Raw genomic sequence first — 57,671 nt, forward strand, 5'->3', positions numbered from 1 at the left:
TTTTGGCGTGGCGCCGCCCCCCCTCCCCGGGGCGTCTGTGGGTATCCCACCCCCCCCCCCCGCGGCGGGCGGGGGCGGCGGCGGGCTCCCCCCCCCCCCCCCCCCGGCCGGACCCCGTCGGTGCGGCCGCGGCGTCCCCGCGGCCCCCGGGGGTCACCGCCCGAACCCGCCGATCGCGCCGCCGCCCCCGGACCCCACCGCCCGCGCCACCGCCCGCGCCGCCGTTCCCCCGGCTTCCGCCGCCCGTACCGGGGGCGGGCGTGAACTCCCACCGGTTCCGGGTGTGTTCGGCCCGCCCCGGCCGGGTTGCGTACCCGGCGGCGGGTGGCGGGTCTCCGCCACCCCTGGAGGAGGCCCGCCACCGGCCCGGCGGGCGCCCCTGTCCTCGCACTCCACCGCTCGTGCGGAGAACGTCACTTCGGCCGCCGGGCCGGCCGGGAGCATCTGTGCGGCCCGACAGGGCGTCAGGGCTTGATAGCGTCGCCCGCACGACTACGGAAAGCTCCCCGCCGGGGTCGTCGCTCCGCCGGGCCGGGCCGCACCGACAGGGCGGCGAGCGGCGGCCGGTGCGTGTGACGGGGACGCACATGGCAGGGACGATGAGGGCCTACGCATGAGCCTCCCGCAGTTGCACTACACCGCCGTGACGTCCGGGGACGGGGTGCCCGCCGGACGGTTCACCGCGGTGGACCCGGCGATACCCGGTCCGGTGCGCGCGGAGGCCGCACCGATCCTGGCGTACGACGCCCCGCAGGACACCCCGGAACGGCTGACGGACGCCCGGCTCCGCGCGCTTCCCGTGGCGTTCGGATTCACCGCGCTGTCCGACGGCAGCCATCTGCTCAGCCGTACGGTGGCCACGGGCGCGGGCGGCTTCCACGCCCACGCGATACACCTGCTGCCCGGGACGCCGATACCCGGCCGGGTGCTCCCGGTCGCCGCGTGGGGGGCGGCGGGATGGCTCTCCGCGTCGCCGGACCGCATGCCCTCCGATCCCCTGACCTCGATGTCCACCGCGCACGGCCCCTCGCGCGGGATCACCCGGGAGGGCCTGGGCGACTTCGCGGTGTCCCGCAGCCCGTGGCTCGCCGCCGTGCTCAGCGATCTGCGCCGCGTCAGCGAGGACCCGTCCGCGCCTCCGGTCGTCCTCGTGGAGCGGCAGAGCGCGGACGTGGCCCGCTGGGTCGCGCTGGCCGTCGCCGTACTGCCCCGGGAGCACGCCGAGCGGCTGACCTTCACCACGTACACACGCCATCCCGGACGCGCCTCGCACCAGGTCATCGGCGTCCTCCCCGAGGACGCGCCCGACACCCGCGACCCACGGTTCCGGGTGCACGCCGCCGCCGGTCCGCGCCCCTCCGGCCCGGCGGACGACGCCTGGGCGGGCACGGCCGCCCGCATCTGGCGCAGCCGGTCCCCCGAGCTCTTCCAGGAGGCGGCGGACCTGCCGGGCGAACCGTTCGCGGCCGGCCCGCTCGCCGTCACCGCGCTCGGCGCCGGGATCGCGCTCGGGTCCGGCGAACGGGCCGCGGCGGCCGACTGGGCGGCCGAACGGCCCTACGCCCTGGACGAGAAGCGCACCCGGCAGCTCACCGACGCGCTGACCGCGCCCGCCGACGACCGTACGGCCGCGGAGTGCGCGGCGGCGCTCCGGCTGCTGACGGCGCTCGACGGCCGCTGCCCCGCCGCCGTCACCGCGCCGCTGGCGGCCCTGCTGGTGACGGAGGCGGTGCGGGGCGGCGACCTGGACCTGGAGCCGCCCGCGCGTTCGGCGTTCGAGGAACCCGCCGGGGAACGCGCGCTCGCCGCGCTGGTCGGGGAGCTGGGCGACGAGGTGCTGGCCGAGCTCGCCGCCCGGGCGCCCCGGGCCGTCGCGCGGACCGTGCAGCTGCTGCGGATCGCCCGGCTGCTGGGCCTCGACAGCGCGGACCTGCTCCCCGGAGTCGTGGGCCGGCTGGCCGGGGCGCTGCTGGCCGACCCCGAGGCGGGCGGGTGCCGGGCGCTGCTGGACCTGCTGGACGAACAGTTCGACGTCCGTACGGCGCTCCTGGGTGAGCTGGACCGGCTCGCCCCGGACCACGCGGCCGGGACGGAACAGCTGCTGCTCCGGGTCGCCCTGCCGTTCACCGGGACACAGGCCCTGCCGCACCTGCGGATGTGCGCGGAGGCACCCGGCGCGAAGGCGCGGGGCACGGACCGGGTGGCGGTCCTGCACACGGTGCTGCGCGCGGCGGGGATGTCCCCGTTCGCCGAGCCGCTGGTGCTGCGGACCGCCGTCGGTCTGGTGTGGGGCGAGGACACCCCGACGGCGGTCGAGGCCCGGGCGCTGCTCGGCGAGACCACGTCCGACGCCCACCGGACGGCCGGTACCTGGTCGCACCTGGTCGACGCCGCGCTCGCCGCCCCCTCGGGCGACGAGGACGCCGCCGAGCTCGCCCACGAGCTGCTGCGCGGCTTCCCCCAGGAGCTCGGCGCCCGGGCACGGGCCGGTCTGATGCTGCTGGACTTCGCACGCGAGCTGCGCTCGGGGACGGCGGAACCCGGCTGGACGGACCGTGCCCGCACGCTGCGGGGCCGGGCGGAACCGGCCGGTCTCCCGGCCGTGGAACACGCCTTCGGCGCCCTGGCCGCGCGGCTCCTCGCCCCGGGCCGGCCCGGGGACGAGCTGTACGCGTTCGTGCACAGCGACGACGAGGACCTGATCGCGGCGTACGGCGGGGCCGCCCGCGACGAGGCGGTCCTGGCGCTGCTGCGGGCCGACCCCGCGTACGTCGCGGACTGCTTCACCGTGTGGAACGCGCACCCGCACGCGGGCGGTGCCTGGTCGGGGACACGGACCGCGCTGCTGGAGGAGGTGCTGCGCCCCGTCGTGCGCGCCCTGTCCCCCGAGGACCTCGCGGCGGTGGAGCGGGCCGTGGAGAGCGAGGGGAACAGCCGCACCCTGGAGGCGTTCCGCGCCTGGAACCGGCCGTCGCGCTCGCTGGGGCGGCTCGGCAGGCGCATCGCGGGGCGGGTCCGCCGGGGATGACGGGGTCGTCGGGCGCACCGCACGGCAGGTACCGTGGGAAGTTCTGATCTCGTGTGCCTCCTGGCGGGCTGCGTGACATCCCAGGAGGAGACGGCATGACGACGAACCGCGGACGCAAGGACGTGATCCGGGACCGCATGGCCGCGACCGGCGAGTCGTACAACGTCGCCGCACGGAACCTGAAGGCGATGAAGGACATGGGCGCCACCCGTGACGCCCTGCTCGTCCAGCGGTGGCAGCCCGCGGAGTCGCTGGACGTGCCGTGCCCGTGCGGCGGTACGTGCGAGCCGGGCGAGACGTGCGGGCACTGCCACGCCCGGCACCGGCACGTGAAGCGCTACCCCGGCAGCCTCACGGACGTGGAGGTCTGGGCGGACCGCTACGCGTGCATGGGCTGCCCCGCCTCGTACACCCTCACCGTGCGCCTCGCCGGGCGCCCCTGGGGCGTGGCGGAGACCGTGGTGCGGGGCGGTTCGGCCGAGGAGGTCGTGCGGGCGCGGGTCTTCCCCGGGGTGGCGCACCCGCTGCTGCGGGCCGAGGCGTCAGCGGAGTCCGGTGCCGACGACGACCGGGATGCCGCGTCGGGACCGCACCGGACCGGCCACGGATGACGGCGGAGCAGGCGCCGGAGGGAAGCGGGAGCGGTCCGGCGGTCCAGGACGGCGGCTCGCGTCCCCCGGGCCCCACGGGGCCGGCCTCGCTCAGCACGCGGGCGCGTGAAGCGGTCCTCGAACGGATCGTCGACCGGCGCTACGCGCAGGGCGCCCGCCTCGTCGAGCGGGAGGTCGCCCAGGAGCTGAGCATGTCCCGCGTGCCCGTCCGCGAGGCGCTGCGCGCCCTGGTCGCGGAGGGGCTGCTGGAGCTGCTCCCGCACAGCGGCGTCCGCGTCCGGCGCCTCGAACTCGCCGATGTCGAGGACCTGTACGAGGTCTGGGAGCCCCTGGCGGTGCAGGCGTCACGGCTCGCGGCGCGCGCCGTGGCGGCCGGGCGCGCGGGAGGACTCGCGGCCCTGGAGGCCACCCTCCACCAGGCCGAGTCGGCCGCCGCGTCGGACGAGGGGACGCGCGAGGTGGCCGCCCACACGGCCTTCCACGAGGGCGTCGTGTCGATGACGGGCAACCCTCTGCTCGCGCGCACCATGGAACAGCTGAGCTGGCAGCTCCAGCTGCTGTTCGGACTCCGCGAGGAGCCCGCGCACATGCGGGCGCAGCACGCGGAGATGTACCGGCACATCTCGGCCGGTGACGCGGAGGCCGCCGCGGCGAGCACACTGCTCCACGTACGCGACAGCAGGGCCGTCGCGCTGCGTTCACTGTTCGGCGACACCTGAGCCGGTTTGTATACCAGGCCGCCGTCCCACACCTCCCGCACCAGGACACAACTGGGCACAACCTTGCTTTACCGCTGTTCGCCGACATGGTCCTTGCCTGCCGCTTCCTGGCTGGTATACAAACTGGGGTAGCCATCGACCCACTCCCCCAAGGAGCTCCCATGTGCGTCGAAGCCCTCCCCCCACCCTCCGGCAGGCTGACCCGCCGCGGAGTCCTCGCGGGCGCGGCCGCCCTCGCCGGGACCATGGCCGCGGTGGCCCCCGAGGCCCTCGCCGCGGACCGGGACCCGGCGCCGTCCACCGCGGGGCATCCGCACGGCGGCTCGGCGCGGGGCGGCACCCTCGTCGTCCGGGGCGGCACCCTCCTCGATCCGGCGACCGGCGAGGTCACCGAGAACGCCGTCGTCGTCATCCGGGGCGGGACGGTCCGCGCGGCGGGCCCGCGCGGGCGCGTCACCGAGCCGGGCGACGCCGACGTCCTGGAGGCGCACGGCCGCTGGATCCTGCCGGGTCTGGTCGACGCCCACATCCACCTGAGCACGGCGGCCGAGGCCCGTGACGCCGTCCGCCGGGGCGCGACCAGCGCGCGCAGCGGGTCGACGTCCTTCTACCAGGACATAGCCGTACGCGCACTCGCCCGGCACAGCCCCGGACTCGCTCCCCGGCTGACGGCCGCGGGCGTCTTCGTCACCCCGGATCTCGGCGAGACCGTGCTCGCCGACCCCGACCTCACGCCGCTGGTCCGCCTCCAGGACGGCGTCCGCTCCGCCGAGGCGCTGCGCCGCGTGGTCGAGGTGAACATCGCCCGTGGCGCGGACGTGATCAAGACCCGGGTCAACGAGCGGGCCGGGCTGCCCGAGCAGGACCCGCTCGCCCAGGTGTACTCGCACGAGCAGCTGTCCGAGATCGTCGCGGCGGCCCGGCGGCACGGCAAGGGCGTCCTCTGCCACAGCTACAGCGAGCGGGGCTGCCACGACGCGGTCACCGCGGGGATCCGCTCCCTGGAGCACGGCGCGTTCGTCGGCGAGCGCACCCTGAACGAGATGCGGCGCCGGGGTACGTACTTCACGCCCACCCTCACCGCCATCGACGGGCTGGCCCGGTCCACGGACCCGGTTCTCGCCGAACGCGGGCGCACCTACCTCCCCGTCCTGGAGCGGGCGGTGCTCGCCGCCCACGAACTCGGTGTCCCGCTCGCCGCCGGAACCGACTCGTCCGGCGGCACGGTGCGCCCGATCGGACGTGAGGTGGAGCTGATGCGCGCGGCCGGCCTGCCCGCACTCGACGCGATCCGCACCGCCACGACCGGCGCGGCGCGCCTCCTCGGGCTGGAGCGCACGGTGGGCCGGCTGGCACCCGGGTTCGCGGGCGACGTGGTCCTCCTGGACGGCGACCCGCTGGCCGACGTCAGCGTGCTCACGGCCCCGGCCCGGGTGATCCGGGCGGGAATCACCGTCTGACCGCCGGGAGGGCCGGGGCCGGGAGGTCGCGCCGCGCTCCGGTCCGCACCGGGCCGAGGGCCGTCCCACCCGGCCCGCCGGGCCGACCGGCACGAGCCCGGGAGCGGGGGGCGCGTCACGCTCCGGTCCGCACCGTCCCCGCCCCGCCCGAGGGGGCCGGGGTCGCGCCGCGCTCCAGCCGGGCGGGCCCCGGCTCCGCCCGCTCCACCGTCCGTGCCCGAGCCCCTCGGCCCCGTCACCCCTTCGCCCGCGCCTCCGCGCGCCGACACGCAGCAGGAGTCCCCATGCAGTCCCCCTCGCCCGCCCCGGGCACCTTCTCCCGCCGGACCGTGCTCGCCGGTGCCGCCGCACTCGCCGGGACCACCTCCACCACCGCCTCGGCCGTCGCCGCCCCGGTGCCCCTGGCGGAAGCCGTCCCGGCCGCGGCGGCCGCGCCCGCTGCCGCGCGGTCCGACGGCAGGACCGTCGTCTTCCGCGACGTGCGGCTGCTCGGCGCTCCGGAGGCCACGGACCTCGTGGTCGTCGACGGCCTCGTCTCGCACGGCCCGGCACCGCACGGCGCGAAGACCGTCGACGGCGGCGGACGGATCGCGCTGCCCTCCCTCGTGGACGCGCACATCCACCCCGACAAGACGACCTGGGGCGGGTCCTGGGTGTCGCGCCGTCCGGCGAGCGGGATCGCCGACTACGTCGCCCAGGACGTGGACCTCTTCCACAGCGAACGCCGGCCCGTCGCGGAACGCGCGTACGGCCTGATGGCCCACGCCGTCACCCGCGGCACACGGGCGATGCGCGCCCACGCGGATGTGGCCCCCGCCTACGGCCTGGCGGGGGTGGAGGGTCTGGCGGAGGCCCGCCGGCGGCTCCGCCACGCCCTGGACGTGCAGATCGTGGCCTTCCCGCAGCACGGCGTCATCCGTACCCCCGGCACGGCGGAACTGCTGGAGGAGGCCGCGCGTACCGGCTCCGTCGACATGATCGGCGGCATCGACCCCATCGGCTTCGACCAGGCCCTGGACGATCAGCTCGACCTGGTCTTCGGCATCGCGGACCGCCACGGCATCGGTGTGGACATCCACCTGCACGACCGGGGGGCGAAGGGGATCGAGGCGCTGCGCGGCATCATCGACCGCACGCGCGCCCTGTCCCTCACCGGCAAGGTCACCGTCAGCCACGTCTTCTGCCTGCCGGGCATGACGGACTCCGAACTCGGTTCCCTCGCCGCCGGACTGGGCGGACTGGACATCGCGCTCACCACGGTGGCGCCGTCGGAGTCCCTGGTGCTGCCGATCGCGCGGCTGCGCGAGCACGGTGTGCGGGTCGGACTCGGTTCCGACGGCGTACGCGACTCCTGGAGCCCCTTCGGCGACGCCGACATGCTGCACCGCGCCCACCTGCTCGGATGGGTCACCGACGTACGCCTCGACGAGGAACTGGCGGACTGCTACCGCGTCGCGGCCCACGGCGGCGCGGACGTCATGGGCCTCGCCCACGCGGACCTCCGGCCCGGCGCACCGGCGGACTTCGTCCTCGTACGCGGCGAGTGCCTGCCCCAGGTCGTCGTCGACATGCCCGGCCGGGACATGGTCGTGCACGGCGGCGCCGTCGTCGCGCGGGACGGCGAACTCGTGGGCCGGGGAGGGCCGTCGGGCGGGTGACGCCACCGCCCCCTCACCTCGGGGGCACCTCCTGGCGGGACCCCGCCCTCGGACGGCCCTCCAGCCACAGCGGAGGGCCGTCGTCCGTTCGCGGGCCCGTCCGCGCTCCTGGCGCACCCGGACAGCCAGGCCCGGACGTGGCGCGCCTCACAGAACGCCCCTGACCGATCGGTCAGGGCTGACCGATCGGTCAGCTACGGTGAACCCATGCCACGCCCGCCCTCCACGATGCGCCGTCAGATTCTCGACTCCGCGCTGCGCCTCTTCGCCGAGCACGGCTTCAAGGGGACCTCGCTGCACGACATCGCGGTCGAGGCGCACTGCTCCAAGGCGTCCCTGCTCTACCACTTCGCCGGCAAGGACGCGATCCTCACCGAACTGCTGACCCCGCCGGCCGAGAGCCTCTCCGCCATGAGCGGGGAACTGGCCGCGCTGGACGGCGATCAGGCCGTCGAGTCGGCCGTGACGGACTTCGTCGCCCTCGCGATGCGCTTCCACCTGGAAGTGAAGATCATCTTTGCCGGGCTGCCCGACATGCTCGGCCATCCGGTACTGGCGGTCATCCCCGAGGCGGTGGACCAGCTCGCCGACGCGCTGGCCGGCCGTTCGCGGGAACCGGGAGCACGCGTCGCGGCGCAGATGGTGATCGGCGGCGTGGCTGTCACGGTCGCCTCCGACGTGGATGTCGAACCCGGCACGATGCGCGCCGAACTGGTCCGGGGAGCACGGAGAACCCTCGGGCGCCCGGCCGGCTGACAGAAGTCGTCCAGATCAAAGAGAAAGACGTCTCTTTCGCATGGCAATCCTCCTGTACCGGCTCGGCCGGCTGTCCTTCCGCAGGCGAGGACGTGTCCTCGCCCTGTGGCTCCTGCTGCTCGCACTGCTCGGTGGCGGGGCCGCCGCCTTCAGCGGGCCCACCACCAGCAAGTTCTCCATTCCCGGAACCGAGTCCCAGAAGGCCCTGGACTCGCTCACCCGGGAATTCCCGCAGGCGAGCGGTGCGACCGGGACCATAGTCGTCGCGGCGCCCGAGGGCGGCAAGCTCACGCCCTCGGCCGTCGCCCCCGTGACCGCGGAGGCCGCCGAGGTTCCCGGTGTCCTCGCGGCCGTCGACCCCTTCGTGTCCAAGGCCGTGTCGCAGGACGGCCGTTACGCCCTGATCCAGGTGCAGTTCGAGTCGGGTGTCGACGGCATCACCGACGCCCAGCGTGAGGCCTTCTCGGACGCGGGCGCGTCCGTCACGGACCTGCGCGTCGAACACGGCGGCGAGATCATGCGCGGCGTCCCGGAGATCGGCTCGACCGAAGGCCTCGGCGTGGCCGTCGCCGCGCTCGTGCTGGTCCTCACCTTCGGCTCCCTGGTCGCGGCCGGCATGACCCTGCTGAACGCCCTGGTCGGCGTCGCCGCCGGCATGGCCGGGCTGTTCGCCCTCAGCAGCACCGTGGAGCTGACCAGCACCGCGCCCATCCTGGCGCTCATGCTGGGGCTGGCCGTCGGCATCGACTACGCCCTGTTCATCACCTCCCGCTACCGCCACTACCTCGCGGAAGGCATGGACGGGGAGGAGGCGGCGGGCCGTGCGGCCGGGACCGCCGGTTCGGCCGTCGTGTTCGCGGGCGCCACCGTCGTCATCGCGCTGGCCGGGCTCACCGTCGCCGGGGTGCCGTTCCTGACGGTCATGGGCCTGGCCGCGGCGGCCACCGTCGCCCTCGCCGTACTGGTGTCCCTGACCCTGCTCCCGGCCGTGCTCGGCTTCGCGGGCGTCCGCGTCCTGCCCCGGAAGCAGCGGGCACGCGACCGGACCCCGGCGGCGACTCCCGCCGAAGGCAGCTTCGGCTTCCGCTGGGGCCGGATCGTGGCACGGCTGCGCGTCCCCGTGCTCGTGCTCGGGGTGGCCGGGCTGGGCGCCCTCGCCCTGCCGGTGCAGGACATGCGGCTGGCGCTGCCCGACGCGAGCACCGAGGCGGTCGGCTCGCCCAACCGCGAGGCCTACGACCTGACCACCGAGGGCTTCGGCGAGGGCTTCAACGGCCGCCTGGTCGCCGTCGTGTCCGGCGACACCGCGCAGGCGACCGGTGCGGCGGCCAAGGAGGCCGCCACCCTGATCACGGGCACCGACGGGGTACTGGCCGTCGCCGCCCCCCAGATGAACGAGAAGGGCACCACCGCCCTCCTCGCCGTGATCCCCGAGACCGGCCCCACCGACGCGGCGACCGAGGACACCGTCCACGAGATCCGCGACCGGGTGGCGGGCGTCCAGGGGGCCGCCATCTCGCTGACCGGTGCCACCGCCGTCGGCATCGACGTCTCGGAGAAGCTCGCCGGGGCCCTGCCGGTCTACCTGCTGCTGGTGGTCGGGCTGTCCGTCCTGCTGCTGATGCTCGTCTTCCGGTCGTTCCTGGTGCCGGTCAAGGCGGCGCTGGGCTTCCTGCTGACCATCGGCGCGACCTTCGGGATCACCGTCGCCATCTTCCAGGAAGGCCACCTGGCGGCACTGGTCGGCCTCGACACGCCCGGCCCGCTGGTCAGCTTCCTGCCCATCCTGCTGATCGGCATCCTCTTCGGACTGGCGATGGACTACGAGGTCTTCCTCGTCTCCCGGATGCGCGAGGACTTCGTCCACGGCACCGACGCGCGGGAGGCCGTCATCAGCGGTGTCGGCCACAACGCGCGCGTGGTCACGGCCGCGGCGGTGATCATGACCGCCGTCTTCGGCGGGTTCGTGTTCATGCCCGACCCGATCATCAAGTCCATCGGGTTCGCCCTGGCCATCGGCGTGCTCGTCGACGCCTTCGTCGTCCGCATGGCCCTCGTGCCCGCGGTCATGCACCTCCTGGGCCGCGCCGCCTGGTGGCTGCCCCGCCCGGTCGACCGGGTCCTGCCCGACCTCGACATCGAGGGCGAGCGGCTGCAACGCGAGATCCCGGTGCGGCGGAGCGAGGACGACCTCGTCAGGACGTGAGCACGACGGTGCCCCCGGTCCCTCGCGGTGCGAGGGACCGGGGGCACCGGTACGTCCGGGCCGGGCGCCGGGACCGGCCGGCTCAGCTCCCGTCCGGCGCCAGGGTCAGCGAGATCGAGTTGATGCAGTACCGCTGGTCCGTGGGCGTCGCGTAGCCCTCGCCCTCGAAGACGTGCCCCAGGTGGGAGCCGCAGCGGGCGCAGCGCACCTCGGTGCGCGCCATGCCGAGGCTGTTGTCCTGGAGCAGTTCGACGGCGTCGCTGTCCTTCGGGTCGTAGAAGGACGGCCAGCCACAGTGCGACTCGAACTTGGTGTCGGAGCGGAACAGCTCCGCACCGCAGGCACGGCAGGAGTAGACACCCTCCGTCCTGGTGTCGGTGTACTCACCCACGAACGCGGGCTCGGTGCCGGCCTTGCGCAGCACCGCGTACTCGGCGGGCGTCAGCTCCGCCCGCCATTGCTCGTCGGACTTCTCGACGTCGTACGACACGGTGGCTCCCTCAGCTCGACAGGTGGTCCAGGATCCGCGGGCCGAGGTCGGTGACATCGCCCGCTCCCATGGTGAGAACGAGATCACCGGGCTTCGCCATTCCCGCGACGGCGGCGGGGACGTCGGCCTGGTCGTGGACGGCCGTCACGTCGGCGCCCGCGGCCTTCGCGGCATCGGTGATCAGCGCGCTCGTGACGCCGGGGACCGGGTCCTCCCTGGCCGGGTAGATGTCCAGGACCAGCGAGGCGTCGGCGAGGGCGAGGGCCTGGCCCATCTCCGTGCCGAGCTCCTGGGTGCGGGAGAAGAGGTGGGGCTGGAAGACCACCAGGAGCCGGGAACCGGTCGCCGCGCCGCGCATGGCCTCCAGGTCGGCGGTCATCTCCGTGGGGTGGTGCGCGTACGAGTCGATGACCTGGACGCCGGCCGCCTCCCCCTTGAGCTGGAGGCGGCGCTTGACCCCGGTGTACTTGCCGAGGGCGGAGGCCAGGTTGTGCGCGGGGATGCCGAGGGCGACACCGGCGGCGAGCGCGGCGACCGCGTTGTGCGCGTAGTGGCGGCCGGGCACGGAGACCGTGAAGGTGAGGTACTTCCCGTTGAGGACGACCGTGACCTCGCTGGTCAGACCGCGCGGGGTGACCTTGTGCACGCGGACGTCCGCGCCCTCGGACTCACCGTAGGTGACGACGCCGAGGCCGGAGCGCCCGCGGAGCCGCCGGGTCAGCTCGACGGCGCCGGGCTGGTCGGCGGCGACGACGAGGGTACCGCCGGGGACGATCCTGCCCGCGAACGTCTCGAAGGACTCGTAGATCTCGTCCATCGACGCGTAGTTCGCGTGGTGGTCCAGCTCGACGTTGAGGACGATCGCGACCTCGGGGGCGTACTTCTGGAAGCTGCGGTCGCTCTCGTCCGCCTCCGCGACGAAGATGTCGCCGCCGCCGTGCGCGGCGTTGGTGCCCGGGCCCTCCAGGTCGCCGCCGATGGCGTACGAGGGGTCGAGGGCCAGCTCGGACAGCGCGACCGCCAGCATCGACGTGGTGGTGGTCTTGCCGTGCGTGCCGGCGACCGCGAGGGAGCGCAGCCCCACCATCAGGGAGGCCAGCGCGTCGGAGCGGTGCACGACGGGGATGTCCAGCTCGGCGGCGCGGACCAGCTCGGGGTTGTCGGCGCGGATGGCGCTGGAGACGACCACCGAGGTCGCGTCGTCGGCCAGATGGCCGGCGGCGTGCCCGATGTGGACGGTCGCCCCCAGCGCGCGCAGGGCCTCGGCGGTGGCGGACTCCCTGGCGTCGCTGCCCGCCACCTTCGCGCCGCGCTGGGCGAGGATCTTCGCGATGCCCGACATTCCGGCGCCGCCGATGCCGATGAAGTGCGGCCGTTCCAGAGCGGCAGGAATACCGGGTGCCATACGTGTCTCTCCCGAGGTGTGACGTGGGTCGGTCCGCCCCAGCCTATTCGCTGTGCGCGAAGAGCTTGAGCACCGGTACGCCGACCTTGTGACGGGCCCGGGACGCCCAGTCGCGGTGGAAGAACTCCTCCACGTAGTGCGGCGCCGTCAGCACGATGACCTCGTCGGCGCCCGAGTCGTCGACCACGGACTTCAGCTTGTCCAGGGGATGCTCCTCGACGACCTGGCCGACGGCCTCCGACCCCGCCTCGCGCAGTTCCCGCAGCGAGTACTCCAGCGCCATCTCGGCGGGCTCCCTGGCCTCCTTGCCCTCCGGCCGCTCCCCCTCACGGACGGCTTCCCGGAGCTCGCCGATCGCCACGTCGTCGATCGCGCGCAGCAGGACGTCGGCCTGGTCGCTGCGGGGCTGCATCAGTACGACGAACGAGATCCGCTCCTCGCCGTGGAGGGTGGTGACGAACTCCACGTCCTCGGGGGTGAGGGGCTTCTCGATCATCAAAACGCTTGTGAACACGACAGGCGCCCTTCCGCTTCATCTCGTCGGCCGCAGGGACGGCCGCAGTTGCTGAAACCATCCTTCCCCGCAATTGCACGGGGGTGCAGGACTTAGTGTGCCCACCCGGGGCTAACCGGAACGGGTAATTCCGCTCTCTCTCAGATCTTCCCGTACCGGGTGAAGAGGAATCCTGCCTCCTCCAGGAGCGAAACGAGGGAGAAACGTTCCGGCACGGGGATGGACGGACCGCCCGCGATGCGCTGTGCGTCCCCGGCGGCGAGGAGCGGGGAGAGGGTCAGGCAGAGCTCGTCCAGCACCCCGGCTGCCACGAACTGGCCGAGCAGGCGCGGTCCGCCCTCGGTGAGGAGCCGGCTGAAGCCGCGCCGGCCCAGCTCCGCGACCACGCGCGCCGGGTCGACCGAGGCGCCGTCCCCGGCGACGAGCACCTGGACCCCCGCCTCCCCCGCCGCGCGGACCCGGTCCGGGGGCGCCGCCGCCCCGGTGACCACGAAGGTGGGCACCAGCGGCGAGACGAAGAGCGGGAGCGAGAAGTCGAGGTCGAGGCTCGCGCTGACGACCGCGACGGCCGGGGCGGGCCCCTGCCCCGCCGCCTCGCGCCGGGCGGCGAAGGCCTCACGGGCGCGCGCGGGCCGGTAGCCCTCCTGGCGCACCGTCCGGGCACCGACGACGACCACGTCGGCCAGGCCGCGCAGCGTGCCGAAGATCCGCATGTCGGCGGGCGACGAGATGCCCTGGGAACGGCCGTCGTGGTGGGCGGCCCCGTCCAGGGTGGACACCATGTTGGCGCGGAGCCAGGGGCGGCCGTCCCCGGGGTAGGCGTAGGCGTCGGCCAGTTCCCCGAGCGTCCACTCACGGTCGGCGGCGGCGGACGGGGACGTCGGGCGGGTCACAGGGAGCAGGCGTCGCATGCCGGGCAGTCTGGCACGACGCCGGAGGCCTGCGGGGCGAGGCCTTAAGGTGGAGAGTTGTGTCGTCCTCCACAGCCGTGCCGGGGCAGAGCCCCATAGCCGAAACGGCCCCGCAGTCCCTGTGCGCCCTCGAACCGCGCGTCCCCGCTGACCGGCTGGTCGCGGAGATGGTGCCGCCGCCGCGCTTCGACTCGGTGCGCTTCGATACGTACGTGCCCGACCCGAACCAGCCGAGCCAGACCGAGGCGGTCCACGTGCTCGCCGACTTCGCCGACGGGCTCGGCGGGGCGCACGCCACGGGGACCGCCAGGCGCAGGTGGTTCGGGAAGAAGCAGGCCGCGGCGCCCGCCGGACCGCGCGGTGTCTACCTCGACGGCGGGTACGGCGTCGGCAAGACACACCTGCTCGCCTCCCTCTGGCACGCCACCCCGGCCGCGCCGTCGCTCAAGGCCTTCGGCACCTTCGTCGAGCTGACGAACCTGGTCGGCGCGCTGGGCTTCCAGCAGACCGTGCAGACCCTGAGCGGGCACCGGCTGCTCTGCATCGACGAATTCGAGCTGGACGACCCGGGCGACACCGTCCTGGTGTCGTCCCTGCTCAGCAGGCTCGTGGAGGCGGGCGTCGCGCTGGCCGCCACGTCGAACACCCTGCCGGGCAAGCTCGGGGAGGGCCGGTTCGCGGCGGCGGACTTCCTCCGCGAGATCCAGGGGCTGTCCTCGCACTTCCGGCCGCTGCGGATCGACGGCGAGGACTACCGCCACCGGGGACTGCCCGAGGCGCCGCCCCCGTACACGGACGACCAGGTCACCAGGGCCGCGTACGCGACCGCCGGTGCCTCGCTCGACGACTTCCCGTCCCTGCTCGACCATCTGGCCCGGGTCCACCCCAGCCGGTACGGGGCGCTCACGGACGGCGTCACGGCGGTCTGCCTCACCGATGTGCGGCCGGTGCCCGACCAGTCGACGGCCCTGCGCCTGGTGGTGCTCGCCGACCGGCTGTACGACCGGGAGGTCCCGGTGCTCGCCTCCGGCCTCCCCTTCGACCGGCTGTTCAGCGACGAGATGCTGAACGGCGGGTACCGCAAGAAGTACTTCCGGGCCATCTCACGGCTGACGGCACTGGCGCGTGACGCGAAGGGACTGGTGGCGCAGTAGGTTCGGGGGCGAAGGGCGTACGGGTGCCTCCGGGTGCGGCGTACGCCCGTTACCGCGTTCACCGTTCGAAGGGAACCAGCATGGCTACCACGCGTCAGGCGCACACGGTCTGGGAAGGCAACCTGCTCGAGGGCAAGGGCGTCGTCACCCTGGACTCCTCCGGGATCGGCGAGTACCCGGTCTCCTGGCCGTCTCGCGCGGAGAAGGCGAACGGGAAGACCAGCCCCGAGGAGCTCATCGCGGCAGCGCACTCCAGCTGCTTCTCGATGGCCCTGTCCAACGGCCTGGCCACGGCGGGGACCCCGCCCACCCGGCTGAACACGCAGGCCGAGGTCACCTTCCAGCCCGGCACCGGCATCACCGGCATCCACCTCACGGTGGAGGGCGAGGTCCCGGGCCTGGACGAGGCGGGCTTCGTGAAGGCCGCCGAGGACGCCAAGGCGAACTGCCCGGTCAGCCAGGCGCTCACGGGCACCACCATCACGCTCACCGCGTCGCTGGCCTGATCCCACCGGTCCCCGGGGCATCGTCCGTCCCGGGGACACACGGGGCACCGTGGCCCGCGTGGTTCCCGCGCGCCACAGCGCGTGCTACACACATGCGGGTCACTTCACCTGTCCGCCAACAGGGAGTTGCCTCATGTCATCCGCACCTCGACGATCCGCGACACGACGGAAGGTCCTGGCCGGCAGTGCCGCGGCCGCGGCCTCGGTCGCCTTCACCGGAACCTTCGGCGAACTCTTCTCCGGCACCGCCGAAGCCCGGGGCCACAGCGGCTACGGCCCCCTCGTACCGGACCCGGACGGCCTGCTCGATCTGCCGAAAGGTTTCCGCTACCGGGTGCTCTCCCGGGAGGGCGACCCGCTCCGCTCAGGCGGGGGCCTGGTCCCGAGCAACCACGACGGCATGGCCGCCTTCAGGGGCCGGGCCGGCCGGGTGCACCTCGTACGCAACCACGAGAACCGCGTCACCGCGAAGATCGCCGTCCCCACGGTCGAGGGCCTCACCTACGACCCCATGGCCAAGGGCGGCTGCACCTCGCTCGAACTCGACGGCCGGGGGAACCTGCTCGGCGAGCGCGTCGCCATCGCGGGGACGGCCGTCAACTGCGCCGGGGGCCCCACCCCGTGGAACACCTGGCTGACCTGCGAGGAGACCGAGGACCGGGCCGGCACCAACGGCTACACGAAGGACCACGGCTTCGTCTTCGAGGTGGACGGCGCCGATCCGCGCCGCACCGGCGCCGTCCCCCTGACCGCGATGGGCCGCTTCCAGCACGAGGCCATCGCGGTGGACCCGCGGAACGGCATCGTGTACGAGACGGAGGACGCGTTCGACGAGCCGTTCGGGCTCTTCTACCGCTTCCTCCCCGAGAAACCGCTCGGCGGGACGGGCTCCCTGCGGGCCGGTGGCGCGCTCGAGGCGATGCGGGTGCCCGGCGTGCCCGACCTCTCCGTGGTCCAGGAGACGGGCGCGAGCTTCGACCGGATCGAGTGGGTGCCCGTACCGGATCCGCAGGCCGCCGGCACACCGGTCCGGTTGCAGGACTTCGGCCCGAAGGGCATCACGCACGCCCAGAAGCTGGAGGGCTGCTACTGGGGCGGCTCCTCGGTGTACTTCGTCTCCAGCTTCGCGCACAGCTCGGAGGGGTCGGCCGCCGACCACTTCGGCCAGGTGTGGCGGTACGACCCGGCGCGGCGCAGGCTCACCCTGGTCGTCGTCTTCGGGCCGGACACCGACATCCAGCTGCCGGGCGAGTCCCCCGACAACATCTGCCTGGCCGCCGGGGGCGGGCTGATGGTCTGCGAGGACGGGGGCGGCGCACAGCACGTGCTCGGGCTGACACGGCGCGGCGAGGTCTACCCGATGGCGCGGGGGCGGCAGAACATCGGGACGGCCGAGGACCCCGAGTGGGGCGAGTTCGCGGGCGTCACGTTCTCACCGGACGGCGCCACGATGTTCGTGAACTGCTACACGCCGGGGACGACGTTCGCCGTGACGGGCCCCTGGCGCTGACCGGAGCACGGGCGGACGGGTGATCCGGCCGGCCCCCGTGCGGGCGGCCGGAGCGCCGTACACGTGATCTGATCGGTGATCAGCTAGCGTCCCCCGGTGATCACATCCGTTCGTACGATGATCGTGCTGACTGTTCTGGGTGGGGTGCTCGCCGGTTGCGGGCACCCCGAGACCCTCCGCACCGGAGCCGCCGCGGGTCCGGCGATCTCCGGGGAACCCTCGCCGGGGCCCGCGGCGCCTTCGCGGGCCCCGGCGAGCGGTCCGCCCGTGCTGGCCCCGGGCCCCGGCGGTCTCACCCCCGTCTTCGCAGGACGGGCCGAAAGCTCCGCCTCCCGGAAGGCGACGGGTGGGGACGCCAAGGTCGTCGCCCTCACCTTCGACGCCGACATGACGGCGGATCAGGGGCAGCGGGCCGCCGGGGGCGAGCACTTCGACAACCCCGGGCTGATCGCGTCGCTCCGCAGGCTGAAGGTCCCCTCGACGGTCTTCATGACGGGCAGGTGGGCACAGGAGTACCCGTCCCAGGCCCGCTCCATCGGCACGGACCCCCTGTTCGAGATCGCCAACCACTCCTTCAGCCACTACGCCTTCTCCTCCCCCTGCTACGGACTGCCGACCGTCGCCGAGGAGGACATGCGGGCCGACGTGGAGCGGGCCTTCACGGCGATCCGGGAGACGGGGGCGCGCCAGGTCGTGCCGTACTTCCGCTTCCCCGGCGGCTGCTACGACGACACCGCGCTGAAGGCCCTGGCCCCGACCGGGGTGACGGCGGTCCAGTGGGACGTGGTCAGCGGGGACGCCTTCGCCACGGACGCGGACGCGGTGGCCGAGCAGGTGCTGGAGGGGGTGAAGCCGGGGTCTCTGGTCGTCATGCACTGCACCCGCAGCGCGGCGCCCGTCACCGACGAGGCCCTGCGCCGGATCGTCCCGGAGCTGCGCGGGCGCGGCTACCGCTTCGTCAAGGTCTCCGAGCTGATGCGCGGCTGAACGGGTCCCCCGCGTCAGCCGGAACAGGCGGTGCGCCCCGCCTCCTGCCAGGCGCAGACCGGGCAGAGGGTGCTGCCCTTCGTCGACTCCGGGTACTCGGTCGGCTTCCGGCACAGCACGCACTCGGCGCACGGCGGACCCGCGTCCACGGGTGCGGGGGCCGGCGCGGGCGTCCCGCAGTACGCGTCGTCGTCCATGCGACGAGCGTACCCACCCGCACCGGGCGGCGGCCCTCCCCGGGTCCGCCCGCACGGCACCGGCCCCGGGACCGGAGGCCTTCCGCCGGCCCGCTCCCCGCGCGATCAGCCGGCCGACTGCTTCTCCGGCTTGAGCTCGCTGGGGCGTACGATCACGAACCCCTCGCCCTGGAGCATCAGCTGGACCGCCTCGCCGGATCCGCCGCGCACCATCGAGCCGAAGCTCTGCGAGCGGTGCAGCGAGGTGGAGAGCTGGGCGCTCCAGCCGACGACCGCGTCCGTGTCGACGTACACCGGCTGCCGCGCGGTGACGGGGATCACTATGGGGTGGCCGTCGCAGATCAGGCCGAGCTTGCCGTATCCGCTGAAGACGCTGTTGAAGAGGCCTCCGCCGGTCATGCCCGCGCCCTTCACGGTCTTGATCTCGTAGGACAGGCTCGCGTCGAAGCAGAGGACGTTGCGGCCGTTGATGGTCAGGACGTCGCCCTGCTCCATCTCCACGATGAAGCAGTTGGCCGCCTCGTGCGCGAACCACGCCTCGCCCTGTCCCGTGACCGCCATCAGGGCCAGTCCCTCGCCGGTCACCGCCCGCTTGAGCAGGCCGCCGATGCCCTGGCCCTTGCGTTCGAACCGGAGGTCGCCGCGGAAGGCGATCATCGACCCCTGACGCGCGTGCATCTCGCCGTTGACGGCGTACTTGATGGATTTGGCGTTCTGGAGGGTCATGCCGGGGGCGGTGGCGGGCTGCGCCATGTGCTCACTGGAAAAGAGGTCGCTCTTCATGCCCCGCATCCTCGCCCGGAGCCCTTCGTTCCGCCAAGGAGTCGTCGTCGCGGCTGCCTGGCAGACTGGTGGCGTGAGCAGCGACAGCATTCCCGAGCCCCTTCCCGCCGGGTCCCCGGCCCCCTCCGACAGCCCGTTCCGCACGGAGCCGACGTCCCGTGACGAGGCTCCGCAGTTCGTTCTGCCGCTGGTGGTGCACATCGAGAAGGCGGATCCCCCGGCGCGCAACGACGCCCTGGTCACGGCCGCCCGCGCGGTGCTCACCCTCCTCTCCGACCCCCGTTCGCTCGGCGCGGACGAGATCGGGAGCGAGGGCGAGGGCGAGTGGGCGCGGGCCGTGCGCGACTGGCAGGACGCCCGGATCCGCAAGGTGGTGCGGCGGGCGCGCGGGGCGGAGTGGCGCAAGGCGTCCGCGCTGCCCGGGATCACGGTCACGGGCGTGCGCGCCGAGGTCAGGGTGTTCCCGCCGGTACCCCTGGACGGCTGGCCCAAGGAGCTGTCCAAGCTCCAGGTGTCGGGCACGGACCTGGACGACCCCGAGGCCCCGCCCGCACCCGGTCCCGCGGGCCCGGTGCTCTGGATGAACCCGGAGGTCGGCATGTCGGCGGGCAAGGCGATGGCCCAGGCCGGTCACGGTGCCCAGCTCGCCTGGTGGGAGCTGTCGGACACCGAGCGCAAGGCGTGGCGCGAGGCCGGGTTCCCGCTGTCCGTCGCCACCCCGGACCCCGCCCGCTGGCGCGCGCTCACCGCGGGCGGGCTGCCGGTGGTGCGGGACGCGGGATTCACCGAGATCGCGCCGGGGTCCTGCACGGTCGTCGCCGACCACCCGGCCCTGCGCCGCTGATCCGGGGGCCGGGTACGCCCGCGCTCCGGAACCGGCGGCCCGGCTCCGGAGCGCGCCGGACTCAGTCGCGGCGCCGCGCGTACAGGCGGTTGCCCTTCGGTCCGGTCCACTCCACCCGGACGACACCGGGTACGGCGGCGTCGGCGAGACGCGACGGGTTGGACCAGTAGCCGAAGTTCGGGTTGCGGAAGAAGGTCGCCCACAGGTCGCCGTCGGCGTCCTCGAAGAAGTTGTTGTGCCCAGCGCCGACACCGACGGTCCAGCGCTGCGAGTACGGGCCCTCGAAGCGGTCCGAGACGGCCGCGACCGCGTCGTACTGGTACTGCACGCGGCCGGTGCCGCCCACGTCGTAGGCGTGGCGCGGGGTGCCGTCGGCGTTGACCGAGGTCCGGTCCCAGGCGGCGTGCAGGAGGAAGTACTTCCCGCCGTGCTTGAACACGTACGCGCCTTCGAGGTACGGCTCGGGCGTGTACGGGGTCTGCTCGAAGGCGGGGAGGTTCGTCGTGGGGACGATGTCCTCCATGTCGCCGCGGAACTTCGCGTAGAGGTTGTTGTGCAGGACCAGCCACGCGTCGCGGCCCTCGGAGTAGAGGCTGCCGTCGATGTGGTGGTAGGCGCCGGGGGCGATGAAGCTCGGCCCGCCGATGAACGAGTCCCCGAAGGGCTTCTCCAGGTTGCCCTCGATCAGCCGGTACGGGCCCTCGACCCCGCCCTCGCTCACGAGCATGAAGGAGCCGACCTTCTTCGAGTGGTCGCCCATGCACGCGACCATGTACCACTTCCCCCGGAAGTGGTGCAGCTCGGGGGCCCACGCCTGGCCGCGCTTGCCGAACTGCTCGTCGTACCAGTACTCCTGCCACGGGGCGACGACCGTGCGCCCGGGCCGGTTCTCGCCGCTGAACTCGGGCGACCACACCTTGCCCTTCTCCGCGCCGGGCCGGATCCGCGTCGTGTCGGCCAGCTTCCACGGGCCCTTGAGCGAACGGGCGGTCCAGACGAAGATGCCGTCGTTCCAGGGGCCGGCCGCTTCGAGCCCGGGCACCCGGGTGGTGCCCGTGGCGACGTAGAGCGGACGGCCGTCGACGACGAAGCAGTTGACGTAGGTGTCCCGCATCCAGACCACCCCGCGCTCCTTGTCACGGGGGCGCAGCTCCAGCGGGAGGACGAAGGAGTTGTCGTCGCGGGGCCACAGGTCCGGCCGGGTGTCCGCGAGGCCGTAGGTCTCGGGGTCGGGCCAGTTCGCCGGGTACCGCCGTTTCGCCGGGGCCGGGGTGTGCGCGGCCGGGGCGGGAGCGGCCGAGGCCTGCGCGGCGGGTACGGCGGCGACGGGCAGGGCCGCCGCCGCGCCCACACCGGCGGCACGGGTCAGCAGGGAACGGCGTCCCAGGTGCGGCCGGTTCTCGGTACTGGTCATCGGTCACGTTCTCCTTCGTTCGTCCGGGGTACCGGGGCTCCGGCGGCCCTCCGGAGGGACCGTGGGCGGGCATGCCGGATCACCGGGCCCGGGTGCGGGCCGGTTCCGGTCGGACCGGCTCGGGTCGTTCGGGGCGGGGCCGCTCTCCCCGCCGGACGCCCGCGTGTGCCGGGCGGGCTACGGGGTCCGCGGGGCCGTGCCCGTGCGCGGTGGCCCCGGACAGCCCGTGGGGGCCGCCGGTCCCGCTCCGGGCGGACACGGCACCGCCGCCCGGCCGTCGCGGGCCGCGCGCGTCACGCCCCGCCACGAGCGAGCCGCGGGGCCGTCCTTGGATGGCATGTCGATCAGCATGCGAACGGCTGTTGATCTACGTCAACAGACTGTGGAATTAATCCGGACCGTCCGGCTCGTCGGCACATCCGCGCGGCTCCGCGTCTGCGCAGGTGGGCGGGGTTCCGGACACCCCTCCGGAAGCATCACGATCGGATAACGGAACATTCCGGCCCTGGCCGGGAACCTCAAATTCACCTCTGAACGTCCCCCCTTGCGGGTTCGCCGGCGGCCGGCGGGGCCATGACCCCTGCACGGGGACGGGGAGGGGACATCATGAGGCTGGGGACAGGTATCGGCTGGCGGCCCGAGATCGCGGACGCCGTCGAAGGACTTCCGGGGATCGACTGGGTCGAGGCGGTCGCGGAGAACCTCTGCGCGGACCACCTCCCCGACTCCCTCGTACGGCTCAGGGAGCGCGGCGTGACGGTCGTCCCGCACGGCGTCTCGCTGGGCCTGGGCGGGGCCGGCCGCCCCGACCCCGGCCGTCTCGCCGGCCTGGCGGCGCGCGCCACCCTGCTGGGCGCGCCGCTGGTCACCGAGCACATCGCGTTCGTACGCGCCGGAGGTCCGCGGACGGCGTCCCCGGACCTGGAGGCGGGCCATCTGCTGCCGGTGGCCCGGACCTGGGACGCGCTGGACGTGCTCTGCGAGAACGTGCGGATCGCCCAGGACTCGCTGCCCGTACCGCTGGCCCTGGAGAACATCGCCGCGCTCATCTCCTGGCCGGACGAGGAGCTGACCGAGGGCCAGTTCCTCGCGGAGCTGGTCGAGCGCACCGGCGTGGGGCTGCTGATCGACGTCGCCAACCTGCACACCAACCACGTCAACCGCGGCGAGGACCCGGCGGCGGCCCTCGACGAACTGCCGGTGGAGGCCATCGCGTACGTCCATGTGGCGGGCGGCGTCGAGAAGGACGGGGTCTGGCACGACACGCACGCCCACCCTGTGACGCGCCCCGTCCTGGACGTGCTGGCCGAACTCCGCTCCCGGGTCGACCCGCCGGGGGTCCTGCTGGAGCGCGACGACGACTTCCCCCCGGCCGGGGAGCTGGCGCGCGAACTGGACGCGATCCGCTCCACGCCGGCCGCGGCGGGCGCGGTGCCCCTGACCGGGCGGGCCCGTCCCGCCCGGGTGCCGGAGCCGTCGTCCCGTCCGGACGGGGCGCGTGGCCGGACCGCCGTGGCGCAGACCGCGCTGCTCTCGCACCTGGTGGCGGGCACCCCCGCACCGGACGGCTTCGACCCCGGGCGCCTGCGGGTGCAGAGCCGGGCGCTGGCCGCGAAGCGGGCCGGTGTCGTCGCCAAGGTCGCCCCGGAGCTGCCCGAGATCCTCGGCGACGGTTACCGCAAGGAGTTCCTGGCGTACGCCAGGAACAGGCCGATGTCCGCCGGTTACCGCCGTGACGCGCTCGGCTTCGCCGAGCACCTGCTCGTCACGGACAGGCCGGCCGACGCCGCCGCCCGCCGACGGCTGACCCGCTGGTGGCAGGAGCGTGCCGCCCCCCGTCCGCCGCGCCGTGGGACCCGCCTGGTCCGCGCCGCCCGTACCGCACTCCTCGGAAGGTGACCGCGATGAACACCCTCGCTCTGCTGGTGACGCTCGCCGTGGCCGTCTCCTCGGTACTCCTGGTCGTCTCCACGCGCCGCTCGGGCCCGTGGGACGGCGGCGCCACGCCACAGGTGCACGACCTCCACGAGGCGGCGTTCCTCCACGGCGGTCCGGCCAGGGTGGTGGACACCGCCCTCACCCGCATGCACGCGGACGGGCGGCTGGCCGTCGGCGGCCCCGGCATCGTCACGGTGCGGCGGAGCGAGGCCCGTGACCCCGTGGAGCGCGCCGTGCTCCAGGAGCTGGCGGCGGCCCCGAGCGGCGCCCTGCACACCCTGCGGGAGGCCGTGATGCGGCATCCGGCGGTGCAGGAGATCGGGGACGGTCTGGCCGCCAGGGGGCTGCTGGTCACGCCCGGGTCGCGGCGGGCGCACCGCGCCTGGGCGCTCGTCCAGGGCATCGCCTGCGTCGTGGGGTTCCCGGCCGCCATCGCCCTGACGGTCGCGCAGTACGCGCTTCAGGAGGGGTACGAGGACATTCCGTTCCCCTTCTTCCTGAAGGTGCTGCCCGCACTCCTGGTGGGGGCCGTCCTCGGCCTGGCCACCGCGGGTGCGGTCAAGGCACGGCTCACCAAGCCGGGGCGCAGGGCCGCCGAGGCCTACCGGGCGGCCCACGCGCACACGGACGATCCGGCCCATGACGTGGCCACCCGGGGGCTGCGCTCGCTGCGCGACCCCGAGCTCCGGGCGCAGCTGGTGGCCGCCGCCGCGCAGGGGCGCGGCGGACGTTCCCCGTCGTTCTCCAGGCCCTCGGCCGCCGCTGCTTCCTCGGCCGCCGCCGTGACGCTCGTGCCGGTGGTGTGGTGCGCGGGGGTGGGCCCGGACGGCGGGGGCTGCGGCGGTTCCAGCGGCGGGGGCGGCGACTCGGGGACGGGTTCCACGTGCGGCTCGGGGTCGAGCTGCGGGAGCAGCGGGTCCGGTTGCGGGAGCAGCGGGTCGAGCTGTGGGGGCGGCTCCAGCTGCGGGGGCGGTTCGAGCTGCGGCGGGGGGTCCAGTTGCGGAGGCGGTACCTGAGCGGGGGCCTGACGCGCGAACGGTTTCGGCCACCTGCGACCTTCCGTGCGTGGAATGTGTCCATATCGTGAACAGGCCATGGCGTCCCCCCACGGATCTCGCATAGAAATCCGCCATGCTCTGGGTCCTGCTTCTTCTGGTCGCGTGGGGCGCGGCCGCCGTCTCCTGCATCCGGCTGTGTCTCGTCACCGCGGGTGCCGTGCGGCGGGACCCCGGTCCCGCGCGTGCGCCCGTCACCCCCGAACTCACCCTCTACGAGACGGCGTTCCTGGCCGGCGGCCCCCAGCGGGTGGCCGATCTCGCCCTGGTCTCCATGCATCTGCGCCACCGGCTGCTGCTGGCCCGCACGGGCTGGGCGACGGTCGTCGACCCGGAGGGGCGTGACGAGGTCGAGCGCACGGTGATCCGGGTGATCGGCCCGGAGGGTCAGTCCCGGATAGCCCCGACCCGGGCCGCCGCGGCGGCGGCCGAGGCCGTACGCTCCCTCGCCGACCGCCTCGTCGCGGCGGGGCTCGCCGTACCGCAGGGGACCCGCACGAGCCTGGAGTCGGCGGTGCGGGCCGTGCGGGGCACGGCGGTGCTGGTGGTGGTCCTGGCCGCCGCCTCCGCGCTGATGCCCGGTCAGGAGACGGGGTACGCGGGCCCGGTGGCGGCCTGGTTCGGGCTCCCGCTGGTCCTGACGCTGGGCTGCCTGGCCATAGCGCGGGTGGAGAACCATCCGTCCAGCCCGTGGGCCTCCCCGTCCGGGCAGCGCTGGCTGGACTCGCTGCCGGCCCCGGTGTGTCATGCGGAGTCGTGCGGCCCGGGACACATCGGCCGGACCCGGCGAGGTGCGGCGGTCCGCGGGGAGGAATGGCTGACTCCCCCGCGGGCCACGACGGTTCGCCGGCCGTCGGCCGATGTGTACCCGGTACCGGACCCGGTGTCGCTGGAACGACGGGCGGCGTCACACGCGCCGTTGCCCGCCAACTGATCTTCCGGGTCGGGATGACCGGAAACGCTGGCTATGCGAGTCCGGCCACCAAGTCTGCGACGGACTTCCTGCGTCCCGTGTAGAACGGGACCTCCTCACGGACGTGCAGCCGTGCCTCGGAAGCCCGCAGGTGACGCATGAGGTCGACGATGCGGTACAGCTCGTCGGCCTCGAAGGCGAGGACCCACTCGTAGTCGCCCAGCGAGAAGGAGGCGACGGTGTTGGCGCGCACGTCGGGGTAGCCACGGGCCATCTTGCCGTGGTCCGCGAGCATGCGGCGGCGGTCCTCGTCGGGCAGCAGGTACCAGTCGTAGCTGCGCACGAAGGGGTACACGCTGATGTAGTCGCGCGGGGTCTCGTCCGCCAGGAAGGCCGGCACGTGCGACTTGTTGAACTCGGCGGGGCGGTGCAGCGCCATGTTCGACCAGACCGGGTCGAGCGCGCGGCCCAGCCGGGTGCGCCGGAAGAGGTTGTACGCCTCCTGGAGCTCGTCGGAGGTCTCCGCGTGCCACCAGATCATCAGATCGGCGTCGGCACGCAGACCGGACACGTCGTAGGTGCCCCGGACCGTGATGTCCTTGGCCGCGAGCTGGTCGAACAGCTCCTGGACCTCGTCGGCGTAACCGGCGCGGTCCAGCGGAAGGACGTCCTTCAGCTTGAAGACGGACCACAGGGTGTAGCGGATGACCTCGTTGAGGTCCTTGGCCTTCTTGCCTGCGTTCGGAAGCTTTTCTGGCGCACTCATACGGCTATTGTCCCGCCTCGCTCCCGGCGCCCCGAACCCGGGTCGGCGTGTTGTCGATCTCCCCCGCGGCCGGTGCCCCGAGGTCCCGGAGGATCTCGTCCGCCGCCCGGTGCGCGCTCGCGACACAGCCCGGGATGCCGACGCCGTCGTAGACCGCTCCGCACACCCGCAGACCGGGCAGCTTGGCGACCTCGTCACGGATCCGCGCGACACGGGCGAGGTGGCCGACGGGGTACTGGGGCAGCCCGCCGATCCACCGGGTGACCTCGGTGTCCACGGGCCGGGCGGTGAGCCCGGCAGCGGCGGCGAGGTCGCCGAGGGAGGCGGCGACCAGCTCGGAGTCCTCGCGGTGCAGGTGCTCCTCCTCGCCGTAGCGGCCGACCGAGGTCCGCAGCACGAAGAGGCCGGGCGCGGCGTCGGCGACCCACCGCCACTTGTTGCTGGAGAAGGTGGCGGCCTTGATCGTGCGCCCGTCGACGGGCGGTACGAGGAAGCCCGAACGGCCCTGGAGCGCCTCGGTGCCCTCGATGTCGGAGCGCCGGAAGGCCATGGTGACCAGGGCCATCGAGGCGTACTCGACGGCGGCCAGCTCCACGGAGGCGGCCGGGCACTCGGCGGCGAGCAGGGTGGAGGCGGACCAGGCCGGGGTGGCCATGACGACGGCGTCGGCGGCGATCACCCGGGTGTCGGTGCGCACGTCCCAGCCCTGGCCGGTCCGGGTCAGACCCAGCACCGGGGTCTCCGTGAGGATCTCGCCGCCCCCGGCCCGCACGGTGTCCGCCACGGCGCCCGGCAGGGTGCCGATGCCCCCTTCGATGCCCTGGAAGACCGGTCCGCCCGGCTGCCGGGCGGCGGCCCTCTCCTGGATGCGGAGTACGCCGTCGAGGAGCGGGCCGCCCTCCTTCACGGCCTCGAAGAGCTGGGGCACGGCCGCGCGCATCGAGATCCGGTAGGCATCCCCCGCGTACACCCCGCCGAGCAGCGGCTCCACGAGCCGGTCGACGACCTCGCGGCCGAGCCGGTCGGCGACGTACGAGCCGACGGACACGTCCTCGCCGACGGCGGTCGGGGTCAGGTCGCGCTCCTGGGCGATCCGGGCCAGTCCCTCGGGCGAGAGCACCCCGCCGAGCACCGCCGGGTCGCCCGGCACACCCATCACATGGCCCTTGGGCATGGGGCGCAGGGCGTCGCGGGTCCAGACCGAGGCGGTGGCCGTGGCGGGCGGCCGGAGCCGGTCCCCGAGCCCCGCCGCGGTGGCCAGCCCGACCCCTTCCGGCCGGCGCGCGAGCATGGACTCGGCGCCGAGGTCGACCTGGGTGCCCGCGATCTCGCCGGTCATCAGCTTGCCGCCGAGCCGCGCGGTCGCCTCCAGGACGGTGACCCGGAGGCCCGAGGCCAACAGCCGGTGGGCGGCGGCGAGTCCGGCGATGCCACCGCCGATGACGACGGCATGGGCGGTGCGTGTGGTGTCGCGCTGAGGAGGACGCTGCATGGGTCCACTCTCTCAAACCCGTCCCGCGTCATGAACGTGACCACTTCGAAACCGCCGGGCGGCAACCCCCGCACGGGGCACGTACGTCCAACCCGCGCCACAGACACCTGTCCTGGGGGGACTCGCATGCCATACGCACGACACACCGACGGTCATCCGCCGGTCCGTACCGGCCGCCGCCGCACCCGCGCGCTGGCCGCCGCCGGGCTGCTCGCGGTCCTGCTGGCCACCGCCGCCTGCGCCTCCGGCGGCCAGGGGCTGAACTCGGCGTCCGACGAGAAGGCGGCGCCCGGCGCGGCCGGGGCGGGGGCGGCGGCGCCCGACGGGGCGGAGACCGCCGACGGCGCCGCGAAGACGCGGGAGCCCGGCTCCGCGGTGGCCGTCCACGTGATCCGGACGGCCACGCTCTCCATCGAGGTGAAGAGCGTGCCCAGGGCGGTCTCCGCGGCCCGCGGCGTCGCGGAGGGCGCGGGCGGGCTCGTCGCCGAGGAGAACACGGAACGGGTCGACGACACCCATGACATGTCCCATCTCGTCCTGCGGGTGCCGCAGGCCCGCTACGAGGAGGTGATGCGCACCCTGGCCGGTACCGGCAAGCTGCTGTCCCGCACGTCGAACGCCAAGGACGTCACCGGACAGGTCGTGGACGTCGAGAGCCGGATCGCCACCCAGCGGGCGAGCGTGGCACGGGTCCGCGACCTCATGGACCAGGCCGTGAAGCTCACCGACGTGGTGACGCTGGAGGGCGAACTGAGCAGCAGGCAGGCGGCCCTGGAGTCGCTCCTCGCCCAGCAGGCGTCGCTGAAGGACCGCACCACGCTCGCGACGATCACGCTCGAACTCGGCGAACGGGAGGAGAACACCGGGGACCCCGGGGAGGAGAGGACGGGCTTCCTGGACGCGCTGGGCGGCGGCTGGGACGCGTTCGTGACGATGCTGCGGTGGATCATGGTGGCGATCGGCGCCACCGCCCCGTTCCTGGCCGCGGCGGCCGTCCTGGCGCTCCTGTGGCGCCTGCTGCGCGGCCGCCTGCGCGGCCGCCTGCCCGGCCGCCGCACCGGGACGTCGCGGCAGGCCGCGGAGGGCTCCGGAACCACACCGGCCTCCTAGGCGCCGTAGCGTGGGCCCCGACCTGCACACGGCGGCGAAGGGACCCGGCATGGCGGCGGAGCGACTGGTGGTCGTCGGAGGCGACGCGGCGGGCATGTCCGCCGCGTCGCAGGCCCGCAGGCTCAGGCGGCCGGAGGAGATGAGCATCGTCGCCTTCGAACGCGGCGGTTTCACGTCGTACTCGGCGTGCGGCATCCCGTACTGGGTGAGCGGCGACGTCGAGGGGCCCGACGACCTCATCGCCCGTACGCCGGAGGAGCACCGGGCGCGTTCCATCGATCTGCGCACCCGGACGGAGGTGACCGCGATCGACGTCGCCGGGCACCGGGTACGGGCGCTGGACCGTGCGAGCGGCGAGACCCGCTGGACGGACTACGACAAGCTGGTGATCGCCACCGGCGCCCGGCCGGTGCGCCCGGACCTGCCCGGGATCGACGCCCGGGGCGTCCACGGCGTGCAGACCCTGGGCGACGGCCAGGCGCTCCTGGAGTCGCTGGACCGGGCTCCGGGGCGCCGGGCGGTCGTCGTCGGCGCGGGCTACATCGGCGTCGAGATGGCCGAGGCGATGCTCAAGCGCGGCTTCGAGGTGACGGTGCTCAACCGTGGCGCGCAGCCGATGGCGACGCTCGATCCGGACATGGGCCGGCTGGTCCACGAGGCGATGGACGGGCTGGGCATCACCACGGTCAACGGCGCCGCCGTCACCGGGATCGACACCGACGGGGACGGCCGGGTCACCGCGGTCGTCACGGAGGAGGACCGCTACCCGGCGGACGTCGTGGTGCTGGGCATCGGCGTAGAGCCGGAGACCACCCTGGCCCGCGAGGCCGGTCTGCCGCTCGGCCCGCACGGCGGCCTGCTGACGGACCTCTCGATGCGCGTCGTGGGACAGGAGGACATCTGGGCGGGCGGGGACTGCGTCGAGGTCCTCGACCTCGTCGCCGGGCGTACGCGGCACATCCCGCTCGGCACCCACGCCAACAAGCACGGCCAGATCATCGGGGCCAACGTGGGGGGCGGCTACGGCACCTTCCCCGGCGTGGTCGGTACGGCGGTGAGCAAGGTCTGCGACCTGGAGATCGCCAGGACCGGGCTGCGGGAGAAGGACGCACGTGCGGTCGGTCTGCGCTACGTCACGGCGACGATCGAGTCGACGGGCCGCGCCGGCTACTACCCGGGGGCGAAGCCGATGACGGTGAAGATGCTCGCGGAGTACCGCACCGGCCGTCTCCTGGGGGTGCAGATCGTCGGCCGCGAGGGGGCGGCGAAGCGCGTGGACGTCGCGGCGGTGGCCCTCACCGCCGGGATGACGGTCGAGGCGATGACGGCCCTCGACCTGGGCTACGCCCCGCCGTTCTCCCCGGTCTGGGACCCGGTGCTGGTGGCCGCCCGCAAGGCCGTGTCGGCGGTGCGGGCGGCCCTGCGGGAGGAGGGCTGAGGAAGGCGCCTCAGCGGGCCGTGCGCTCGTGGACGTACTCCACGAGCCGGGTGAGCGCGTCCGGGTCGGTGGACGGCATGACACCATGCCCGAGGTTGAAGATGTGGCCCTCGAGCCCGGCGGCGGCGGCGAGCACCTCGCGGGTCTTCTCCCGCACCGCCTCGGTCGGCGCGAACAGCACCGCGGGGTCGAGGTTGCCCTGGAGCGCCTTGCCGGGACCGACCCGGCGGGCGCCCTCGTCCATCGGGACGCGCCAGTCCACGCCGACGACGTCCGCGCCCGCCTCGCCCATCAGGCCCAGCAGCTCGCCGGTGCCTACGCCGAAGTGGATGCGCGGGACGCCGTACGACGCGACGGCGTCGAAGACCTTCGCGGAGGCGGGCATCACGGAGCGGCGGTAGTCCGCCGGGGCCAGGGCGCCGACCCAGGAGTCGAAGAGCTGGACCGCGGAGGCGCCGGCCTCGATCTGGACCTTCAGGAACGCGCCGGTGATCTCCGCGAGCCGGTCGAGCAGGTCGGCCCAGAGCTCCGGGTCGCCGTACATCATGGCCTTGGTGCGCTCGTGGTTGCGGGACGGGCCGCCCTCCACGAGGTAGCTCGCCAGCGTGAACGGGGCGCCGGCGAAGCCGATCAGCGGTGTGGCGCCGAGCTCGGCGGTGAGCATCCCGATGGCCGCGGTGACGTACGGGACGTCCTCGGGCGTGAGGTCGCGCAGCCGGGCCAGATCGGCGCGGGTGCGGATCGGCTCGGCGATGACCGGCCCGATGCCGGGCTTGATGTCCAGGTCGATGCCGATGGCCTTGAGGGGGACGACGATGTCGCTGAAGTAGATCGCGGCGTCGACCTTGTGACGGCGTACGGGCTGGAGCGTGATCTCGGTGACCAGCTCCGGCATCATGCAGGAGTCGAGCATCGCGATGCCCTCGCGGACCTTCAGGTACTCGGGCAGCGAGCGTCCCGCCTGACGCATGAACCAGACCGGCGTGTGCGGCACCGGCTCACGGCGGCAGGCCTTGAGGAAGGCCGATTCGTGGGTGGCGGGGATGGTCCGCAGGCCCGAGGACGGGCCCTCCCCTGATCGGACGGAGCTGAGCTCTTGGGGAAGGTCGTTGGCACTCACGCACAGAATCTTCGCACGGAGCGGCAACGAGCCGGACGCCGCATGGGTGTCTCTCCCTGCACGGCGCCCCCGTTCCGCCTACTCTTCCCCGCATGGCTCCGCCCCAGGGACAATTTTCCGATCATTCCAACGGCACCGGCAGCGAGGGGGACGCGGACGGTGACACCGCCCCGCCCGCGTTCCGGTCGGCGGTCGACGCGCTGCGTTCCGCCCGGCTGCGCCCCGAGCTGGAGGTCGAGCCCACACGGCCGCCGCAGCGGCTGGCGCCGCACGCGTACGCGGTCGAGGCCGCCGTCGTGGAGGGCGAGGACGACCTCGCCGACGGCCGCCTGGTCCTCCTGCACGACCCGTCGGGACACGATGCCTGGAAGGGAACGTTCCGCCTGGTGACGCTCGTGCGGGCGGAGCTGGAACCGGAGATGGCGGCCGACCCGCTGCTGCCCGAGGTGTGCTGGTCCTGGCTCACGGGGGCGCTCGACGCCCGGGGACTCTCCTACGGGGAGGCCGGCGGGACGGTGACGCGGGCCGGCTCGCACTACTTCGGGGCGCTGTCCGCGCGCCGGCCCGCGACACAGATCGAGATCCGGGCCTCGTGGACGCCGCGCGAGGGGCGCGGCGGGGTGCCGGACATGGCGGCGCACCTGGTCGCCTGGGGCGATCTGCTGTGCCAGCTGGCCGGGCTGCCGCCGTCGGGCACGGTGGACGCGGCGGTGGTGACCCTGCCCCAGCGGCGCGGACCCCAGGTCTCCTGACGCTGCGTGACCATCGGGGAGAGTCGGTCGCACAGCGACCGGCTCTCTTTTCGTACAATCGATCGCCCGTCCGATTTGCCCGAATTGTTACTCACTAAATCGTGATCTTCCCCTAAAGGAGGACGCACCTGCTGCCGAAGAGGTCAATGACCCTTCAAGCATGGTTCGCCCCGGCTTCACCCCCGAGCCGGCCCGTCCCGCCACTCCCCAGGAGGCCTGGTGTCCGTTCTCCTCGAGCAGCCCGCAAGCCTGGTCGCCTACCGCCCGAACAAGCCGACGGCCATGGTCGTCGTGGCCGACCCGCGCGTCCGTTCCACCGTCACCCGCCATCTGTGGGCCCTCGGAGTTCGTGACGTCATCGAGGCGTCGTCCATCGCGGAGGCCCGCCCCCGCGTCGGCAACCCGCGCGACATCTGCGTTGCCGACGTCCACCTGCCCGACGGTTCCGGGCTGACCCTGTTGTCCGAGACCCGAGCCGCCGGCTGGCCGAACGGCCTCGCCCTCTCCGCTGCCGACGACATCGGCGCGGTGCGCAACGCCCTCGCGGGCGGAGTGAAGGGCTACGTCGTCACCGGCACCCGCACCAACATCGGCCACCCCACCCGTCCCGGCGTCGCCCCGATCGGGGCCAACGCCGCCCGTATGCACCGCAGGCCTCCCGGCTCCCCGAGCCACCCGGGCGGCTACCGCGAACTGTCCGGCCGCGAGGTGGAGGTGCTCCGCCTGGTCGCCGAAGGCCAGTCCAACAAGGCCATCGGCGTCTCGATGGGCCTCTCCGCCCTCACGGTCAAGAGCCACCTCGCCCGCATCGCCCGCAAGCTCGGCACCGGAGACCGCGCCGGAATGGTCGCCGTCGCCCTGCGCACGGGCATCATCCACTGACCCGCAGGGGCCACGCCTCCGGATCACGCCGGGCCCACGGGCCCCGGTACCGGACCGCGGTCGCGGGCGGACCCGCCCGCGACGACAGGCCCTGGCCGCCGGTACCCGCGCGGATGCGGAACCGGCCGGTTTACGCGCATGGCCGCCCGTCGACGGAACCTTCCGTCGACGGGCGGCGCGCATACACAGATACCCTTGGCATGTGACCGACGCCCAAGAGACCGCAGCAGACACTTCACTGCGAAACACCGGGGGCGCTCCCCCGGACGACGTCGCCCCGGCGCCGATCCCCTTGCTCGAACCGCGCGAGGGCATCCCCCCGGTGGTGGCGACCGACGACGCGCTGGCCCGGGTGGTCGCCGACTTCGCGGCCGGCACCGGCCCCGTCGCCGTCGACGCCGAGCGTGCCTCCGGCTACCGCTACGGCCAGCGCGCCTACCTGGTGCAGCTGCGCCGCGAGGGCGCGGGGAGCGCGCTGATCGACCCGGTCGGCTGCCCCGACCTGTCCGCGCTCGGCGAGGCCCTCTCCGGCAGCGAGTGGATCCTGCACGCCGCGACCCAGGACCTGCCCTGCCTGCGCGACATAGGCATGACGCCGACCTCGCTCTTCGACACCGAGCTCGCCGGGCGCCTGGCGGGGTTCCCCCGCGTCGGCCTGGGCGCCATAGTCGAGAACGTCCTCGGCTACGCCCTGGAGAAGGGCCACTCGGCGGTCGACTGGTCGACCCGCCCGCTGCCCGACCCCTGGCTGCGCTACGCCGCGCTCGACGTCGAGCTGCTGGTGGACCTGCGCGACGCCCTGGAGGAGGAGCTGGACCGGCAGGGCAAGCTGGACTGGGCGCTGGAGGAGTTCGCCGCCATCGCCTCGGCGCCGCCCGCTCCCCCGCGCAAGGACCCCTGGCGCCGGACCTCCGGCATGCACAAGGTGCGCCGCCGCCGTCAGATCGCGGTCGTACGCGAGCTGTGGACCACCCGTGACCAGGTGGCGCAGCGACGTGACGTCTCCCCCGGCAAGGTGCTCGGCGACGCCGCGATCATCGAGGCGGCCCTGGCACTCCCGGTGAACGTGACCGCGCTGACCGCGCTGCCCGGCTTCGGGCACCGGATGGGGCGCCGTCAGCTGGAGCAGTGGCAGGCGGCCGTCGACCGGGCCAGGCAGCTGCCCGAGTCGGAGCTGCCGCAGCCCGGCCAGCAGCCGGCGGGCCCCCCGCCGCCCCGCTCGTGGGCCGACAAGGACCCGGCCGCGGCGGCCCGGCTGTCGGCGGCGCGCACCGCCGTGTCGGAGCTGGCCGAGCGGCTGCACATGCCGCAGGAGAACCTGATCACCCCGGACACCGTGCGCCGGGTCTGCTGGGAACCGCCCAGGACCCTGACGCCGGACGCGGTCGAGACCGCGCTGGCCGGGCACGGCGCGCGCCACTGGCAGATCGAGCAGGTCGGCCCCCTGCTGCTGCGGGCCCTGGACACCAGCGCCTGACATGACCCGACCCATGCGTACGCCCCCCTGCCGGATGCGGCAGGGGGGCGTACGCGTGTCGGGACCGCACCCCCGGCCACCTCGTCGAGGAGGATCGAATTCACGCCAGTTACCCGGTCTTCCCGGGCCACCGGCGGCGCCCCCGCGCGTGTGACGTACGCCGCTCCGGTGAGGGGGGCTGGGCAGTCTGGTTACCCGCAAGTAGCATGAGGGGCGTGGCGCACCGAAGGGCGCGCCCGCAGCAGTGCCACCCCGCACCCTGGAGGAGAGCCACCGTGCCTCGTACCATCCGGGACGTCGTCTTCGTCGACGGCGTCCGCACCCCGTTCGGCAAAGCGGGCCCGAAGGGCATCTACCACGAGACCCGCGCCGACGATCTCGTCGTGAAGGCCATCCGGGAGCTGCTGCGCCGCAACCCGGACCTGGACCCCGCGAAGATCGACGAGGTCGCCATCGCCGCGACCACCCAGATCGGCGACCAGGGCCTCACCCTCGGGCGTACCGCCGGAATCCTGGCCGGTCTGCCGCAGTCGGTCCCCGGTTACTCGATCGACCGCATGTGCGCGGGCGCCCTGACCGCCGTCACCTCGACGGCCGGCTCCATCGCCTTCGGCGCGTACGACGTCGTCATCGCGGGCGGTGTCGAGCACATGGGCCGCCACCCGATGGGCGAGGGCGTGGACCCCAACCCCCGCTTCGTGTCGGAGAAGCTGGTCGACGAGTCCGCCCTGTTCATGGGCATGACCGCGGAGAACCTGCACGACCGGTACCCCACGATCACCAAGCAGCGCGCCGACGAGTACGCGGTGCGTTCGCAGGAGAAGGCCGCCAAGGCGTACGCCAACGGCAAGATCCAGCAGGACCTGGTACCGGTCTCGGTGCGCCGCACCGACGCCGGGGCGGGCGAGACGGGCTGGGGCCTGGTCACCGCGGACGAGCCGATGCGCCCGGGCACCACGATGGAGTCGCTGGCCGGTCTGAAGACCCCCTTCCGCGCCCACGGCCGTGTGACGGCCGGCAACGCCGCCGGGCTCAACGACGGCGCCACCGCCTCGCTGCTCGCGTCCGAGGAGACCGCCCGCGAGCTGGGCCTCCCGGTCAGGATGCGCCTCGTGTCGTACGCCTTCGCGGGCGTCGAGCCGGAGGTCATGGGCTACGGCCCGATCCCGGCGACGGAGAAGGCGCTGGCCAAGGCCGGTCTCTCCATCGAGGACATCGGTCTCTTCGAGATCAACGAGGCCTTCGCCGTGCAGGTGCTGGCGTTCCTGGAGCACTACGGCATCGCCGACGACGACCAGCGGGTCAACCAGTACGGCGGCGCCATCGCCTACGGCCACCCGCTCGCCTCCTCCGGCGTCCGCCTGATGACCCAGCTGGCCCGCCAGTTCGAGGAGCAGCCGGAGGTCCGCTACGGCGTGACGACCATGTGCGTCGGCTTCGGCATGGGCGCGACGGTCGTCTGGGAGAACCCGCACTTCGACAAGGCCGACGGAGGCAACAAGTGAGCTCCACCACCGAGCTTCTGAAGGGCGCGGCCGAGCTGTTCCCCGGTGAGGTCGTCACGCAGGCCCACGTACGCCACCTGGACCTCCCCGGCGGGGCGGGCCGTTTCGCGCTCATCACGCTGGACAACGGCCTGGACCACACGAAGCCGACGACCATCGGCCCGCAGTCGCTGGCGAACCTGAACGCCGCCGTCGACCAGGTCGAGAAGGAGGCCGCCGAGGGCGCGATCACCGGGGTCGGCATCACCGGCAAGCCGTTCATCTTCGCGGTCGGCGCCGACCTCAAGGGCGTCGAACTGCTCAAGAACCACCAGGACGCGCTGGCCATCGGCAAGGGCGGCCACGACGTCTTCCGCCGTCTGTCCGGTCTCGCGGTCCCGACCTTCGCGTACTACAACGGCGCGGCCATGGGCGGTGGCGTCGAGATCGGGCTGCACTGCTCGTACCGCACCGTCTCCAGCGCGCTCCCGGCGTTCTCGCTGCCCGAGGTCTTCCTCGGCCTGGTGCCCGGCTGGGGCGGCTGCGCGCTGCTCCCCAACCTGATCGGTGCCGACCGCGCCGTCTCGGTGATCATCGAGAACTCGCTGAACCAGAACCGCCAGCTCAAGGGGAGGCAGGTCTTCGAGCTCGGGATCGCCGACGCGCTCTTCGAGGGCGCGGACTTCCTGGAGCAGTCGCTGGTCTGGACGGCCTCCGTCCTCAAGGGCGAACTCACGGTGGAGCGCCCCGAGGTGGACCGCGGTGACGCCTGGGACCAGGCCGTCGCACGCGGCAGGGCGATCGCCGACTCCAAGGTGCACGGCGCCGCCCCGGCCGCCTACCGCGCGCTGGAGATCATCGCCGCGGCCAAGGACGGCGACCTGGGCGCCGGTTTCGACGCCGAGGACCAGGCCCTCGCCGACCTGATCATGGGCGGCGAGCTGCGTTCGGGGATCTACTCCTTCAACCTGGTCCAGAAGCGCGCCAAGCGCCCGGCCGGTGCCCCGGACAAGGCCCTGGCCCGCCCGGTCACCAAGGTCGGCGTGGTGGGCGCGGGCCTGATGGCCAGCCAGCTCGCGCTGCTGTTCCTGCGCCGCCTGGAGGTCCCGGTCGTCCTCACGGACATCGACCAGGCGCGCGTCGACAAGGGCGTGGGCTACGTCCACGCCGAGATCGACAAGCTGCTCGGCAAGGGCCGCGTCAACCAGGACAGGGCGAACCGCCTCAAGGCCCTGGTCTCCGGTGTGCTGGACAAGGCGGAGGGCTTCTCCGACGCCGACTTCATCATCGAGGCCGTCTTCGAGGAGATCGGCGTCAAGCAGAAGGTGTTCGCGGAGGTCGAGGCGGTCGCCCCGGCGCACGCGGTCCTCGCCACGAACACCTCCTCCCTCTCGGTCACCGAGATGGCGTCGAAGCTGAAGAACCCCGAGCGGGTCGTCGGCTTCCACTTCTTCAACCCGGTCGCGGTCCTGCCGCTCCTGGAGATCGTCCGCGGCGAGCGGACCGACGACGCCTCGCTGGCCACGGCCTTCGGCGTCGCCCGCAAGCTGAAGAAGACGGCGGTCCTGGTGAAGGACGCCCCGGCGTTCGTCGTCAACCGCATCCTCACCCGCTTCATGGGCGAGATCCAGAACGTCATCGACGAGGGCACCCCGGTCGCGACGGCGGAGAAGGCCATCGAGCCCCTCGGCCTGCCGATGTCCCCGCTGGTGCTCCTGGAGCTGGTCGGCCCGGCGATCGGCCTGCACGTCTCCGAGACCCTGAACCGCGCCTTCCCGGACCGCTTCACGGTCTCCGCGAACCTCGCGGCCGTCGTCGCGGCGGGCAAGCGCGGCTTCTACGTCTACGACTCCGGCAAGCCGGAGCTGGACCCGGAGGTCGCCGCCCTCCTCCAGCAGGGCGACACCGTCCTGACCGAGGAGCAGGTCCGTGACCGCGTCCTGGACGCGGTGGCGCAGGAGATCGGTCTGATGCTGGACGAGGGCGTCGTAGCCGAGCCCCAGGACATCGACCTCTGCCTGATCACGGGCGCGGGCTGGCCCTTCCACCTGGGCGGCATCACGCCGTACCTGGACCGCGAGGGCGTCTCCGAGCGGGTCAACGGGAAGCCGTTCCTGGCCCAGGGCGTGGCGAGCGTCCCGGCCTGACGCCGGGCAGCACCGGGGACGGGCCGTACGGGATCATCTCCGTACGGCCCGTTCCCGTTCGGGCCCGGGCAGGCGGGAAGAAGAGATCATGCGGCGTCGTGCCGGAAGGGGTCGTGCGGGCCCCGGAGCGGGGTTCCGCCGCCGGTGGCTGGTGCCGGGGGTGTGCGCGCTCGTCCTGCTGGGGCTGACGCATCCGCTGCGCCCCGGCCCGGCGGCGCTCCTGGACTCCGTGGAGGGGCGGCTGAGCGTCGCGACCTGGAACATGTGCGGGGTCCGGCAGTGGAACTGCGAGGGCACCGGGACCGGCGCCGCGAAGGTCCGGGCGCTGGAACGGCTGGCCGTCACCGAGGGCGCCCGCGTCATCATGCTGCAGGAAGCCTGCTCGGGGGACCTCGCCGCCGCCCGGAGCGCGCTGGGGGCGGGCTGGAACACCACGTTCGTGCCGTACGCGGTCCAGGACGCGGCGGGGCGGCGTACGGAGGTCCGGTGCGCGGGAGCGGGGACGGCGGGCCTCGCGATACTCGCCCTCTCCTCGCTCACCGGAGTCTCGGTGGTGCCCGCACCGCAGCCGGCGGCCGGGCTGCACCGGGGGATCGTCTGCGCCACGGCCGCCGATCTCGCCGTCCGGGTGTGCAACGCCCACCTCAGTCTGCCGGGCGCCGGCCGGGACCGGGAGTTCCGCGACGACCAGCTGGCGTCGCTGGTGGGCGCGGCGGACCGGCGCACGGTGTTCGGCGGCGACCTGAACAGCGCCCCGCCCGGGCCCGGCGACAGGGACAGCTGGATCTGGCCGTACGCCGCCTACCGCACCTACCGGGAGTGCGACCAGGCCTCGGCCGCCTCACGCGGCGGCAGGGCCACGCACCGCACGGGGCACAAGGTGGACTACCTCTTCACCGCGCTGCCCCGCACGCGCTGCTCCGTGGCCGGCACCGGGGCCTCGGACCACCTGGCGCTCGTCATGCGGGTCGGTATCCGGGGGTGAGGCCGTCCAGGGCGTTGACCACGCCGAAGGTGACCGCGGAGCGCGGGGACTCGGTGCCGTTCGGGTCCACCGCGTAGCACTCCACGGTGTGCTGACCGTCCATCCAGGACCAGCCCGATTCCCAGGACCAGCCGCCGTCCGGCGCGACCGGCGTCATCCCGAGGGGCATGCCGTCCTCGGTGAACCCCACGTGTGCCGCCCCCTGGGCGTACCCCATGAGTCCGATGACGGGGCCGGACACCTGCTGGCCGGGGGCCGGGACCGAGACGACCGGTGCGGGGAGCGCCGTCGGGGTCCGGCCGGGGAACGGCAGGCCCGCGGAGGGCGGGCCGCCGGATGCCGGTGCCGCCGCCGCCGGACTCCGCGGCGGAACGGTGAACACGACCTCGGTCCGCGGGGAGTGGAAGCCCGCCGGGTCCACCGCGAACAGGCGGACGACGTGCTTGCCGGCCGCCCAGTCACGGCCCGGGTCCCAGCTCCAGTTCCCGTCGGGCCCGACCTGGGGGGACGTCAGGAACTTCCCGTTCTCCCAGAGGCTCACCCGCACCGCGCCGGGCGCCGAGCCGGCGAAGAGCACCGTCCGTCCCGGCGTCGTACCGCCCTGCACGGGCGCGTGGACCTGGGGCGCGGCGAAGGTGTCCTTGAGCCGGGACGTCGACCTGAGGTAGTCGTCGATGCCGGCGGTGCCGCGGTCCGGTTCCTCGTACCCGTTGCGGATGGTCCCGATGCGGGGTGTGACGCCGTCGACGAGGAGGTTGGCCAGGCCCAGCATGACGGGGAGGTTGCGCAGCGTCACCTTGCCGTGGCCGGCGATGAGGGGTGAGTCGTTGTAGATGAAGTTGAAGTTGCTGTAGTCGCGGAAGTGCCCGAGGTACGGCTCGACGTGCTGCCGGTACTGCTCGTCCTGCGGCGAGGAGATCAGGTAGATGTTGGCGTCGCGGTTGCCGCTGCGCCACACCGTCTCCGGCAGCAGGGCGTCGATGATCCCGACGTTGTGCTCCGGCACGCCCTCGCCCATCATGAAGCGCGCCGTGGGCTTCATGTGCTCCTTCACGAAGGAGCCGATCTCGAACTGGGGCACGCTGGCCACGATGTCGCGGAACCCGTACTTCAGCCCGTAGTACAGGGCCGCGGTGCCGCCCTTCGAGCTGCCGAACATGATGCAGTCGGCCGGGGTCAGGTCGAGCGCGTGCATGACGCGGGAGATGAGGCCGATGACGGACTCCTCCAGCGAGAAGTCCATCTCCTTGCACAGGTAGTAGCTGTTCACCCCGTCGAACTTGTCGCGTATCCAGAGGATGTTGGAGCGCGTCCTGTCGAGGACCCCGTTGCCCCACCCGTACTCCTCGGGCGCGTTGAGGTTGGCGAAGACGACCATCAGGCGCCGGTTGCCGTTCCTCGCGTGCGTGAACCTGTACTCGATGGGGAACTTCCCCGACGCCTCCACGCCCGTGAAGATCCGGCGGCCGGCCGCGGCGGTGTCAGACATGCGCGGAATCCATTCTCACCGGGGACTGCTGTCCGGCCGGCGGGTACGGGTCCTGGCCCGCGCCGCCCTCCTGGTGGAGGACCGCCCTCGCGGTACCGTCGCCGGCCCGCGGAAGGAACCCGAGGCCGCCGGCCGGCCCGTGTGCCCCGGCCGGGTGCGCGAGATCGCCTCCGGCGGCGAGGATGTGGTCCGCCAGCCGGGCCGAGGCGTACCCGTCGTCCAGGTCGCAGAACTCCTCCTGGAACCACTGGTAGCGGTCGGCGTAGCCCTCCTGGATGCGGTCGATGTCCTCGACGGCCGAGACGAGTTCGGCGGACTCGAAGAGCAGGGGCCCGGGGGCGCTCCGCTCGAAGTCGAAGTAGAAGCCCCGGAGCGTGTCGCGGTAGTGGTCCAGGTCGTACGTGAAGAACAGGATGGGGCGTCCCGTGTTGACGAAGTCGAACATCAGGGACGAGTAGTCCGTGATCATCACGTCGGTGATGAGGGAGAGGTCCGCCATGTCCGGGTAGTCGGACACGTCGAAGACGAAACCGTCCCCGGCGCCGGGGACCGGGTCCACGACGTTGGGGTGGCGGCGGACCATCAGCACGTGGTCGGCGCCGAGGCGGGCGCGGGCGTCGTCGAGGTCGATCCGGAAGTCGAACTTGTACTTGCCGGGTGCGTAGAACTGGTCGTCGCGCCAGGTGGGGGCGTACATGATGACGCGCTTGCCCGGGGGCAGCCCGATGCGCCGTCTGATCTCCTCGGCGCGGCGCTCCGTGCCCGGCCGCCGGAGGATGTCGTTGCGGGGGTAGCCGCACTCGACCATCTCCCCGGGGAACTGGAAGGCCCGCTGGAGGATGGGGGTGGAGAAGCTGTTCGGGGAGACCAGCATGTCCCAGTTCCGCACCTCCTTCGCGACCCGCTCCAGGTAGCGCTGGTCGGCGAAGTGGACGGCCTCGATGTCGTGGCCGATCTTCTTCAGCGGCGTGCCGTGCCAGGTCTGCACGACGACCTGGTCGTCGCGCTTCTGGAACCAGTCGGGGAGGTGGTTGTTGGCGACGACGTAGCGGGAGGTCGCCAGGGCCTCGTACCACTCCAGGGACCACATGCGGACCGGGCGGGCCGTCGGCGGCACGGCGACCTGGTCGTCGCGGACCACCCACAGGTGCTCCAGGCCGGCTCCGCGCCGGACCAGTTCCTCGTGGACGGCGCGCGGACTGTCCGAGTACTGGGTCCCCTTGAAGGCGTCGAACAGCACGGCGGGCCTGATCGGCGCGCGGCGTGCCTGGGGGTAGCTCCTGGTGCGCAGCAGCTTCTGCCGGTAGGGGCCCCTGGCGTCCTCGGCCATGGCGGAGCGGACGAGGAGCGAGAGCCGGTCGTAGGCCTCGGCCTGGAGGTCGTACCCCCGGCCCGCGGCCTCCATCTCCTGCGGGAAGGTGGGGACGAGGCTCTGCTCGATCTTGAGCATGAGGTCGGGCAGCCGCTCGTCCGGCGGCACCTCGGAGGGGTCCTGACGGCGCAGGAAGAAGTCCCAGCGGCCCGCGGCGAGCGGGATGGCCCCGGCCAGGGTGCGCGCCGCCGCGGGGGTGACCACGCACCGGAAGCGGTCGCCGTCCCACTCGACCGGGACCGCGCGCTCCGCGCCGTGGGCGCGTGACCGCACGACCACGTGGGCCGCGTCCCTCTCGCGCGGGGTGAGCCGGTCCGCGAAGGCGTAGCGGCCGACGAGTTCGAGCGAGCCGTCCTCGCGCCAGCCGTGGTCGGAGACCAGCGGCAGGGCGGCGCGCTCGAAGAGGACCACGTAGCCGGACCCGTTGCGGTGGACGACGATCTCGCGGTCGCCGTCGTCGGTCTGGAGCCCTTCGGGCATGCGGTAGTGCCCGTCGTCGGTGTCCTCGGCCATCACGGGGTACAGCGCCGCCTTGCGCCCCTCCACGTGGACGGTGGTCTTCCAGCCGTTGCTCCCCATGGTCCACGCCTGGGGGACGGCGCCGTCGCCCGATCCCCGGGAGCCCGGTACCAGGCTGGTCAGCGGGACGCGCGCGACGAAGGTGCACCAGCCCTCGCCGCCGGGCTGGAAGGACATCCGGGCGTCGTGGCGCCCGGCGCCGTTCATGCTGGTGACGCGGAGCTTCCCCCACTCGGGGACCGCGGGGCCGAGGAGGACCCCGCCGATCTCGAGGTACTGGCCGGCCACCCGGTGCCTGGTGATGCGGCACCGCACCCGCTCGACGCGGATCTTGAGGCCGCCCTGCACGAACAGGGGCACGATGCGCGTGTTCCTGTCGACGTAACGGGCGGGCGGGTTGGCCGCGGATCCCGCCCCGCCGCGTCCGATGCTCTTGTACCGGAACAGGCCGCGGCTGAACACCCCGGCCGCGACGTCCCAGGTGCCCTCCACCCACTCGCCCTTCTTCTTGAGGCGTGTGGTGTCGAAGCGGCTCTCGAAGCCGGCCCAGTCGTAGCAGTAGCGGTTCTGGTTCGAGTGCTCGGTGGCCTGCGGGTAGAACGTGGTCCTGGCCAGGTTGACGAGCGTGCTGCTGGTCTTCTTGTTCCGCAGGGCCAGCATCTTGGTGGACATGTGGCGCTTGTGGACGTTGATGAAGCGCACGTAGGCGGACCCGGTCAGGGTGAGCCACTCGCCGGTCCACCGCGCGTCGGTGAGCGAGCTGAAGGGCGACAGCTCCTTGTCGAGCCGGTAGTCACGCTTGTAGAGCCCCGTCTCCCGGTTGCCCAGGTGCGGGTAGTTCAGGTAGCGGCGGAAGCGCCTGCGGACCGGCAGCGGACCGCCTTTCCGCTCGAACTCGAGTACGTCCATGAGTTCGTCGAGCCGCCCCTGGTGCACGAGGAGCCACTTCACGCGGGCGTCGGCGGGGAGTTCCTCGATGAGGTCGTCGTCCGCCTCGCCCAGGAAGGCCTGGGCGGCGTACATGAACGCGTCGCGGTACTCCTCGTCCGCGTCGGGAAGCACCTTCAGGTGCAGCATCAGGTCGGACTTCAGGCAGGCGAGGTCGTACTTGCGCTTGTGGTCCCGGAACGAGCGGGAGCGGTGCTGGCCGAGGAACCGGCTGACGGACTGCACGGCTGCGACGCGGTCCTGGAGGTTGCTGAGCTCGGTGTGCCGCTGGGTGATCGACGGGGCGGCTCCCCCGTCACGCCTGCGCCAGAAGTAGACGATGTCGCTGATGACATCGACCTTCTTCGCCTTGAAGTGGGCGAACATGTTGACCCAGGAGTCCTCGTAGAGAACTCCTTCGGGGAACTGGATGAAGTGGTAGTCCCAGAAACTCCGCCGGAACACCTTGTTCCAGACGGTGCGGTCGTAGATGAGCGCCTCGAAACGGGTGATGTGGGTGCCCTTGCGGTCCCGCTGCATCGGCCCCTTGTGCAGGGGGGACTGCCACTTCGTCGTGGAGTTCATCATCTGCACGTTGCCGGAGACGAAATCCGATCCGGACTCCGAGAGGGTGCGGATGAGGAGTTCGTAGGCGTATTCGGGAATGACGTCGTCGCCGTCGGCGAACACCAGGAACTCGCCGGACGGATGCATCGCGCGCAGCCCGGTGTTGCGGGCGTGGCCGGGGCCGTGCGACTCCTGGCGTATCAGGTGGAAGCGGGGGTCGTCGGCGCAGAAGCCCTCGGCGATAGCCGTGGAGGAGTCCGTCGATCCGTCGTCGACCATCAGGACCTCGAAATCACCGAAGGTCTGTCTCGCGATGGACTCCAGGCACTCCGTGAGATACGTCTCGACGTCCTGGAACGGGACGATCACGCTCAGACGTGGCCCAGCGGTCACTATGCACACTCCAGTTCGAGGCAGGAGAGATCACCTGCACCATTCCGACGTCCCGACCCCGCGCATCGCCCGGCCGGGTCTTCATCGACCCGAGCCGGACACCCCCGTCGAGCGCTCGCGGCTCAGCTCTCGAACTGTCGCTTCAGACGCAAATCTTAAATGAACATTAAAAGATGTCAACGTGCAGATTCGGTGCAAGATCATGCACAGCACTCGACAGGGTCGCGTGATACACGCCATACTTCGCGGCGCACAACCTAAAGGGTCACTCGTCGATCTGACTCAGAACGCCCTGAGCCGTACGGCCCGCCCGTCACGGGAACGGCGGGGCCGGGAAACGGCCCGGCCGGAGCTCAGAGAGTGCGCCATTCCGAAAGGGTCAGCCCGGGTTCGTCCGTCTGCCGGGCCACCTTCGGGACCCCGTCCTCGCCGACGACCGCCACCACGAGCCTGCCGAACACGTCCTGGGCGAGCGCCGGCGCGGCCAGACACCGCAGCCCCGTGTCCGACCACCACATGCCGTTGCCCTCGTCCTCGGTGACACCCACTCCCACGACGGCGGTGCCCTCCGCTCCGCGATGGGCCAGCACCGTGCAGTCGTAACCGTCCAGGAACGTGCGGACGGCCGTGTGCGGGCCTTCACCCGGCGCGCCCCCCAGCGCCATCGGCCAGCCTCCCGCCCGGTAGGCCACCACTCCGCGGCCGCCCGGATCGGTCCAGTAGAAGGTGGGCCGGTCGGGGCCTGTCTCCAGGACGGCCAGGGTGTCCCGGGCCACCGCGAGCCGGGCCGGGTACCCGTCGCCCAGGACGCCGCCCGGCTCCTTCTGGAACCAGTGGAGCGTGCCCTCGGTGGTCGTCGCGAACAGCTCCATGCGGCCCGACGAGAGCGCGATGCCGGCGAGGCCCCCCTCGACGCCGGTCACACCCTTGCGGTCCTCCCACCCCCGCCACTTGCCGTCGCTCCGCTCGCGCCGGAGGGTCAGACCGCCGTCCGCCTTCCGGACGAAGACGTGCACCATCCCCGTGCCGGTCACCACGACGGCCGGGACACCGAGCGCGGCGGCGTCCTGGGGGTCCTTGTGCGGGTTGCCCAGCGAACGCCACTCGGTGACCGCGCGCCCCGACTGGTACTGGATCGCGTACACGACGTCCACGGTGGTCCGGCGGTCGGCCGTCCGGCGCTCACGGCGCCCGACGAGGTGCACGTAGGAGTTGGCGTCCTGGGTGACGGTCAGATCGGAGAGACCCGGCACGGGGAGCAGTACGGGCGGTTCCCAGACCAGACTTCCCGGACGGCTCTCCGTCCAGCGCCTGATCCCGCCCTCGGCCGGGGCGTACGCCGTGAGACGGCCCTCCTTGCCCCGGGTGAGCCGGATGCCGCGCACCGCGTCCGCTCCGGGAGCGACCCTGGAGGCCGCGCGGGAATCCTGTCCGAGCATTTCCGCAGTCACCTTCCCAGGCATCCGGCACATCGCGCATGATTTCGAATCTGGCACATACTAGTCCCTCACATGAGAGATTATTCAGTGCTCGAACGGTGACGGCCCGGTGCCGGGCGGGCGGCCTCGCGAGGGGGGAACGGCTCGCGAGGAACCCCACAGCACTCGTACGTGTAAGCGATGAACTGTCTATAGTGCTACGCACACCGAAGTCGGACCGGCTCCTCCCCCCACCCGGGTCCAACCCGCCGACAGCCCTACCGGGCCGCGAGATCAAGGGACTCGAACAGGATGAGCAACGACGTCATGCCTCCGGGCGGACGCGCCTCACGCCGGGGTGAATCCCCCGCACGGGGCCGCAAGAAGGAACGCAGGCGCCGCAGCGGCCTCAAGATCACGCTCCTGGTGCTGCTGGTGCTCCTGCTCGCCGCCGGTGGTACCGCGTACTGGATGTACCGGGACCTCGACAACAACATCACGGGCGTCGACATCAACAAGGCGCTCGGCGAGGACCGTCCGGAGAAGCTCCCCACCACGGGCCAGAACCTCCTCGTCCTCGGTTCCGACTCCCGTGCCGGGGCGGAGAACCAGGAGCTGGGCGGGGGCGGCGCCGTCAGCGGGGCGCGGTCGGACACGGCCCTGGTGGTGCACATACCCGAGGGCCGCACCCAGGCCGTCGCCGTCTCCATCCCGCGCGACACCCTGGTGACGCGGCCGGAGTGCGCCAAGGCGGACGGTTCGACCATGGCGTCCGCCGAGCGGGTCATGTTCAACTCCGTCTACTCCCAGGTCGGTCCGGCCTGTGTGGTGAAGACCGTGGAGAAGATGTCCGGGGTCCGGATCGACCACTACCTGGAGATCAACTTCGCCGGGTTCAAGGACCTGGTCGACGCGATCGGCGGGGTCACCGTCAAGGTCGACGAACCGATCAAGGACAAGGCCTCGGGCCTCGACCTGACGGCCGGTACGCACAAGCTCGACGGCACCGAGTCCCTCGCCTTCGTCCGCACCCGGCACGGCATCGGGGACGGCAGCGACCTCGGCCGGATCGGGCTCCAGCAGCAGTTCCTGCTCGCGCTGCTCACCGAGATCAAGTCGCAGGACCTGCTGGGCAGTCCGGCGACCACGTACAAGATCGCCAAGTCCGCGACCAAGTCGCTGACGACCGACGACGGGCTCGCCTCGCTGACCTCGCTCAGCGAGTTCGCGCGCTCGATGAACGGCGTCGATCCCTCCGCCATGGAGACGATCATGCTGCCGGTCGCCTACGACAAGCAGGACCCCAACCGCGTCGTGGCGGCGGATCCGCAGGCGGGCGAACTCTGGAAGGCGATCCGCACCGACGGGACGATCCCCGAGTCGGCGAAGAAGTCCCCGGCCACCGGCGGCTGACCTGACGGCGGCGGCCGTACCGTGCGGGGCCCGTACGGTACGGCCGCCGCCGTGTCGCGGCGCCCCCGGGTCAGGAGGCCTTCGCCAGGCGGCTGTTGCGGCGCCCGTACGCGACGTAGATGATGACGCCGATCACCATCCAGATCCCGAACCGGAGCCAGGTCTCGGCCGGCAGGTTCAGCATCAGCCAGACCGACGCGGCCACCGAGAGGACCGGCAGCAGCGGCACCCACGGGGTGCGGAAGGCGCGGTGGAGCCCGGGGCGGGTGCGGCGCAGCACGATCACACCGAGGGCGACGACCACGAACGCGAAGAGCGTGCCGATGTTCACCAGGGTCGCGAGTTCGTCGATGCTCGTGAAGCCGGCCACGACCGCGATGATCACCCCGAGCAGGATGGTCGGCCGGTACGGGGTGCCGAACCGCGGGTGCGTCACCGAGAAGAACCTCGGCAGCAGTCCGTCGCGGCTCATCGCGAAGAACACCCGGGTCTGGCCGAGCAGCAGGATCATGCAGACCGTGGTGAGGCCGACCGCCGCACCGAAGCTGATGACGCCCGCGTAGAAGGGGTGACCGACGGCCTTGAAGGCGTCGGCGAGCGGGGCGGTGACCGAGAGGTCGGAGTACTTCTCCATCCCGGTGACCACGACCGAGACGGCGACGTAGAGCAGCGTGCAGATGACCAGCGAGGCCAGGATGCCGCGCGGCATGTCACGCTGCGGGAGCCTGGTCTCCTCGGCCGCGGTGGCCACGACGTCGAAGCCGATGAAGGCGAAGAAGACGATGGAGGCGGCGGTGAAGACGCCCATGACGCCGAAGTTCGTCGGTTCGTAGCCGAAGATGAGCTGGACCAGCGGGGCGTTCAGGCCCGATCCGCCGGGCTGCTTCTGCGCCTCGGGGATGAAGGGCGTGTAGTTCGAGGCCTTGACGAAGAACAGGCCCGCGATGATCACGATGCCCACGACCGCCAGCTTGATGCCGACGACGACCGTGGTGACCCGGGCGGAGAGCTTCATCCCGAGGACCAGGACGACCGTCAGGACCAGCACCAGGGCGAACGCCAGGATGTCGAAGCCGAAGCCGTTCGCCGCATCGGTGCCGGAGAGCGCTCCGGGCATGGTCCAGCCGACGTTCTCCATCAGGGAGCGGACGTAGCCGGACCAGCCGACCGCCACGACCGCGGTGCCCAGGGCGAACTCCAGCACCAGGTCCCAGCCGATGATCCAGGCGACCAGCTCGCCGAGCGAGGCGTACGAGAAGGTGTACGCCGATCCGGCCACCGGGACGGTGGAGGCGAATTCCGCGTAGCAGAGGGCGGCGAGGGCGCAGACGGCCCCGGCCACGACGAAGGCGAGGGCGGTGGCGGGGCCCGCCGTCTCCTTGGCGACCTTGCCCGTGAGGACGAAGATGCCGGTGCCGATGATGACGCCGACCCCGAAGACCGTGAGGTCCAGCGCGGAGAGGGACTTCTTGAGCGCGTGCTCCGGTTCTTCCGTGTCGCGGATGGACTGTTCGACCGTCTTGGTCCGGAACAGCCCCCCTCCGCTGGGTGGCCTGCCCTGCTGCGTGCTCACCGGCGTACCTCCACGCGCTCGTCGTGCACGCCATGATTCGGAACCGCCGGTCCCCGGAATGTCGCCGAACGCACGATATGCCCCGATTTCACGCGAATGGGCCGGTCGGGCCACCCGGGTGAGGTGGTCCGGCCGGCCCTCGGCCGCGCGGACGGGTCAGTCGCGGACGGGCGCCACCGCTCGGCTCTCGTACCGGCCGTCGAGCTTGGCGACCAGGCCGGTGACCTGGCGCGCGATGTCCGGCGCGGTCAGCCCGATCTCGGCCATGACCTCACCGCGCGAGGCGTGGTCGAGGAACACCGGCGGGATGCCGAAGTCGCGCAGCGGTACGTCGACGTCGGCGTCACGCAGCGCCTGGGCGATGGCGGAGCCGACACCGCCGGCCCTGCTGTTGTCCTCGACGGTGACGACGACCCGGTGCTGCGCGGCGAGCGGGGCGAGCGCCTCGTCGACGGGCTTGACCCAGCGGGGGTCGACCACGGTGGTGGAGATCCCCTGGGCGTCCAGCAGGGTCGCGATCTCCAGGCACATCGGGGCGAGCGCCCCGACGGAGACCAGCAGGACGTCGGGCGCGTCCGTGCCGGCCTCGCGCAGGACGTCCATGCCGCCGACGGTGGAGACGGCCTTGACCGCCGGGCCGACCGCGCCCTTGGAGAAGCGCACGACGGTCGGCGCGTCGTCGACGTCGACGGCCTCCCGCAGCTGGGCGCGGACCTGGTCGGCGTCGCGCGGGGCGGCGATGCGCAGCGTCGGCACGCACTGCAGGATCGACATGTCCCACATGCCGTTGTGCGAGGCACCGTCCGTACCGGTGACGCCGGCCCGGTCCAGGACGAAGGTCACACCGCACTTGTGCAGGGCGACGTCCATCAGCACCTGGTCGAAGGCGCGGTTGAGGAAGGTGGCGTAGACGGCGAAGACGGGGTGCAGCCCGCCGGTGGCCAGGCCGGCCGCGGAGACCGCGCCGTGCTGCTCGGCGATCCCGACGTCGTAGATCCGGTCCGGGAAGGCCTCCTCGAACTTGCCGAGGCCGACGGGCTGGAGCATGGCCGCCGTGATGGCGACGACGTCCTCGCGCTCGCGGCCGAGCCTCACCATCTCCTCGCCGAAGACCGAGGTCCAGTCGAGGCCGGAGGTGGAGATGGGCAGGCCGGTGTCCGGGTGGATCTTGCCGACCGCGTGGAAGCGGTCCGCCTCGTCCTCGAGGGCGGGGGTGTAGCCACGGCCCTTCTCGGTGAGGCAGTGCACGATGACCGGGCCGCCGAAGCGCTTGGCGCGCTGGAGGGCGGATTCCAGGGCCTCGATGTCGTGGCCGTCGATCGGCCCGACGTACTTCAGGCCGAGGTCCTCGAACATGCCCTGCGGGGCGATGAAGTCCTTCAGGCCCTTCTTCGCGCCGTGCAGGGTCTCGTACAGCGGCCTGCCGACGACGGGCGTGCGCTCCAGGAGGTCCTTGCCACGGGCCAGGAACCGCTCGTACCCGTCGGTCGTGCGCAGGGTGGCGAGGTGGTTCGCGAGGCCGCCGATGGTCGGGGCGTACGAGCGCTCGTTGTCGTTGACGACGATGACGAGGGGGCGGTCCTTGGCGGCGGCGATGTTGTTCAGCGCCTCCCAGGCCATACCGCCCGTGAGGGCACCGTCACCGATGACGGCGACGACGTGGTCGTCCTTGCCCAGGACCTCGTTGGCCTTGGCGAGGCCGTCGGCCCAGCCGAGCACGGTCGAGGCGTGGGAGTTCTCGATGACGTCGTGCTCGGACTCCGCGCGGGACGGGTATCCCGAGAGTCCGCCCTTGCTCTTGAGCTTCGAGAAGTCCTGCCGGCCGGTGAGCAGCTTGTGCACGTAGCTCTGGTGGCCGGTGTCGAAGAGGACCTTGTCCTGCGGGGACTCGAAGACCCGGTGCAGGGCGATGGTCAGCTCGACCACGCCCAGGTTCGGGCCGAGGTGGCCGCCGGTCTTGGACACCGCCTCGACGAGGAAGGTACGGATCTCGCCGGCGAGCCGGTCCAGCTGCTCGGAGTCGAGCCGGTCCAGGTCGCGCGGTCCCCTGATGCGGGTCAGCAGATCCACCCGTGCCTCCTTGCGTGTGAGCTGATCGAGCGAGCCGATCCGATGAGTCTAATGTTCCGTCGGCGGCCCGGGTCATCGGGCGCCTCATTTGCACCGCGCCGCGCCGGTGGCGCCGGACGCGCGTGTGCCCGGCGCCACCGGGGACGCCGGGCACAGGTGTGCGGGTAGGACGGTCAGGCGCGGCCCGCGGTCTTCTGCGTCTTACGGGTGATGGAGTCGATGACGACCGTGATGAGAAGAACAGCGCCGGTGATCATGTAGTTGATCGGCGTGGCGATGCCTTCCAGTGCCAGGCCGTACTGGATCGAGACGATCACCATGACGCCGAGCAGGGCGTTCCAGGTGCGGCCCCGGCCGCCGAAGAGGCTGGTGCCGCCGATGACGGCCGCCGCGATGACGTTCATCAGGAGGTCGCCGCCGCCGGAGCCCTGGTTGGCCGCGGCGATCTTGGAGGCCCAGAACAGGCCGCCGATCGCCGCGAAGGTGCCGGCGATGGCGAAGACCGAGACGCGGATCGCGGTGACGTTGATGCCGGCGCGCCGGGACGCCTCGACGCTGCCGCCGAGCGCGAAGATCTTGCGCCCGTAGGAGGTGCGGCGCAGGACGAAGTCCGTACCGACCAGCACGACCAGGAAGAGGACCAGGGCCAGCGGGAGGCCGCGGTACTGGTTGAACATGAACGCCGCGCCGAAGCCGAACACGGCGAGCACGACGGTGCGGATCACGATGTCCACGAGCGGCCGCGACGGGACGCCGGCGGCCTCGCGGCGGCGGGTGTCCAGGAACGCGGAGGCGAAGTAGCCGATCACCGCGACGGCCGCGAGACCGTAGGCCGCGGCGACGTCCGAGAAGTAGAACGTGGTCAGCTTGCCGACGACCCCGTCGCTGTCCAGGTTGATCGTGCCGGTGTCACCGAGCAGCTGGAGCATGAAGCCCAGCCAGAACAGCAGGCCGGCGAGGGTGACGGCGAACGCGGGGGCGCCTATCCGGGCGAAGAAGAAGCCGTGGATGGCACCGATGACCGCACCGCTGAGGATCGCGACGAGGACGGCGAGCCACTCGTTCATGCCGTGCGTGACGCTGAGCACGGCGACGACGGCGCCCGAGACACCGCTGACGGAGCCGACCGAGAGGTCGATCTCACCGAGCAGCAGCACGAAGATGATGCCGACGGCCATCATGCCGGTGGCCACCATCGTGACGGCGATGTCGCTGACGTTCTTCGCGGAGAGGAACTCGGAGTTCAGGCTCTGGAAGACGACGCAGATGATGATCAGGCCGATGATCACGGGGATCGAGCCCAGGTCACCGCCGCGCATCTTGCGCCTGAACTCGGTGAGGTAGCCGCCGAGGCCCTGCTCGCGCACGAGGAGCCGGGGGTCGACCACGGTGTCGGCGCCCTTGGCCGCCTCCGGGTTGACCACTGCGGTGGACGTCTTGTCGGTTGTCACTTCTGGGCCTCCGCGTTGCGGGCCGCACGACGGGTCACGGCGTTCTCCGTGGCGCCCGTGATGGCGGAGATGATCTCTTCCTGCGAGGTGGTCTTCACGTCGAAGACCCCGTTGTTCCGGCCCAGCCGGAGCACGGCGACCTTGTCGGCGACGGCCTTCACATCGGCCATGTTGTGGCTGATGAGGATGACCGCGTGGCCCCGCTCGCGCAGCCGCTCCACGAGGTCGAGGACCTGGGCGGTCTGCTCGACGCCGAGCGCGGCGGTGGGCTCGTCGAGGATGACGAGCTTGGGCTCGCCCAGCATCGAGCGGGCGATGGCGACGGTCTGGCGCTGCCCGCCGGAGAGCGACGCGATCGGGATGCGGACGCTGGGGATGCGGATCGACAGCGTGCTGAGGAGCTCGCGCGAGCGGCGCTCCATCTCGACCTCGTCGAGGACTCCGAACCTGCGGAGCTCCCGGCCGAGGTAGAGGTTGCCGACGACGTCGATGTTGTCGCAGAGCGCGAGGTCCTGGTAGACGGTCGCGATCCCCAGACTCTGGGCGTCGTGCGGCTTGTTGATCTGGACGGCCCGGCCGTCCCACTCGATGACGCCGTCATCGATGGGGTGTACTCCGGCGATCGTCTTGACGAGCGTTGACTTGCCGGCACCGTTGTCACCCACGAGGGCGACCACCTCACCGGCGTGGACCTCAAGCTCTACGTCGGTGAGCGCCTGGACGGCACCGAATCGCTTGGAGACCCCTCGCAACGCCAGCACGGGCGTAGCGGACACGTGAACCATCTCCTTCGCCGCCTGACCCGGCGGGGATGCCGCGCCTGGGGGAAGGCGCGGTGGTCGAGCAGAAGAATTGGGGAAGAGCTCCCGAGGCGTTCCGTCCGGCGCCCCGCCCGGTAGCGGGACAGTTGGTGGGCGGGGCGCCGGACAGGCTTCGGGGCCGCCGGGCGGGCCGTGCGGGGCCCGGCCCGGACGGGCAGGGGCCTGCTACAGGCCCGCAGAGGTGCAGGCGGCCTTGTACTTGGCCGTGCAGATCTCGTCGAGCGTCCAGATGCCGTCCTTGATGACGGTGTCCTTGATGTTGGCCTTGGTCAGCGAGACGACCGGGACGAGCACGGTGGCGATGCCCTTCGTGCCGGTGTTGTCGACCTTGGACGTGGCGATGGAGTCGAGCTTCTCGCCCTTGGCGAGCGCGACGGCCATCTGCGCGGCGACGATGCCCTCCTGCGGGTAGGGCTTGTAGACGCTCATGAACTGCTCACCGGTGACGATGCGCTGCACGCCCGCGAGCTCGGCGTCCTGGCCGGTGACCGGCGGGAGCTTGGAGAGCCCGGCGGACTTGAGGGCCTGGATGATGCCCCCGGCCATGCCGTCGTTGGCGGAGTAGACCCCGGCGATCTTGTCCTTGCCGAGGGCCGTGATCGCGCCCTCCATGTTGGAGTTGGCGTTCTCCGGCTTCCACTCCTTGGTGTCGTACTCCTTGCCGTACGTCACCTTGCCGTCGAGGACCGACTTGGCGCCCTTCTTGAAGAGGGCGGCGTTCGGGTCGGTGATCGACCCGTTCATCATCACGACGGTGGGCTTGTCGGCGGTGCCCAGGGCCTCCAGCAGGGCCTTGCCCTGCACGCGGCCGACCTCTTCGTTGTCGAAGGAGGTGTAGGCGTCGATCGGGCCCTCGGCGAGGCGGTCGAAGGCGACGACGGGGATGCCCTCGGCCTTGGCCTTCTTCACGCTGTTCTCGATGGCCTTGGCGTCCACGGCGTCGATGATGAGCGCGTCGACCTTGTTCGTGATCATGGTGTCGACCTGCTGCGCCTGGAGCGTGGCGTCCTGCTTGGCGTTGGCGTAGGTGACCTCCGCCTTGCCGCCGGTCAGCTCGCTGACCTTCTTCTCGATGATCGGCTTGTCGAACTTCTCGTAGCGGGCCGTGACGTTCTCGGGGAGGAGCAGACCGATCTTGAGATCGTCGCCCTTCTTCTTGCCCGCGTCCGTGGTGGCCTTGTCACCGGACTCCTTGGCACTCCCGCAGGCAGCGAGCGAGACGGCCATGGTGGTGGCGGCAACGGCAACGGCGGCACGACGCATACGCGTGTTCATTTCGAACCTCCCTGACGAGGCCGCGACGTTGCGGCCGAGGTGGCTGGAAGTCAACTCGGCCGCAGGGGCGGCGTCAAGGAGTAAATTCTTAACGAGATGACAACGGTGCCATTCGTTATCTAAGTGAAGGCAGGGGTGGCCGCGGGGAGCGTGCTCTCCAAAAGGGTCGAATCCCCCATCTCGCTGAGCACGAGGGCGAGGGCGCCCAGCACCTCGGCCCGGCCCCCGAGCGCCCCGGGGAGCACGGAGAGCTGCCTGGCCGCACTGGGTATGGCGTAGCGCGAGACCGAGTCGCGGATGGGTGCCAGCACCAACTCCCCGGCCTCCGCGAGGGATCCGCCGAGCACGACCCGGCTGGGGTTGAGCAGGTTGCAGAGGTTCGCCACCCCGCTGCCGATGTGCCGGCCGACGTCCCCGATGACCCGGCGGCAGCCCGGATCGCCCTCCCGGGCCAGCTGGACCATCCGCTCCATGGTGAGGTCGGGCCCGTGGCTGGGCCTGAGCAGCGGCAGGACGTACCGGGCCGCGGTGAAGGTCTCCAGGCAGCCGCGGTTCCCGCAGCGGCAGACGGGGCCCGACTCGTCGAGGGTGATGTGGCCGATCTCCCCGGCCGTGCCGCCGGGACCCCGGTAGATGTGCCCGTCGATCACCAGTCCCGCCCCGACACCACTGGCGACCTTGATGTACGCCAGGTCCTTGACGCCCCTGCCGCTGCCCCAGACGAGCTCGCCGAGCGCCCCCAGGTTGGCGTCGTTGTCCACGTACACCGGCACCCCGAGGCGTCCGGCGAGCTCCTGGCCGGGATTGATGCCCGTCCAGCCCGGGAGGATCGAGGTGGAGCCCAGCGTCCCCGATTCGACGTCGATGGGGCCCGGCACGCCGAGACCGACGCCGATCACCTTCTCCGGGGCGATCCCCGTGGTCTCGACCAGGCGGTTGACCAGCTGTTCCGCCCGCCCGAAGCCCTGGGCCGACGAGGCGTCCACGTCGAGCGGCTCGGACTCCTCGGCCAGCACCTGGTGGGCCAGGTTGCCGATGGCGACCCGGAGGTGGGTGTGCCCGAAGTCGACCCCTATGACGATGCCCGCGTCCCCGCTCAGGGACACGCTTCTGGCCCGGCGCCCGCCGGCCGAGGTGGGGGTCACCTCGACCGTGCCGCTGTCCTTGAGTTCACGCACGATGTTGGAGACAGTGGCTGCGGAGAGACCGGTGCTCCTGGCGATCTCGGCCTGGGTCAGGGACCCCGCCATCCTCACGGCACGTACGACCCGCTCAAGGTTGGCCCGATGCAGAGACGTCTGCGACCCCGGAGTCTCCATCGACTCACTCACTCCTGCCGTTTTCTCTAACATGTGAACTCTAAGCTGAGCGTTTTGGGGTGCCCCCCGTCAAGACCTTGAGCAGTGGCAGCCTCGGTTGAGCGCGGCTCCCCTCTTCCCGGCCGGAACGCGGCCGGAGCCCTGACCTCCGCCTGAAACTCTCGAACGCGTCCCGTGCGTGGAGACCTCCGCACCGGCCTTACGCACCGGCGGAACCGTGAACCGTCGGGATTCAGCCATTCCCCGCTCTGCGGAATGACGGATTCCGCGCGCACCCGCTCCGGCGTCCGCGTGATCGACGGCAATTTCACGTACAAGACTTCACGTCAATGGGTTTTTTCGAGACATGGACGGCGTCGCTCAGGATCTTTACCTCCCCATGGCGCCTCCTTGACAACTAAGTTGACCGGGCACGCCGCCGGGCTCCGACGAGTCCGGGCGTGCGGCGACGTACGAGCGGGGGCGAACGTCACGGGGGGAAGGCGTCATCCAGGCCGGAAACGGCCGGCCGCGCGCTGCGCTTCTCTCCGCTCCTCCACCCGTCGGCCGCCTGAAACGTCCCTCACCGAGTGACCGAAGGAGCCCTCGTGGCCGACGAGATGGTGCGCAAGGCGCAGCAGTTCATCAATGGTGTCTACGGAGGAAAGCTGGGCATCGACCGCCTGCCGGAGACCGGGGTGACCGGGTGGTCGACCATGTTCGCCCTGACCCGCGCCCTCCAGTACGAACTGGGCATCACCAGCCTGTCCGACGCGTTCGGTCCCACCACGCTGAACACCCTGACGGCGAAGTACCCGGTGCTCAGCCCGACCACGGTGCCGTCGGAGAACTTCACCAAGATCATCCAGTCGGGGCTGTACTGCAAGGGCTACGACGGCGGTGACATCGACGGCACGTACAGCGCCCGCGTGGCCTCGTCGATGGCCCTCCTGAAGCAGAACATGGGCGTCGACTTCGCCTACCCCGGCGGCAACCTGGTACCGAAGGTCTTCAAGGGCCTCCTGAACATGGACGCCTACGTCGCCTCCAACGGCGGCACGGAGACCATACGGGCGGTCCAGCGGTGGCTCAACGGCTCGTACGTGACCCGCCAGGACTTCTACATCATCCCGGCCGACGGCAACCACTCGCGCGACGTCGCCAGGTCGATGCTCTTCGCCGTGCAGTACGAGCTCGGCATGGCCGACGGCACGGCCAACGGCGTCTTCGGCCCGGGCACCCAGAGCGGGCTCAAGAGCCACACGGTGTCCACCGGCGACTCCGGCCCCTGGGTGCAGCTCTTCTCGGCCGGCATGGTGCTCAACCAGCGTCCGGGCGTCTCCTTCACCGGCACCTTCACCAGCGCCCTGGCCTCGGCCGTCTCGACCTTCCAGTCCTTCGTGAAGCTGCCCGTGACGGGCACCGGCAACTTCTCGACCTGGGCCTCCCTCCTGGTGTCCTACGGGGACCAGTCCCGCAACGGCGAGGCCTGCGACGGCGTCACGAAGATCACCGCCGCGCGTGCCGCCACCCTGAAGGCCCAGGGCATCAGCTACATAGGCCGCTATCTCACGAACCCGATCCCGGACGACCCCGATCTCCCGGAGAAGGAGATCCAGCCCGGGGAACTGCGGACGATCGCCGACAACGGGCTGCGCTGTTTCCCGATCTACCAGACGTTCGGGCGCGCCGCGGCGAACTTCAGCTACCCGCAGGGGCGCGCGGCGGGACAGGCGGCGGTGAACGCGGCGCTGGACCACGGCTTCAGGACGGGCAGCCGGATCTTCTTCGCCGTCGACTTCGACGCCCTGGACGAGGACGTCACGCGCAACGTCCTCCCGCACTTCAAGGGCATCCAGGACGCCATCGCCGACGACGGCAACCGCTTCGGCATCGGCGTGTACGGGCCGCGCAACGTCTGCACGCGCGTCGGGGAGGCGGGCCACGCCACCGCGTCGTTCGTCTCCGACATGTCGTCGGGCTTCTCCGGCAACTTCGGCTACCCGCTGCCGACGAACTGGGCCTACGACCAGATCGTCACCCGCACCGTCGGCAGCGGCGCCGGATCGATCAACATCGACATCAACATCGCCTCGGGACGGGACACCGGACAGGGCGCGTTCGACACCCCCCGGGCACAGCTCCCCGACACCGCGCTGCACTCCGACCTCATCACGGCCATGCGCAGCGACGTCGGCAAGTACATGGAGTCGATCGGCTTCCCCAACGACGGAGGGCTGCGGTCCCACACCCACGAGGAGTGCTTCCGCCGGGTGGTCCTGGAGTACGACAGCGTCACCACGCTCCTCGCCTACCGCTACAACATGCGCAAGGCGCTGATCCAGACGACCGCCTACTGGGAGATGCGGCACA

44 protein-coding genes (1 of these 44 only partly in view) are annotated in these 57,671 nt (G+C 72.3%); 25 read left to right on the forward strand and 19 right to left on the reverse strand.

Going from position 1 to position 57,671, the window contains the following annotated elements; genetic code table 11:
- The first annotated feature begins 613 nt into the window (after positions 1-613).
- The 7 genes from ACFVS9_RS24275 (at position 614) to ACFVS9_RS24305 (ending at position 10,438) form a co-directional block, all read left to right on the forward strand.
- The gene (locus ACFVS9_RS24275) at positions 614-3,028 is read left to right on the forward strand and encodes a GTPase-associated protein 1-related protein (protein ID WP_389935360.1); all 2,415 of its coding nucleotides are present in this window, start codon (positions 614-616) and stop codon (positions 3,026-3,028) included.
- A 95-nt stretch (positions 3,029-3,123) separates the two neighbouring features.
- Complete coding sequence (locus tag ACFVS9_RS24280) at positions 3,124-3,639, forward strand: hypothetical protein (protein WP_389935363.1); 516 nt, start codon at positions 3,124-3,126, stop codon at positions 3,637-3,639.
- Positions 3,636-4,358 (forward strand): GntR family transcriptional regulator, encoded by a 723-nt coding sequence (locus ACFVS9_RS24285; protein WP_389935366.1) that lies wholly within the window; start codon positions 3,636-3,638, stop codon positions 4,356-4,358. Before ACFVS9_RS24280 ends, ACFVS9_RS24285 begins: the two co-directional genes overlap by 4 nt.
- Positions 4,359-4,519: 161 nt before the next feature.
- Positions 4,520-5,818, forward strand: coding sequence for an amidohydrolase family protein (locus tag ACFVS9_RS24290; RefSeq protein WP_383113930.1), 1,299 nt, complete (start codon positions 4,520-4,522; stop codon positions 5,816-5,818).
- 284 nt (positions 5,819-6,102) lie between these two features.
- Positions 6,103-7,476 carry an amidohydrolase gene (locus ACFVS9_RS24295; RefSeq protein ID WP_389935370.1) on the forward strand — a complete coding sequence of 458 codons (1,374 nt, stop codon included), beginning with the start codon at positions 6,103-6,105 and terminating at the stop codon, positions 7,474-7,476.
- A gap of 207 nt (positions 7,477-7,683) precedes the next feature.
- A complete protein-coding gene (locus tag ACFVS9_RS24300) occupies positions 7,684-8,232 on the forward strand; it encodes a TetR/AcrR family transcriptional regulator (RefSeq protein ID WP_383113928.1) in 549 nt (182 codons plus the stop codon).
- A 40-nt stretch (positions 8,233-8,272) separates the two neighbouring features.
- Positions 8,273-10,438 carry an MMPL family transporter gene (locus tag ACFVS9_RS24305; RefSeq protein ID WP_389935373.1) on the forward strand — a complete coding sequence of 722 codons (2,166 nt, stop codon included), beginning with the start codon at positions 8,273-8,275 and terminating at the stop codon, positions 10,436-10,438.
- A gap of 82 nt (positions 10,439-10,520) precedes the next feature.
- On the opposite strand, the gene msrB is transcribed toward ACFVS9_RS24305, so the two are convergent.
- From msrB to ACFVS9_RS24325, 4 genes are all read right to left on the reverse strand, one after another.
- On the reverse strand, positions 10,521-10,928 hold the full coding sequence (gene msrB, locus ACFVS9_RS24310) for a peptide-methionine (R)-S-oxide reductase MsrB (protein ID WP_383113926.1): 408 nt from the start codon (positions 10,926-10,928) through the stop codon (positions 10,521-10,523).
- Between the two features lie 10 nt (positions 10,929-10,938).
- Positions 10,939-12,333, reverse strand: a complete 1,395-nt coding sequence (murC, locus tag ACFVS9_RS24315) for a UDP-N-acetylmuramate--L-alanine ligase (RefSeq protein WP_383113925.1) — start codon at positions 12,331-12,333, stop codon at positions 10,939-10,941.
- A gap of 43 nt (positions 12,334-12,376) precedes the next feature.
- Complete coding sequence (locus tag ACFVS9_RS24320) at positions 12,377-12,829, reverse strand: indole-3-glycerol phosphate synthase (RefSeq protein ID WP_383113924.1); 453 nt, start codon at positions 12,827-12,829, stop codon at positions 12,377-12,379.
- A 158-nt stretch (positions 12,830-12,987) separates the two neighbouring features.
- Entirely contained in the window at positions 12,988-13,758 is a 771-nt protein-coding gene (locus ACFVS9_RS24325) for a pyrimidine reductase family protein (RefSeq protein WP_383113923.1), read from the reverse strand.
- Between the two features lie 59 nt (positions 13,759-13,817).
- Between ACFVS9_RS24325 and zapE the strand changes: the two genes are divergently transcribed.
- From zapE to ACFVS9_RS24345, 4 genes are all read left to right on the forward strand, one after another.
- Positions 13,818-14,912, forward strand: a complete 1,095-nt coding sequence (gene zapE, locus ACFVS9_RS24330; protein ID WP_383113922.1) for a cell division protein ZapE — start codon at positions 13,818-13,820, stop codon at positions 14,910-14,912.
- 80 nt (positions 14,913-14,992) lie between these two features.
- A complete protein-coding gene (locus ACFVS9_RS24335) occupies positions 14,993-15,418 on the forward strand; it encodes an OsmC family protein (RefSeq protein ID WP_015579261.1) in 426 nt (141 codons plus the stop codon).
- 133 nt (positions 15,419-15,551) lie between these two features.
- The gene (locus tag ACFVS9_RS24340) at positions 15,552-16,928 is read left to right on the forward strand and encodes an alkaline phosphatase PhoX (protein ID WP_389935380.1); all 1,377 of its coding nucleotides are present in this window, start codon (positions 15,552-15,554) and stop codon (positions 16,926-16,928) included.
- Positions 16,929-17,045: 117 nt separating this feature from the next.
- Positions 17,046-17,915, forward strand: a complete 870-nt coding sequence (locus ACFVS9_RS24345; RefSeq protein WP_389935440.1) for a polysaccharide deacetylase family protein — start codon at positions 17,046-17,048, stop codon at positions 17,913-17,915.
- A 14-nt stretch (positions 17,916-17,929) separates the two neighbouring features.
- Here ACFVS9_RS24345 and ACFVS9_RS24350 read toward each other — a convergent pair whose 3' ends face one another.
- On the reverse strand, positions 17,930-18,112 hold the full coding sequence (locus ACFVS9_RS24350) for a hypothetical protein (protein WP_389935383.1): 183 nt from the start codon (positions 18,110-18,112) through the stop codon (positions 17,930-17,932).
- A gap of 105 nt (positions 18,113-18,217) precedes the next feature.
- The gene (locus ACFVS9_RS24355; protein ID WP_383113919.1) at positions 18,218-18,895 is read right to left on the reverse strand and encodes an AIM24 family protein; all 678 of its coding nucleotides are present in this window, start codon (positions 18,893-18,895) and stop codon (positions 18,218-18,220) included.
- A gap of 73 nt (positions 18,896-18,968) precedes the next feature.
- Here ACFVS9_RS24355 and ACFVS9_RS24360 point away from each other — a divergent pair, with 73 nt between their 5' ends.
- Complete coding sequence (locus ACFVS9_RS24360) at positions 18,969-19,739, forward strand: peptidyl-tRNA hydrolase (RefSeq protein ID WP_383113918.1); 771 nt, start codon at positions 18,969-18,971, stop codon at positions 19,737-19,739.
- Positions 19,740-19,800: 61 nt separating this feature from the next.
- Here the strand turns inward: ACFVS9_RS24360 and ACFVS9_RS24365 are convergent, their stop codons facing one another.
- On the reverse strand, positions 19,801-21,153 hold the full coding sequence (locus ACFVS9_RS24365) for a family 43 glycosylhydrolase (RefSeq protein WP_383113917.1): 1,353 nt from the start codon (positions 21,151-21,153) through the stop codon (positions 19,801-19,803).
- Between the two features lie 606 nt (positions 21,154-21,759).
- On the opposite strand from ACFVS9_RS24365, the gene ACFVS9_RS24370 reads away from it, so the two are divergent.
- From ACFVS9_RS24370 to ACFVS9_RS24380, 3 genes are all read left to right on the forward strand, one after another.
- The gene (locus ACFVS9_RS24370) at positions 21,760-23,052 is read left to right on the forward strand and encodes a DUF692 domain-containing protein (RefSeq protein WP_389935387.1); all 1,293 of its coding nucleotides are present in this window, start codon (positions 21,760-21,762) and stop codon (positions 23,050-23,052) included.
- A 5-nt stretch (positions 23,053-23,057) separates the two neighbouring features.
- Positions 23,058-24,107 (forward strand): TIGR04222 domain-containing membrane protein, encoded by a 1,050-nt coding sequence (locus tag ACFVS9_RS24375; protein WP_383113915.1) that lies wholly within the window; start codon positions 23,058-23,060, stop codon positions 24,105-24,107.
- Between the two features lie 115 nt (positions 24,108-24,222).
- Complete coding sequence (locus ACFVS9_RS24380; RefSeq protein ID WP_389935390.1) at positions 24,223-25,080, forward strand: TIGR04222 domain-containing membrane protein; 858 nt, start codon at positions 24,223-24,225, stop codon at positions 25,078-25,080.
- Positions 25,081-25,111: 31 nt separating this feature from the next.
- Here the strand turns inward: ACFVS9_RS24380 and hemQ are convergent, their stop codons facing one another.
- Together hemQ and hemG are read right to left on the reverse strand one after the other, a co-directional pair.
- Positions 25,112-25,825, reverse strand: coding sequence for a hydrogen peroxide-dependent heme synthase (hemQ, locus tag ACFVS9_RS24385; protein ID WP_389935393.1), 714 nt, complete (start codon positions 25,823-25,825; stop codon positions 25,112-25,114).
- 4 nt (positions 25,826-25,829) lie between these two features.
- Positions 25,830-27,317 (reverse strand): protoporphyrinogen oxidase, encoded by a 1,488-nt coding sequence (hemG, locus tag ACFVS9_RS24390; RefSeq protein ID WP_383118835.1) that lies wholly within the window; start codon positions 27,315-27,317, stop codon positions 25,830-25,832.
- Positions 27,318-27,443: 126 nt separating this feature from the next.
- Here hemG and ACFVS9_RS24395 point away from each other — a divergent pair, with 126 nt between their 5' ends.
- Together ACFVS9_RS24395 and ACFVS9_RS24400 are read left to right on the forward strand one after the other, a co-directional pair.
- Entirely contained in the window at positions 27,444-28,427 is a 984-nt protein-coding gene (locus ACFVS9_RS24395) for a DUF4349 domain-containing protein (protein ID WP_389935397.1), read from the forward strand.
- 49 nt (positions 28,428-28,476) lie between these two features.
- A complete protein-coding gene (locus ACFVS9_RS24400) occupies positions 28,477-29,865 on the forward strand; it encodes an FAD-dependent oxidoreductase (protein WP_389935400.1) in 1,389 nt (462 codons plus the stop codon).
- A gap of 10 nt (positions 29,866-29,875) precedes the next feature.
- Here the strand turns inward: ACFVS9_RS24400 and hemE are convergent, their stop codons facing one another.
- Positions 29,876-30,985: a uroporphyrinogen decarboxylase gene (gene hemE, locus ACFVS9_RS24405; RefSeq protein ID WP_383118832.1), complete on the reverse strand. Its 1,110-nt coding sequence runs from the start codon at positions 30,983-30,985 to the stop codon at positions 29,876-29,878.
- 92 nt (positions 30,986-31,077) lie between these two features.
- Here hemE and ACFVS9_RS24410 point away from each other — a divergent pair, with 92 nt between their 5' ends.
- The 6 genes from ACFVS9_RS24410 (at position 31,078) to ACFVS9_RS24435 (ending at position 38,712) form a co-directional block, all read left to right on the forward strand.
- Positions 31,078-31,737, forward strand: coding sequence for a DUF3000 domain-containing protein (locus tag ACFVS9_RS24410; protein ID WP_383118831.1), 660 nt, complete (start codon positions 31,078-31,080; stop codon positions 31,735-31,737).
- A gap of 219 nt (positions 31,738-31,956) precedes the next feature.
- On the forward strand, positions 31,957-32,619 hold the full coding sequence (locus ACFVS9_RS24415) for a response regulator transcription factor (RefSeq protein ID WP_033300087.1): 663 nt from the start codon (positions 31,957-31,959) through the stop codon (positions 32,617-32,619).
- Positions 32,620-32,821: 202 nt separating this feature from the next.
- Entirely contained in the window at positions 32,822-34,096 is a 1,275-nt protein-coding gene (locus tag ACFVS9_RS24420) for an HRDC domain-containing protein (protein ID WP_383117886.1), read from the forward strand.
- 275 nt (positions 34,097-34,371) lie between these two features.
- Complete coding sequence (locus ACFVS9_RS24425; protein ID WP_383117885.1) at positions 34,372-35,601, forward strand: thiolase family protein; 1,230 nt, start codon at positions 34,372-34,374, stop codon at positions 35,599-35,601.
- Positions 35,598-37,727 (forward strand): 3-hydroxyacyl-CoA dehydrogenase NAD-binding domain-containing protein, encoded by a 2,130-nt coding sequence (locus ACFVS9_RS24430; protein WP_389935405.1) that lies wholly within the window; start codon positions 35,598-35,600, stop codon positions 37,725-37,727. The genes ACFVS9_RS24425 and ACFVS9_RS24430 overlap by 4 nt, the downstream gene beginning before the upstream one ends.
- 160 nt (positions 37,728-37,887) lie before the next feature.
- Positions 37,888-38,712: an endonuclease/exonuclease/phosphatase family protein gene (locus ACFVS9_RS24435; protein ID WP_389935408.1), complete on the forward strand. Its 825-nt coding sequence runs from the start codon at positions 37,888-37,890 to the stop codon at positions 38,710-38,712.
- On the opposite strand, the gene ACFVS9_RS24440 is transcribed toward ACFVS9_RS24435, so the two are convergent.
- The 3 genes from ACFVS9_RS24440 to ACFVS9_RS24450 form a co-directional block, all read right to left on the reverse strand.
- Positions 38,687-40,201 (reverse strand): hypothetical protein, encoded by a 1,515-nt coding sequence (locus ACFVS9_RS24440; protein ID WP_389935411.1) that lies wholly within the window; start codon positions 40,199-40,201, stop codon positions 38,687-38,689. The genes ACFVS9_RS24435 and ACFVS9_RS24440 overlap by 26 nt on opposite strands.
- Positions 40,194-43,979, reverse strand: a complete 3,786-nt coding sequence (locus ACFVS9_RS24445; protein WP_389935414.1) for a CDP-glycerol glycerophosphotransferase family protein — start codon at positions 43,977-43,979, stop codon at positions 40,194-40,196. The genes ACFVS9_RS24440 and ACFVS9_RS24445 overlap by 8 nt, the downstream gene beginning before the upstream one ends.
- 353 nt (positions 43,980-44,332) lie before the next feature.
- The gene (locus tag ACFVS9_RS24450; RefSeq protein WP_389935417.1) at positions 44,333-45,418 is read right to left on the reverse strand and encodes a hypothetical protein; all 1,086 of its coding nucleotides are present in this window, start codon (positions 45,416-45,418) and stop codon (positions 44,333-44,335) included.
- A 291-nt stretch (positions 45,419-45,709) separates the two neighbouring features.
- Between ACFVS9_RS24450 and ACFVS9_RS24455 the strand changes: the two genes are divergently transcribed.
- A complete protein-coding gene (locus ACFVS9_RS24455) occupies positions 45,710-46,810 on the forward strand; it encodes an LCP family protein (protein ID WP_389935420.1) in 1,101 nt (366 codons plus the stop codon).
- A 70-nt stretch (positions 46,811-46,880) separates the two neighbouring features.
- Here the strand turns inward: ACFVS9_RS24455 and ACFVS9_RS24460 are convergent, their stop codons facing one another.
- The 6 genes from ACFVS9_RS24460 to ACFVS9_RS24485 form a co-directional block, all read right to left on the reverse strand.
- Positions 46,881-48,383 (reverse strand): amino acid permease, encoded by a 1,503-nt coding sequence (locus tag ACFVS9_RS24460; RefSeq protein WP_383117878.1) that lies wholly within the window; start codon positions 48,381-48,383, stop codon positions 46,881-46,883.
- Between the two features lie 156 nt (positions 48,384-48,539).
- Complete coding sequence (dxs, locus tag ACFVS9_RS24465) at positions 48,540-50,453, reverse strand: 1-deoxy-D-xylulose-5-phosphate synthase (protein ID WP_389935423.1); 1,914 nt, start codon at positions 50,451-50,453, stop codon at positions 48,540-48,542.
- Between the two features lie 173 nt (positions 50,454-50,626).
- Positions 50,627-51,904, reverse strand: a complete 1,278-nt coding sequence (locus tag ACFVS9_RS24470) for a sugar ABC transporter permease (protein WP_389935426.1) — start codon at positions 51,902-51,904, stop codon at positions 50,627-50,629.
- Positions 51,901-52,689, reverse strand: a complete 789-nt coding sequence (locus ACFVS9_RS24475) for an ATP-binding cassette domain-containing protein (protein ID WP_383117875.1) — start codon at positions 52,687-52,689, stop codon at positions 51,901-51,903. Before ACFVS9_RS24475 ends, ACFVS9_RS24470 begins: the two co-directional genes overlap by 4 nt.
- A 201-nt stretch (positions 52,690-52,890) precedes the next feature.
- A complete protein-coding gene (locus tag ACFVS9_RS24480; protein WP_383117874.1) occupies positions 52,891-54,000 on the reverse strand; it encodes a sugar ABC transporter substrate-binding protein in 1,110 nt (369 codons plus the stop codon).
- A gap of 119 nt (positions 54,001-54,119) precedes the next feature.
- The gene (locus ACFVS9_RS24485; RefSeq protein ID WP_383117873.1) at positions 54,120-55,319 is read right to left on the reverse strand and encodes an ROK family protein; all 1,200 of its coding nucleotides are present in this window, start codon (positions 55,317-55,319) and stop codon (positions 54,120-54,122) included.
- A gap of 587 nt (positions 55,320-55,906) precedes the next feature.
- On the opposite strand from ACFVS9_RS24485, the gene ACFVS9_RS24490 reads away from it, so the two are divergent.
- On the forward strand, positions 55,907-57,671 hold the 5' portion of the coding sequence (locus tag ACFVS9_RS24490; RefSeq protein WP_389935430.1) for a glycoside hydrolase domain-containing protein. It continues 458 nt past the right edge of the window; 1,765 of the gene's 2,223 nt are visible here — the first part of the coding sequence; its start codon is at positions 55,907-55,909; its stop codon lies beyond the right edge, outside the window.

Source organism: Streptomyces sp. NPDC058008 (assembly GCF_042886395.1).
Classification (GTDB): domain Bacteria; phylum Actinomycetota; class Actinomycetes; order Streptomycetales; family Streptomycetaceae; genus Streptomyces.

Excerpts from the sequence above, each read along its gene's own strand:
- ACFVS9_RS24325 (WP_383113923.1), bottom strand. The coding sequence starts at position 13,758 with ATGCGACGCCTGCTCCCTGTGACCCGCCCGACGTCCCCGTCCGCCGCC.
- ACFVS9_RS24280 (WP_389935363.1), top strand. The coding sequence starts at position 3,124 with ATGACGACGAACCGCGGACGCAAGGACGTGATCCGGGACCGCATGGCC.
- ACFVS9_RS24400 (WP_389935400.1), top strand. The coding sequence starts at position 28,477 with ATGGCGGCGGAGCGACTGGTGGTCGTCGGAGGCGACGCGGCGGGCATG.
- ACFVS9_RS24440 (WP_389935411.1), bottom strand. The coding sequence starts at position 40,201 with ATGTCTGACACCGCCGCGGCCGGCCGCCGGATCTTCACGGGCGTGGAG.
- ACFVS9_RS24450 (WP_389935417.1), bottom strand. The coding sequence starts at position 45,418 with ATGCTCGGACAGGATTCCCGCGCGGCCTCCAGGGTCGCTCCCGGAGCG.
- ACFVS9_RS24380 (WP_389935390.1), top strand. The coding sequence starts at position 24,223 with ATGCTCTGGGTCCTGCTTCTTCTGGTCGCGTGGGGCGCGGCCGCCGTC.
- ACFVS9_RS24365 (WP_383113917.1), bottom strand. The coding sequence starts at position 21,153 with ATGACCAGTACCGAGAACCGGCCGCACCTGGGACGCCGTTCCCTGCTG.
- ACFVS9_RS24285 (WP_389935366.1), top strand. The coding sequence starts at position 3,636 with ATGACGGCGGAGCAGGCGCCGGAGGGAAGCGGGAGCGGTCCGGCGGTC.
- ACFVS9_RS24475 (WP_383117875.1), bottom strand. The coding sequence starts at position 52,689 with ATGGTTCACGTGTCCGCTACGCCCGTGCTGGCGTTGCGAGGGGTCTCC.
- ACFVS9_RS24340 (WP_389935380.1), top strand. The coding sequence starts at position 15,552 with ATGTCATCCGCACCTCGACGATCCGCGACACGACGGAAGGTCCTGGCC.
- ACFVS9_RS24350 (WP_389935383.1), bottom strand. The coding sequence starts at position 18,112 with ATGGACGACGACGCGTACTGCGGGACGCCCGCGCCGGCCCCCGCACCC.
- ACFVS9_RS24295 (WP_389935370.1), top strand. The coding sequence starts at position 6,103 with ATGCAGTCCCCCTCGCCCGCCCCGGGCACCTTCTCCCGCCGGACCGTG.
- ACFVS9_RS24455 (WP_389935420.1), top strand. The coding sequence starts at position 45,710 with ATGAGCAACGACGTCATGCCTCCGGGCGGACGCGCCTCACGCCGGGGT.
- ACFVS9_RS24355 (WP_383113919.1), bottom strand. The coding sequence starts at position 18,895 with ATGAAGAGCGACCTCTTTTCCAGTGAGCACATGGCGCAGCCCGCCACC.
- ACFVS9_RS24275 (WP_389935360.1), top strand. The coding sequence starts at position 614 with ATGAGCCTCCCGCAGTTGCACTACACCGCCGTGACGTCCGGGGACGGG.
- murC (WP_383113925.1), bottom strand. The coding sequence starts at position 12,333 with ATGGCACCCGGTATTCCTGCCGCTCTGGAACGGCCGCACTTCATCGGC.
- ACFVS9_RS24305 (WP_389935373.1), top strand. The coding sequence starts at position 8,273 with ATGGCAATCCTCCTGTACCGGCTCGGCCGGCTGTCCTTCCGCAGGCGA.
- ACFVS9_RS24320 (WP_383113924.1), bottom strand. The coding sequence starts at position 12,829 with ATGATCGAGAAGCCCCTCACCCCCGAGGACGTGGAGTTCGTCACCACC.
- ACFVS9_RS24485 (WP_383117873.1), bottom strand. The coding sequence starts at position 55,319 with ATGGAGACTCCGGGGTCGCAGACGTCTCTGCATCGGGCCAACCTTGAG.
- ACFVS9_RS24480 (WP_383117874.1), bottom strand. The coding sequence starts at position 54,000 with ATGAACACGCGTATGCGTCGTGCCGCCGTTGCCGTTGCCGCCACCACC.
- hemG (WP_383118835.1), bottom strand. The coding sequence starts at position 27,317 with ATGCAGCGTCCTCCTCAGCGCGACACCACACGCACCGCCCATGCCGTC.
- ACFVS9_RS24300 (WP_383113928.1), top strand. The coding sequence starts at position 7,684 with ATGCCACGCCCGCCCTCCACGATGCGCCGTCAGATTCTCGACTCCGCG.
- ACFVS9_RS24410 (WP_383118831.1), top strand. The coding sequence starts at position 31,078 with ATGGCTCCGCCCCAGGGACAATTTTCCGATCATTCCAACGGCACCGGC.
- ACFVS9_RS24335 (WP_015579261.1), top strand. The coding sequence starts at position 14,993 with ATGGCTACCACGCGTCAGGCGCACACGGTCTGGGAAGGCAACCTGCTC.
- hemQ (WP_389935393.1), bottom strand. The coding sequence starts at position 25,825 with ATGAGTGCGCCAGAAAAGCTTCCGAACGCAGGCAAGAAGGCCAAGGAC.
- ACFVS9_RS24370 (WP_389935387.1), top strand. The coding sequence starts at position 21,760 with ATGAGGCTGGGGACAGGTATCGGCTGGCGGCCCGAGATCGCGGACGCC.
- ACFVS9_RS24395 (WP_389935397.1), top strand. The coding sequence starts at position 27,444 with ATGCCATACGCACGACACACCGACGGTCATCCGCCGGTCCGTACCGGC.
- ACFVS9_RS24290 (WP_383113930.1), top strand. The coding sequence starts at position 4,520 with ATGTGCGTCGAAGCCCTCCCCCCACCCTCCGGCAGGCTGACCCGCCGC.
- ACFVS9_RS24345 (WP_389935440.1), top strand. The coding sequence starts at position 17,046 with ATGATCGTGCTGACTGTTCTGGGTGGGGTGCTCGCCGGTTGCGGGCAC.
- ACFVS9_RS24375 (WP_383113915.1), top strand. The coding sequence starts at position 23,058 with ATGAACACCCTCGCTCTGCTGGTGACGCTCGCCGTGGCCGTCTCCTCG.